Raw genomic sequence first — 56,670 nt, forward strand, 5'->3', positions numbered from 1 at the left:
ATATGCCCACGATCGATCCCGAGGTCGAGAAGGACGCGATCAACATCGTCGGCACGGACGGCACCGGAACCGTCGCCGTGGACATGGAGTACGTCCCGGCGGAGGAGATCGAGAGCCGCTACGGCGGCACCGTCGATGAGCCGGAGGTCGGGAAGGAGTGGCTCGTGGTCACGGCCAAGCAGACCGTCACCGAGGGCGAGCTGGGACTGAACCCGGCCTCGTTCGACGTCATCACGCCCTACGGTGGCGAGATCGGGCCGGCCAGCGCCACCTACGGCATGAAGGGCTCCGGCACGGACGGACCCATGGACTTCACCGAGGGCGACGAGTACACGATCAAGATCCTGTTCGACGTGAAGCGCGCCAAGGGCCTCGAGCTGAACTACACGACCTACAGCGATGATTACCGTTGGGATGTTCCTGCGTGACCCGCAGCCAGCGCTTCAACCCGCCGCCGAACTGGCCGGAGCCGCCGCATGACGGCTGGGTCCCGCCGGAGGACTTCCGCCCCGGGTACTCCTGGGGTCCTGTCCCGGCCGGGTGGAGGCTCTGGCACCACGACGACTCAGCCGGTCGGGGGCCGGCACCGCTCCAGGACTCCGAGGATGTCCCGGCCAGCGGTGCCCGCCCCCGGCAGCGGGTCGAGCAGTACCCCGTCGCCGTCCTGAACCCGGGGATGTGGGCGGAGAACCATCTGCAGCACGAGGACTACGGGTTTCCCCCGGCGAAGCCCCGGACCCCCCGTCCTCGGCTGCGCCTGGGCGTCACGATCACCGTCACGGCCCTGGGCTTCGTGATCGCCGCAGCGACCGCGGTGATGTTCGTGATGCTCGTCGATTTCGCTGTCGAGGACCTGGCCGGAGTGGTGGGCGGAGCCTCGGGAATGCTGCCCACCGCCGAGACGATGATCGATCCCGGCGCGGGCTCCGCGGTTCGGGGATGACTGCCCCGGCCACCCGTCGAGAGATCCTGCTCAGCCGCGACACCCTGTTGGGCCTGGTCGCCGTGCTCGTCCTCGCCGCGATCTGCGTGCTCCTGGGCATGTGGCAGTTCGGACGCTACGAGGAACGCCGGGACGAGGCCGCGGTGATCCGCACCAACTACGATGCGGCGCCCGTCGCATTGGATCAGGTCCTTCCCGACCACGAGGCGCCCCTCCCCTCGGCCGACGCCTGGACCCCGGTCACCATGGAAGGCAGCTACTGCACCGATGCGGAGTGCGTGCTGTACGTCCGCAACCGGCAGCTCTCGGGAACGGTCGGCTTCTGGCAGCTGGTCCCCTTCCGGACCGAGGACGGCACCACCCTGCTGGTGGTGCGCGGCTGGGTGCCCTCCGACAGCGGCGAGTCGAGCCCTGCGGATCCCCCGCCCGTCCCCGACGGTGAGCAGACGGTGACCGCGCGGCTGCGCCCCGCCGAGGTGGTCCTGGATCGTGAGCCTCCTCCGGGCCAGACCCATTCGGTCAATCCCCGGCAGTCCGCCGGGCTGATGGGCCTGGGCTCGGCGGACCTCGTCTCCGGGGCCTACGGCGAACTGCTCGCCGAGGAGCCCGCCGTCGAGAAGCCCGCCGCGCTGCCCGCCCCCGACACCAGCCTGGGCCCGCATCTGTCCTACGCCTTCCAGTGGTGGATCTTCGCCCTGTTCTTCCCCGCCGCCCTCCTCTATCGCACCCGCAGCCGCTTCCAGGACCTCGCGGCCGAGACACGGGAGCTGGAGCTGGAGGCAGGGCGCCGCGGGAGCAGCACGGAGCCGAATGCGGAGGCGACACCCGAGGCTGGGACCACCGGGGCCGGGACCACCGCTCACCAGGCGGACTCCCGCACTGCACCCCCCGGCCATGGCGAGGACCGCGGCGCGCCGGGCACCGGTCCGGCGCGCTCGCCCCGCCGCAGCGACGATCAACGACCCCGGCGCGCGGTGCGCACCCGCCGTCGCGGCCAGGACGAGGAGGAAGAGGATGCACTCATCGATCAGCAGGGCCACTGACAGGGCCACCGACGGGGCGACTCGTCGGGCCACTGACAGCGCCGATCGGACGGTGGCGGCTCCCCGCTCCCGGTTCCTGCCCGGGCCCCGCCCGCGACGCATCGCCCACCGCGGCCTCGCCCTCGACGCGCCGGAGAACACCCTGCGCGCCTTCGAGGACGCGCTGCGCGCGGGCGCCGACATGCTCGAGACCGACACCCGCGCCACGCGGGACGCCCTCGCGCTCGCGGTCCACGACGAGGATCTGGCCCGGATCGCCGGGGATCCGCGACGGATCGATCAGCTCAGCGCCCACGAGGCCGGGAGCGTGCGCCTGGACGGCGGGGAACCGCTCGCGATGCTCGAGGACGTCCTGGGGACCTTCCGCGATGTCCCGGTCAACATCGATGTCAAGGCGCCCTCGGCGATCGGTCCCGCGGTCGCGGCGATCAGTCGCACGCGCAGCGCCGATCGCGTCTGCATCGCCGGCTTCGACGGCGACGTGGTCCGCAGGACGATCGCCACCCTTCGCGCCGCCACCGGCGTCACGGCGGTGCGGAGCCCCTCGCGCGGCGTGATGGCCGGCTTCCTCGCCGCCCGCGCCGTGGAGGCCCCGGACCGGGTAATCGCCCGGATGCTGGGTCCGTACGGTGCGCTCCAGGTGCCCGAGGAGCATCGCGGCGTGGAGATCGTCACCCGCGCCAACGTCGCCGCCGCCCATCGGGCCGGGTGCGAGGTGCATGTCTGGACCGTCGATGACCCCGTGACCATGCAGGATCTGCTGGTCAAGGGTGTGGATGGTATCATCACCAATCGCGTCGATCTGCTCTCCGAGCTGCTCGACGGCGCCTGAGCCACGAGACCCGGGACGGCCCGGCGGCGACCGCGGGCTCCGGGAACAGAACCGGTTCCCCGGGCGTTGACAGCACCGGGCGTCACCACCCGCAGACCACTCCGGACGGCACGCCGTCCGACCCCACCCCCGGCAGGAAGCGAGAACCGCATGAACAGCCGCAGCCTGCGAGGCACCCGACTGGGCTCCCTCTCCATGGAGACCGACGAGGGCGTGCTCGCCGCACCGCGCCAGGAGGCCGTCTACGACTGCCCCAACGGCCACACGATCGTCCTCCCCTTCTCGGTCGAGGCCGACGTTCCGGCCACCTGGGTGTGCCGCTGCAACGCCTCCGCGCTCCTGCGCGACCACGAGCGCCCCGAGGAGAAGCCGGGCAAGCCCGTGCGCACCCACTGGGACATGCTGCTCGAGCGTCGCAGCGAGGAGGACCTCCAGGTGCTCCTGGACCAGCGACTCGAGCTGCTGCGTGCCGGCAAGCTCCACCAGCGCCGCAACCTCTGATCCACCGCAGCGCACACCCTCACAGCACAGCGCCCCCGTTCCGCCAGAAGGCGGTGACGGGGGCGCTGTCCTGTGAGATGGATCCCCGGCGCGACTGTCCGGGCTGAGGGCGCCTGTCCAGGATCGGGGGCCGGTGCCGGACCGGGCGACACGCCCGAACCGAGCGATAGCCCTGGATCGGGCGTCAGTCCTGGATCAGGGTGGGCGGGGTGCCGTTCTCGCCGTTCGTGCGCGAGGAGCGGTTCTCGAGCACGATCTCGCCGTCGATGACGCCGGCACCGGAGCGCTTGTAGAGCACCGTCCGCGCCCCGGAGGACCCGCTGCCGAGGCCCATCGCCCGCACGGAGCGGCGCTGGACCGGGGTGAACAGAAGCACCAGGCCGATGAGATCCGTGAGCAGACCCGGGAAGAAGAAGAACACCGCCGAGAGCAGGGTGAACGCCGGACGGGAGAGATGGTCCTGCACGTCACCCCGGCCGCGCACGGCCCGCAGCAGGGAGCGCAGGCGCACGAAGGACTGCTGCCCCGCCGCGACCACGAGCGCGATGCCGATCACCCATCCCACGGCGATGATCAGAACCGACCACCACAGACTGGTGTTGACCCCGATCAGCACCAGGATCGCGAGCTCGATCAGACCCACCGCGAGGATGCCGAGCGGGAGCAGTCGACCCCAGCGCGACGTGGAGCGCGGCGACGTGGAGCGGGGAGGCGTGGCGCCCGGCGCTGACGTGCTGGCGGAGGGGTCCTGGCTGCTGCCCTGCTGTGTGGCCACGGGGGGCTCCTTCCTGGGGCGTGCGACTCGTTCCAGACTAGCGCAGGGCCTTGCGAAGGCCCTGGATGCGCCGTGAGAGGCCCCAGGACGTCACCTTCACCAGCGCCTCGCGCACGATGCCGGAGGACATCTTGCTCGCTCCCTCGGTGCGCTCGTCGAAATCGATGGGCACCTCCGCGATGGTGGCGCCCAGGTCCCGGGCGCGACGGGTCATGTCGACCTGGAAGCAGTAGCCCTGGGAGGCGACGTCTGCGGCGACCAGCTGCTCCAGCAGCTCGGCGCGGAACACGCGGTATCCGGCAGTGGCGTCGCTGACGCCGATCCCCAGCAGCACCCGCACATAGAGGTTCGCTCCTCGGGAGAGCAGCAGGCGTCGCAGCGGCCAGTCGTGGACCGCTCCGCGCGGCACCCAGCGCGAACCGATCGCGAGATCGGCGCCGCGGCGCACCGCCTCGAGCAGCCGTGGCAGCTGCTCGGGCCGGTGCGAGGCGTCCGCGTCCATCTCCGCGAGCTGCTGGTAGCCGTGCTCGAGCCCCCAGGCGAAACCGGCGAGATAGGCGGGGCCGAGTCCCTGCTTCCCGGCGCGGTGCAGCACGTGCACGGCGGGGTCCGTGGCGGCGACGGATTCCGCCCACTCCCCTGTGCCGTCGGGCGAGGAGTCGTCGACCACGAGCACGTCGACCTCCGGCACCGCCGCGCGCAGGCGCCGCAGGGTGCCGGGCAGCGCATCGCGCTCGTCGTAGGTGGGGATCACCACCAGGGTGGGCGGCAGAGGGGCGTTGGACGGGTGCACGGTCACTCTCCTCGACGGCGGGACGCGCTCCGCGACGACGCACTGCGCGACAGAGCACGGCGGTCGCTCGCCACGGCGGCCAGCAGACCGATCACGCCCAGGGCGCTCAGACCCACCGCGATCCAGGGCCCGGCGGCGACAGCGGGCGTGATGCCCGTGCGCAGCGGGACGTCGGCGAGCAGCGCCCCCTGATCCCAGTGGTCCACGAAGTCGATCTGTCGGCCCTCGGGACTGAAGATCGCGGAGTGGCCGACGGTCGAGATGTGGACCACGCTGCGGCCGGACATCACGGCCATGACCCGGGCCTGGGCGAGCTGCTGGACCGCCTCGTGGGAGTCGCCGAACAGGGCGTTGTTGGACTGGACCACGATCACCTCCGCCCCCTCGTCGACCACGTCGTGGACCAGGGAGTCGTAGGCGATCTCGAAGCAGATCAGCAGGCCCGCCCGATCCGCGCCCTGACCCAGTGCCTCGAGGTCCATCACCCCGACCTCCTCGCCGGGGAGCATGTCGAGGGAGACCAGATCCACCTTGTCGGTGACCTGACGGAAGAGATCGCGCATCGGGACGTACTCGCCGAAGGGCACGGGGTGCCGCTTGGTGTAGGAGTACGGGGTCGTGCCGTCGGGGGTGAACAGCACCGACTGGTTCAGGCGGGTGGTCTCCCCGACCCGGGTCTGGGTGCCCACCAGGACCGGCGCACCGGCGTCCTCGGCGGCGGCGGTCAGCTGGGAGGCGAGGTAGGGATCCTGGCGCGGATCCCAGCCGGTGGAGTCCTCGGGCCAGACGATCAGGTCCAGCTCGGTGCCGTTCTGCGAGGTCCGGTCGATGACCTCCCGGGTGACGCTGAGGTGGTTGTCGAAGACGTCGTCGGGCATGGTGAAGGAGACCGGGTCGATCTCGCTCATCGAGCCCTGGATGGCGGCGACGGTCATCGAGGGACGGTCCACGGGGGCCCGGTTCATCGGATGCGGCACCACGACGGTGGCCAGCACCGCGGCGACAGCGATCGCGAAGGGCCACACGCCGGAGAAGCCGGTGAAGCCGCGGCGGCGACGTCCCAGCACGGCCATGGCGCCGAAGAGCAGCAGCTGTCCCAGCAGCCCGACCACGAAGGCGAGTCCGGCGATGCCGATCCACGGGCTCAGATGCAGCAGCGGGGACTCGGCGAGGGCGAAGGCGCTCGCCCCCCACGGCAGCCCGCCCCAGGGAGCGCTGCTGCGCAGGGTCTCGACCCCCACCCACAGCGCCGAGACCACCAGTGCGGTGGACAGGCACAGCCCCCGGCGGACCATCACGGTGCGGGCCAGCAGCCCGAACAGCACGATGTACAGCGCCTCGAACACGCCGAGCGCGATCCAGGGCAAGGTGCCGGCGTAGGTGCTCGCCCACTGGGTCAACGGGATGAACAGCGCCAGACCCCACACCAGGGAGACCAGCGCCGCGAGCAGCGCGGAGCGGACCAGCAGTGCTGCTCCGAGCAGGGCGATCGCCACCGGCAGCAGCATCCAGAGGTCATAGGGAGGGAAGGCCAGCAGGGCGCAGAACCCGCCGGCAGCGCCGCACAGCAGGGCGAGCGGCCACGGAGTGGGATCGAACTCGTCCCGCGCTCGCACTGCGCCTCGGCGGGTCCGGTCCGCCGCCGCGGCTCCCGCCGCGGTCGTCGCGGCGTGCGCGCTCACGCCCCGGCCTGCCCGAGCCGATCGTGGAGGATCCGGCCCTCCACCACGGTCCGCAGCACACGCGGCGTGCCCTGGTCGAGGTCCGGCAGCAGCGGGGTGCGGGAGCGCGGATCGGTGGACCAGCTGTCCACCCGCTCCGCGTGGGACTGCACGGTGAGGTCCCAGGGCTCCCACACCACGAAGGTCGCGGGCAGTCCCGTCTGCAGGCTGCCCGGGTGCCGGTGGCCGGCCACCCGCTGACCTCCGCGGGTGGCGGCCAGGAAGGCGGCGCGATCGCTGATCCGCTGAGCCGGTGTGCTGGTGCGGGCGGCACCGCGCACCCAGTCCCAGGGGTCGGCCGCCGCGGGCTCCCCGGCCGAGCCGAAGGCGAGCGGAGTGCCTGCGGCGAGCAGGTCCAGATAGTCGGCGGTCTCGGTGAGCGGGGCGACGATCTGCACCCCGTCCCGCTCCCCCGTCGGGCCGGGCAGGCGCAGCACGATGCCGCGCGAGGCGGCGTCCGCCTCGTCCGCCGGGTCCGGTGCGGCGCCGTCCGGGGTCGCGGCGGCGTCGACGAATCCGGGCGTGACCAGACAGCCGGTGGCATCGATCTCCGGGACGTCGCCGTGGAGCACCCGGGCGGTGTCCTCGGGACCTGTCCAGGCGATCAGGCCGTCGGCGACGAGCATCGCCGCTGCCTCGGGGTCCTTGGCGCTGTACAGCACGATGCCCGTGTACAGCGTCGGGGGTGCGATCGGGGTCTCGATGGTGTCGTTCTGGCTCACGGGTCCCAGCCTCTCGCGTTCTCCTGGGAGAAGGCTCATCGGTCGATCTCCTGCGCCACCAGACCGCGGCGCACGGCCCGCACGGCCTCCCGCGCCACCGGACCCAGCTCGTCGTCGGTGGTGAGCTGATCCAGGAGGTCGATGACCTGCCGGCAGTGCCGGACGAAGTCCCCGGGCGGCAGGTCGTTGCCCTCGAGCGCCGCGGCGAGATGGGCGCCACGCGCCCAGCGGTGCACGATCCCGGCGATCGCCGGATCGGGCGCGGTGGTGGGCGTGATCCCGTGCCGGGTCTCGGCGGCCTGGAGAGCTGTGGCCTGGCGCGCGGAGGCCGCCAGGGCGTTCTCGACGGTGGGATCGGGGAGCACCTCCGGGGCCCGGTCGTCGCGCCGCGTCTCATGGACCGCGGCGGAGACCACCGCGGCGAGGCCGGCGGCGTCGAGACCGGACCATGCACCCTGCTCGAGGCACTGCGCGATCAGCAGGTCCCGGTCGCTGAACAGCCGTCGCAGGCGCAGACCGCTCGAGGTGGGCCGCAGCTCGGGATCGGCCTGGTCAGGCCCGGGCGTCTGCTCCGCGTCGCGCTCGAGGTAGCCCAGCTCGACCAGCAGATCGGTGAGACGGTCGAACTGGCGGGCCAGGGAGCTGGTGCGGCCACGGATGCGGCGCTGGACGCCCTCGAGCTCCGCGCGGGACTCCCGCCAGCGGCTCACCCAGCGCAGGTGCGATGCGAGGTCGGGGCACTCGGCGCAGGGGTGCGCGGTGAGCTCGGCGCGCAGCGCGAGCAGCTGCTCGTCGGTCGCGGCGGTCGAGGCCGTGCGGGCGGCGCGACGGCGCACCTCCCGCCGGGCGTCGTCGTCCTGGCCGGCCAGACGCTGACGCAGCGCCGCGGCGGTGTCCTTGCGCACCTTGCCGCTGCCCAGGGAGTCCTGCCGTGGCAGACGCAGCGTGTCGATGACGGCCGGCGGCGAGGGCACGTCCCCCGGCCGCAGGCTGCGCCGACGCCCCTCGGTGTCCAGCAGATCGACCTGCGGGCCGCCGAGCACGGCGCGGTCCACGTCCAGCACCACGGCATAGCCGCGGCGCTTCCCGCCGGGCAGGGCGATGACCTCCCCGCGGCGCAGGTCCCCGAGCGCGCTGCGGGTGCGATCGCGGTCCGCCTCCGCCCGGGCCCGGGACAGCGCCTTCTCCCTCTGCGCGACGGCCTCCTGGACCTCGGCGTACTCCAGCAGGTCTCCCCGCCCGCAGGTGACGGCCTCGCGATAGTCCTCGATCGTGTCCTCGAGCTCCCGGGCGCGACGGGCCAGGCCCACCACGGAGCGGTCGGCCTGGAACTGGGCGAAGCTGGTCTCGAGCGTCTCGCGGGCACGGGAGAGGTCGAAGCGGTCCAGCAGGTTCACCGCCATGTTCGGGGTGGGCCGGAAGGCTGAACGCAGCGGATAGGTGCGCTTGGAGGCCAGCGAGGCCACGGCCGGAGCGTCGAAGCCGGGCCCGGCGAGCACCACGGCATGGCCTTCGGTGTCGATGCCGCGACGCCCGGCCCGGCCGGTGAGCTGCGTGAACTCCCCCGCGGTGAGATCGGCGTGCTCGACCCCGTTGAACTTCACCAGCTTCTCGAGCACGACGGAGCGGGCGGGCATGTTGATGCCCAGGGCGAGGGTCTCGGTGGCGAAGACGACCTTGAGCAGCCCCTGGGCGAACAGCTGCTCGACGATGGTCTTGAGCAGCGGCAGCATGCCGGCGTGGTGGGCCGCGAAGCCGTCCAGCGCCGCCCGTCGGAAGGTGTCGAGGGAGAGCACCTCCTCGTCTTCCACACCGATCCCCGCCAGCTGCTCGTCCAGCACTGCACGGATCGCTCGCCGCTCCGCGTCATCGGTGAGGCGCAGGCGCGCACGGGCACATTGCTGCACCGCCCCGTCGCAGCCGGCGCGGGAGAAGATGAACATGATGGCGGGCAGCAGGGCCGCTCGGTCGAGCAGCTCCACGACGTCCGGCCGACGGGCGGGGCGCAGGCTGCCGCCGCGGCGGTCGTCCTGGCGGTGCGGACCGCTGCCCGGGCCGCCTCCCCCGCCCTTGCGCTTGTGCGGAGGGCGGTGCTGTCCGGAGCCGCGGGGACGATGCCGGCCGCTGGTCCCCCGGCGGCCGCGGTAGCCCTTGCCCCGGGAGCCGCCCGTGCGCTCATCCACCGGGAGCGAGAACGAGGTGATGCGCTCGATCTCCGGATTGACCTGGCGATCCGCTCGGGCGCCCGGGCCGTGGGAGACCACCGCCTCCCCGTCCGCGTCGACGAAGAGATCCAGCAGCTCGTCACCGATCACGACGTGCTGCCACAGCGGTACCGGCCGGGTCTCGGAGACGATGATCTCGGTGCGGCCGCGCACCTCCTGAAGCCATGCACCGAACTCCTCGGCATTGGAGACCGTGGCGGAGAGGGAGACCAGCTGGACTGCGGCATCGAGGTGGATGATCACCTCCTCCCAGACCGGCCCGCGCAGCCGGTCGGCGAGGTAGTGCACCTCGTCCATGACCACGAAGCCGAGACCGGTGAGCAGGTCGGAATCGGCGTAGAGCATGTTGCGCAGCACCTCGGTGGTCATCACCACCACCTCGGCGTCGGGGCGGATCGACGTGTCCCCCGTCAGCAGGCCCACCCTGTCCGCGCCCAGCCAGTCCACCAGCTCGCCGAACTTCTGGTTCGACAGGGCCTTGATGGGGGCCGTGTAGAAGACCTTCTGCCCGCGGGCAAGGGCCAGATGCACCGCGAACTCCCCGACCACGGTCTTGCCGGCTCCGGTGGGTGCGGCGACCAGCACGGAGCTGCCGCGCTCGAGGGTCCGTCCGGCGGCCAGCTGGAAGTCGTCCAGGGTGAAGGGGTAGCGGTGGGTGAAGGCGGAGAGCTCGGCGGCGTCGCGCTCGTGCGGCGTCTGCGCCCTCCAGCGTGCATAGCGCTCGGCGGGTGAGGTCACTGCGCTCCTTCGGCGACGGGGTCCAGCCCGCGCACGGTCGAGGGGTCGGCGAGCAGACGGACGGCGCCGGGGAGCACGCGCGCGGTCAGCGGCAGCATCGCACGGGGCTCGCCGTCCGCATAGGCGCGCAGCGACCGGCCATGGCGCAGCCCCACGCGCACCTCTCGCACCGGGCGGATGTCGACGGCGTCCAGGGAGGTGTGGGTGCCGGCGAAGACCTTCGGGAACAGCCTCAGCAGCTGCGCCCTCCCGATCCCGGAGACCGTGGCCAGCTCGAGCTGGCCGTCGTCGATCCGCGCATCCGGCACCATCTTCATGCCGCGTCCGAAGACGCCCGAGCTGCACAGGGTCAGGATCGTCGCGTCGACGTCGAGGCGTTCCCCGCCGTCGACCTCGATCCAGAACGGCAGGGGCGCGAAGGCGGGCAGCTCTCGCAGCACCGCAGTGGTGTAGCGGATGCTGTGCCCGGTGCGAGCGCTGTTGGCCCGGGCGTTGACCAGTGCGTCGAAGCCGAGGTTCACGTTGCCGAGCGCCAGGGAGCGGTGGGGCGGGGCGTGGTCGCCGTCGGCGGTGATCTCGATCGCGTCGATGGTCACGACCGGGCGGGACAGCGCGTGCAGCAGGGCGCGGGTGGAGGACTCGGGGTCGTTGACCGTCAGCCCCAGTGCGCGGGCGAAGTCGTTGCCGCTGCCGGCGGGAACGATCCCGAGGCGCACCGGCGTCTCCGCCACGATCTCGGCCCCGAGGGAGACGGTGCCGTCACCGCCCACCACCACCAGCGCCGTCAGGGAGTCCCGGACCTCCTCCGCCCGGGCCCGTGCCACCGGGGCGGAGGGTCCCGAGAGGTCGACCACGGAGATGCCGGCCAGTCGCAGCAGGTGGCCCACCTGTCGGCCCACGCGGTGCGCGGTCCCTTGGGCCGCCGTCGGGTTCGACAGCAGGCCCACGCGGAGCCTGCTCACCGCCCGTCCTCGTCGTCGTCCAGACGCGACGGCCCGTCGATCGACTCGACCTCGTCGTCGATCCGGCTGGCCTCGTCGTCGGCGAGGTCCTCGTCGCCGCTGCGGCGAGCCACCCGCCGATCATGGATCAGCGCGATGACGATGGCGCCGAAGAAGAGGCTCGCGATCGCGGCCGACATCGCGATGAGGGTGATCGGCTCGGGCGTCGGGACCATCACCGCGGTGAAGGCGAAGCTGAGGAAGATGATCCAGCGCCAGGCCTTGAGCATGGAGCGACCGCTGATCAGGCCCATGAAGTTCATCAGGACCATCACCACCGGGATCACGAAGGCGATGCCGAAGGCGAGCATGGTCTTGATCAGCAGGGCGAGATACTGGTCGTAGGGGATGATCTGAGAGGTCGACCCCTCGGTGGGCGTGAAGCTCATCAGCACCGGGACCAGCTGGTTCACCGCCCAGTAGCCTGCCAGGCAGCCGAGGAAGAACAGCGGGATGGCGCTGCCGAAGAAGCCGATCGCGTACTTGCGCTCGTTGCGGTGCAGCCCCGGCATGACGAACAGCCAGATCTGGGCGATGATCATCGGCGAGGACAGGATCAGCCCGATGTACGCGGCCATCTGCAGCTTGACGTTCAGGCCCTGGCCCACGCCCTGGAAGTTGATCAGCGCCTCGAGGTCCGAGTTCTCTCCGGCCGCCTCGATCGGAGCCTTCACCGCATCGAAGACCCAGGGGAAGAGGAACCAGCCGACGATGGAGAGCAGCAGCACCGTGACGGCGCTGATCACCAGCCGGTTGCGCAGCTCGACGAGGTGCTCGCCCAGCGACATCCGGCCTTCGGGGTCCCTGCCCCGCCTCCTCGCGGGCTTGGTCTCGGACTGCTCGCGTCCCTGCGTATCACTCGCCACGGATCTGCTTCCTCCCAGCGCTCCGGGTCCGGTCGATCACTCGCCCGGACCCGCTGTCGACGACGCCTGCGGCGTCGGGATGCTCAGTCGCGGCGGTAGGAGTCGTCGTCCTCACGAGCGCGGACCGGCTCGCGGTCACGATCAGCCTCGTCGCGCGGATCGAACTCGCGGTCGTCGCGTCGCTCGGACCGGTCGTCACGGGCATCGCGCTCGTCACGGGAGCGGGAGGAGCGCGCGGGACGCTCGTCCTCCTCGTCCTCAGGAGCCTTCTCGTCGCCGCGCAGCTCCTCGACCTCGCTCTTGAAGATGCGCATGGACTTGCCCATGTTGCGGGCCAGGCCCGGGAGCTTGTTGGCCCCGAACAGGAGGATCACGAGCACGATCAGCAGCACGATCGCCCAGGGGTTGCGGAAGAAGTTCATGGAAGTCCCTTTCAACAGCGCCACGGTACAGCGCGGGCGCACCTATCATCCCACAGCGGACTGGGCGCCTGACGGGCCGCCCGGGTGGCGGCACGAGCCCACCGCACGGCGGGCTGTCCCAGGGTAGCGCTCGCTACCGGGTGTGACGTTCAGCGCCACCGCGTGCGACGGTCACGATCGTGTCTCTCACCTCACGCGGAGAGAGCGCCTCGGCGGCCCCGGCGGATTCGAGCACGGCGTCCACCAGAGGGGCGAGCACAGGAGAGTCCAGGCGGGCGTAGGTCGCCGCCTCCTCACCCTCCGCATCCCTCAGCTCCGCGGCCGCGAAGGACTCCGCGATCCAGTGCCCGGCCGGACCCAGTCGCAGCCAGACCTCACCGTCGACCCGGCCGGCCAGCGCCTCGCCGTGCGCGACCTCCGGGCGACTCATCGGCGTCCCGGCGGGAAGCAGCTCGACGACCCGGTCGAGGCGGAAACGGCGCTCCGCCCCGGCCAGCTCGCAGTGGGCCAGCAGGTAGGAGCGCGCGCCATCGGTCTCGAGACGCAGCGGTCGGATCCGGCGCACGCTCGTGCCCGGACGGTCCGAGGAGGAGTAGCGGATGGTGAGAGAGGCCTCCTCGGATCCGGGGGCGGCGCGCAGCGCCGCATGCACCGCGCCCAGCACCTGCTCGGCCCGGTCCGCGGTGCGGGCGGCCATCTCGTCCGCCGTCGTCGCCTCGGCGATCTCGGCACGGGTCGGGACCTCTGCGCCGTCGGCGGTGGACTGATCACCCGGCTCGGCGGTGCCGGCGACCGCGGCCAGCAGCTTCGCGCGGGCGGAGTCGACCACGTCCTCGGCCTGGCCGGCGGCCGGTTCGAGCGTGGCGAGACCGGCGAGCAGGGCCGTGCTCTCGACCGCGCTGAGGCTCAGCGCCCGGCGCAGCGGTTCGGCATTGCGCACCCGGACGGTGCCGTGCTCCCACTCCGCCTCGATGAGGTCCTCCCAGCCGGCGCCCATGTCGCCGCAGACGAAGAGCACCTGGAGGTCGGTGACGAGCTGCTTCTCGGAGACGTCGAGCGCCTCGGTGAGCTCCGACAGCGCGACCTCGCCGCGCGACATGACGTACGAGGCCACGGAGATCAGGCGGGAGAGGTGGTCCCCGCTCTGCGGCGTGATCCGGATCCGGGGCGAGGGGCGCACTGCTGCGCCGTCGAGGCCCGACAGCTCCGGCTCGCCCTCATGGCGGTCGGCGATCGAGGTGAGGACCTCCCCGATCTCCTCACGCCAGAGCGCGGGCTCCTGCAGCTCGACCCAGCGCACGTCGGCCAGCAGCAGGCGGCGGGCGACCGGCCGCGGGAGCCGGGGCAGACGGAATCCCTCCGCCTCCAGCGAGGCGCCGGCGCGGTCCCGCAGCGACAGCGCCTTGTAGGGCGCTGCGCGGACGGTCGCGACCTCCCGATCGTCGCTGTCGAGCATGGTCCCCAGGACGTCCGCGAGATCGGTCCTCTCCGGGCGGGGGCGGGTCGCGGCGGCGGCGTCCGACGGGAAGGACTCGATCCGGGAGGCACGGAAGACGCGCGGCGCGGCGCGGTCCAGGTCCCAGCCGTGGATGTACCAGTGGCCGTCGAGGACTCCGACCACCCAGGGCTCGACCCGGCGCCGGGACGGGGCGCCGTGGGTGCTGCGGTACATGAAGTGCACCGAGCGGCCGGCGACCACCGCCTCCAGCAGCGGAGTCAGCACCGGCAGCGACTCGACGGCTCCTCGCGGGGTGCGTCGCAGCAGATCGGGATCCGCGTCGTGCCCGAGGCTCAGCAGCTTCGCACGCACGCGGCGCGCCGCTCCCCCGGCGGCGGCCGTGTCCCAGGCGCGGCTCGCCGCGAGCAGCACCGTGTACTCCTCGGTGGTGAGATCCAGCACCGCGCCGGAGCGGGCGGTGTCGATCCGATAGTGGACGGTGTTCTCGTCCAGCACGTCGCGTTCGGTCACCAGCGGCAGGCCGAGCTCGATGATGGCGGCCTTGTCCCGCTCGAACATCCGTTCCGCGGCCTGGTCGGAGACCGCTTCGGCGTAGTCGGGGATCACCGCGAACAGCTTCGCGCGGTCGATCCGACGGCGCGAACCGATCGTCATGATGACGTTGAGCAGTCTCTCCACACTCTTGGCAGCCACTCCGCCAGGGTAGCCGCCGAGGCCGCTGAGTGCGTCCCTGCCGCGCCGCGGCCCTAGGCTGAGCCCATGCTGCGATGGGAACGGGGAACCGTGAAGAGCGCTCTGAGCTCCTGGCCAGGGGTGGAGCGGGTCGAGGTGGAGCTCGACGAGGATGCCGGCACGATCCCCGCGATCGCCTACCGGGAGCTGACGGGCAGGCCGCGTCCGGGCGAGGTGGTGCTGCTGAACACCAATGCGCTGCGCCGGGAGCTCGGCACGGGCGGTGACGCCATGGTGGTCGCACGCCCGGATGCACTGGCCTCCCCCGAGGAGACCGAGGGCCACATGGTCAAGGCCCGGTACACGCCGATGCAGACCATCGTGGACGCGATCGACGACCCCGCCGGGGAGCACTACGAGACCGTCCGCGCTGCCAAGAGCCTCGAGGGGATGCCCGTGGTGGTGGCGGACCTCCACTCCTCCCTGCCCGCGATCATCGCGGGCATCCGCGCACAGCGCCGCTCGGCGCGCATCGCGTACATCCACACAGATGCGGCCGCGCTCCCGGCCGCCTACTCCCGCAGCGCGGCACGGCTGCGCGGGGCAGATCTGCTGACCTCGGTGATCAGTGCCGGCCAGTCCTTCGGCGGTGATCTCGAGGCGGTCACCGTGCACTCGGCGCTGCTCGGCGCCAAGCACGTCGTGCGGGCGGACATCGCGATCGTGATCCAGGGGCCCGGCAACCTCGGCACGGGCACCGGGTGGGGCTTCTCCGGGGTGCAGGCCGCCGAGGCGCTGCACGCGACCGCCGTGCTCGGCGGGCAGGGCGTGGCGACGCTGCGGGTCTCCGGGGCCGACGAGCGCGAACGCCACCACGGCCTGTCCCATCACTCCTCGACCGTCTACGGGCGGGCGCTTCTCACGCCGGCGCATCTGCCCGTGCTGCCCCGCACGGACTCCCGATACAACGGTTTTCATGAGTCTGTGCGCAAACAGGTGAAATCCACGATCCTCAAGCCGGCGAAGAAGCGCGGGGTCCTGCACCATCTCACCGAGGTCGATGCCAAGGGTTTGCGGGACGCGCTCGAGGAGATGCCGGTGCGGATGACCACCATGGGCCGCACCCTCGCCGAGGACACCCCGGCCTTCCAGTACGCGGCGCTGGCAGGACGCTGCGCCGCGCTGCTCGCACCCCGCGACTGATCGCGCCGAGCGGATCGTCGCGGAACGGGACGACTCGGAACGGGATGTCTCGGAACGGGATGTCTCGGAGCGGGACGTCTCAGACCTCGGAGGCCTCGCCGCGCTCTCGCATCAGGCGCTGCAGCAGGTGGGCGGCATCGATCGCACGGCGGCCGTCGTAGCGCTGGATCGCGTGCAGCGGGAGGGTGGAGCCGTCGGCGAGGTCGAGATGCGCCCACGGATCCCCCATCGGGAAGCTGATCCCGATCACCTCGGCCCAGTCCAGGGAGCGGGTCCGCAGGAGGTTGCGCACCTCGAGCATCTCGGGTCGGGCGGTGACCTTCACCGACGCCTCGAGGTGGCAGAAGAGGACCACCAGCACGCCCGCACCGATCAGTCCCAGACGGCCGCCCCACTGGAAGCTGGTGATCAGCAGGGCACCGCCGATCATCCCCGCCATCACGATGGCGGCGCTGGAGTAGGCGGCCACACGCACCGCCCGCGGGCGCAGCACGATAGTGGCCCGGCCCTCCCCGCCCTCGTGCTCCGGTCCGGGGATGCTCATGGTCATCTCAGATGCGGCAGGCCTGGATCGCGGTGACCAGGATGGCGCGGGCGCCGGCGTCGTAGAGCTCGTCCATCATCCGATGCGCGGAGCGGCTGTCCACCATCGCGCGCACCGCCGACCACTCACCGCCGTGCAGCGGAGAGACCGTCGGGGACTGCAGGCCGGGAGTGATCTCCACGGCCCGCTCGAGGAGTGCGGAGGGGATGTCGTAGTCGAGCATCACGTACTCGCGAGCCACCAGCACACCGCGGATGCGCCGCTCGAGGACCTCGAGCGCGTGGGCGGACTCCTCGTCCAGCTCCATGCCGGGGCGGGAGAAGAGCACGGCCTGACTGGTCATGATCGCCTCGCCGAAGGGTTCGAGCCCGGCCTGGCGCAGCGTGGTCCCGGTCTCGACCACATCGGCGATCACGTCCGCGACACCGAGCCGGATCGAGGACTCGACCGCGCCGTCGAGGTGGACCACCTCGGCGCGGATCCCGCGCTCGGCGAGGTAGTCCTCGACGAGATTCTCGTAGCTGGTGGCGATGCGTGTGCCCTGCAGCTCGGAGACCTCGCTGCGAGTGCCGGCCGGGGCGGCGAAGCGGAAGGTGGAGCCGGCGAAGCCCAGCGGCAGGATCTCATCTGCCGGGGTGCGGGAGTCCAGGAGCATGTCCTGACCGGTGATGCCGACGTCCACCGTGCCGGACCCGACGTACACCGCGATGTCGCGCGGTCGCAGATGGAACAGCTCCACGCCGTTCTCCTCGTCGACCACGACGAGCTCCTTGGCCGAGCCGCGACGCCGGTAGCCGGCCTCGTGGAGCAGATCGGCGGCGGGCTCGGAGAGGGCCCCCTTGTTGGGAACGGCGATGCGGAGCACGGAACCTCCTCGGCCGACGGAGCGGCCACGGGTCGGGCGGGCCGTCGCAGCGGCCACAGGGTCTGGGGAACGGGAGCGCGGGATGCGGCGGGAGCCGGTGGGCTCGCGAGAGCGGGTGGGCTCGCGGGGCCGACGGCTCAGAGGTGGCGGTAGACGTCCTCGAGGGAGATGCCCTTGGCGACCATCATCACCTGCAGGTGATACAGCAGCTGGCTGATCTCCATCGCGGCGTCGTCCTGCGACTCGTGCTCGCAGGCCATCCACACCTCGGCGGCCTCCTCGACGATCTTCTTGCCGACCTGATGGACGCCGCCATCGAGTTCGCGGACGGTGCCGGACCCCTCGGGTCGGGTGCGTGCCTTCTCGGTGAGCTCGGCGAACAGTGCCTCGAAATCCTTCACACCCTCAGGGTACGCGTCCCGTCGGGCGCCTCGTGCACGCGCCCGCCGAGCGGACACCCGCCCGACGGACCTCCACCCGGCCCACCGGCGTCCGGCCCACCGGCGTCCGGCCCACGGGCGCCAGCTCGGCAGGCACTCTCACCGCCCCCTCTCACCGCCCCCTCTCACCGGCCGCTCTCTCCGTCGCGTCGCACCGTGGGGTCCAGGTGCGCGGTCTCGACGGTGACTCGGCCGGCCTCGGCATCGGCGCGGTGACGCACGCGCCACCACACGAAGAAGCCCACCAGGGTGAAGGCGCCGTAGAACAGATACATGAAGGCGCTCGCGTAGTACCCCGCGCTCCACAGCAGCGGCACGCCCACCAGGTCCACGGCCACCCAGATCAGCCAGAACTCGACCCAGCCCTTGGCCATGCCGAAGGTCGCCAGCAGGCTGCCCATGAAGATCCAGGCATCAGCCCACACCGGCTCGTAGGAGCCCAGCATCCGGAACAGGGGGGTGAGTGCGGCGGTGCCGCCGACGAGGGCGGCGAGCAGCAGGGCGCGCGTGCCCCAGGAGGCCCAGCGGGGCTCGACCGCGGTGCCGTCCGCGTCGCGGGCCTGGCGCCAGCGCACCCAGCCGTAGATGGAGGTGGCGATGAACATGACCTGTCGGCCGGCTTGGCCGAGCAGGTCCACGGAGTTCGGATTGCCGAACACAGAGCCCAGGAAGACGGTCAGGAGCAGCGCATTGCCGATGATGCCGAGGGGCCAGGCCCAGACCTTGCGTCGCATGCCGCCGAGCGCGCTGAGCAGTCCGAAGACGTTGCCCAGCACCTCGCGCAGGAGGAGGAACTGGCCGCCGGCGAAGTCGATCCGCGCGTCGAAGAGCCACTGCAGGAGATCCATCTCGGTCCTTTGTCCGTCGGAAGCAGTGGCTCCGGGGACAAGGGGTCCGGCAGGGCTCCGGCGTGCGCCGAGGGCGCCCCGAGGACCTGCAGGACGTGCGCCTCTCATCCAGGCTGTACTGTCGGTGCCGGATTTTCACCGGCTCCACCGCCTAAGCGGGTCGCGGACTGTCACCGCCGGCTCGGAATTTCACCGACCCCGGAGCACGTCACTGGTCGTGACCGCGCCAGGATACTCCCGCCGAGGTCAGTGGGCGCCGTGCGTCCGGGCCAGTTCGCGCAGGGCGGAGATCTCCTCGGCGGCGTCCTGGGCGCGGTAGATCGCCGAGCCCGCGACGAAGACGTTCGCGCCGGCCTCGGCGCAGCGCTCGATGGTCTCGCGGCTCACGCCGCCGTCGACCTGGATCGACACCTCGAGGTTGGACTCGCTGATCGCGGCGCGGGCCCGGCGGATCTTCGGCAGCATCGTCTCCAGGAAGCTCTGCCCGCCGAAGCCGGGTTCGACGGTCATGAGCAGCAGCATGTCGAACTCGCCGATGATGTCCAGCAGCGGTTCGACCGCGGTGGCGGGGCGCAGTGCCACACCGGCCTGGGTGTTCTTGCGGCGCAGGTCGCGTGCGAGCTTCACGGGGGCGCGGGCCGCCTCGAGGTGGAAGGTCACCGAGGCGGCCCCGGCCTCGGCGAAGGCCGGGGCCTGCGTGTCCGCGTCCTCGATCATCAGGTGTGCGTCCACGGGGATCGCGCTGCGTCGCACGATCTGCTCCACCATCGACGGGCCGAAGGTCAGGTTCGGCACGAAGTGGTTGTCCATCACGTCCACGTGGACGCTGTCCGCGGTGGAGATCTTGTCCAGCTCCGCACCGATCCTCATGAAGTCGGCGTTGAGGATGCTGGGATGGATGTAGTGACCGTCGGTCGAGTACGGGGTGTTCATGGAGCGGAGGGTCCTTCCTCGATGGGGGCGGGCCGCTTGCGCAGCAGGTGGATGTACATGGCATCGGTGCCGTGGAGGTGGGGCCACAGCTGCACGGCCGGCCCCTCGCCCAGCTCGAGGTCCGCCTGTGCGGCGGGCAGCACCCCGGCGCGGACGGCGTCACGGGCGTCGAGCTCCTCGATGTCCTCCCGCTTCTTCAGCACGTCGGTGACGATCAGGCGCGTCTCCGCCAGGTGCGGCGAGCAGGTCACGTAGGCGACGACTCCGCCGGGTGCGGCGGCGTCCAGGGCGGAGCCGAGCAGTCCGCGCTGCACGACGCCGAGCTGTCCGATGTCCGCCGGGGTGCGACGCCAGCGCGCCTCGGGCCGGCGGCGCAGGGCCCCGAGTCCGGAACAGGGGACGTCGGCGAGGACGCGGGAGAAGCGCCCGGGCATCTCATCGCCGATCGTGATGCCGTCGGCGGTGCGGGTGGTGATCTCGCAGCCTGCCTCCTGCAGGGTGGCGACCGCCCGCTCGACCAGCTCGGTGCGGTGCTCCTGGAGCTCGACCGCCAGCAGGTCCGCATCGTGGTCGACGGTGAGGCCTCCCAGCAGCGCGGCCTTGCCGCCCGGGCCCGCGCAGAGGTCGAGCCAGTGGTGGTCCTCGGCGAGGACCAGGTCGTCGGCGCCGAGGGCGAGGGCGAGGGCCGCGAGCTGACTGCCCTCGTCCTGCACGGCGACGCGACCCTGCTTGACGGGGTCCATGCCACCGGGGTCGCCGGAGGGCCAGGAGGCGGCGAACACGGAGAGCCGGCCCTGGCTCGCGCCGTTCTCGATCAGCTCATCGAGGTCGGTGAGGCCGGGGCGCATCACCAGCGAGACCGCCGGGGCCTGGTTCTGGGCGGCCAGCAGCTCGTCGATCTCGTCGCGGGAGCGGCCGTGGCCGGCCAGGGCGTCGCTGAGTGCGCGCACCACCCAGCGCGGATGGGAGTGGACGACGGCGAGGTGACCGGTCGGGTCCGTGGCGCGGTCCGGGGCGACCTCCGTGAGCCACTGCTCGAGATCCTTCTCCCCCACCCGGCGCAGCACCGCGTTGGCGAAGCTCGCCGCGCCGGCTCCCACCACGGAGCGCGCGAGGGCGACGGTCTCCGAGGTCGCCGCGTGCGGGGCGACGGTCATGTCGAGCAGCTGATAGGCGCCCAGCCGCATCACGTCCAGCAGGGGCGGATCGATCTTCTCCAGCGGCCTGTCCACGCATGCGGCGAGGATGGCGTCGAGACGACCCTTGGCGCGAAGCGAGCCGTAGAACAGCTCGGTGGTGAAGGCGGCATCACGGCCCGAGACGCGATGGGTGCGCAGCAGCCGGGGCAGGACCAGGTTCGCGTAGGAGTCCTCCTCGCGCACCAGGCGCAGCCCGTCGAAGGCGACCTGGCGCGAGGGGGTGGAGCGACGTGAGCGCTCGGAGGGCCGGGAGTCGGAGAAGCCTCGGCGGGGACCGCCCTGGCCGCGAGAGCCCGATCGGGTGCGGCCCCGCTGGTCGCGACCGCCCTGCTCGTCCCGTCGGCCGTGCTCGTCCCGTCGGCCGCGGCCGTCTCGGCGCTGCTCGTTCATGCGCGGTCTCCGTCCTGCTGAGCGGTGGTGAATCCGGACTCGGCATCGAGCGCCGCGCCGCGGGCCCAGTCCACTGCGCGCATCGGTCGCTTCCCGGCCGGTGCGAGCGTGGACAGGGCGATGACGTCAGTGCCGGTGCCCACCAGCACCTGGCGCCGGGTGGCCTCGAGGCGTCCAGGGGGCAGCGGGGCGTGCTCCGGAGCCTGTTCGAGGCCGAGGATCTTGGCGCGGGCACCCTTGAGCATCGTCCATGCCCCGGGCTGCGGGCTCATCCCGCGGATATGGGCGCTGACCTGCTCGGCGGGGAGCGTCCAATCGATCTCCGCCTCAGCGGTCGAGAGCTTGGGGGCGTGAGTGGCCAGGTCGTGGTCCTGTGGCGTGAGCGCGGCGGTGCCGGCCTCGAGTGCGTCGAGCGCGCTGAGCAGCACCGCGGCGCCGTCGAGCGACATCCGCTCCAACAGCCCCCCGGAGGTCTCGAACGGCCCGATCGAGGTGTGCGCAGTGGAGAGCACGTCCCCGGTGTCCAGGCCCTTCTCGAGGCGGAACACGCTCATACCGGTCTCCCGGGCGCCGGAGAGCACGGCGCGCTGGGCGGGGGCGGCGCCGCGCCAGGCCGGCAACAGGGAGAAGTGCAGGTTCACCCATCCGTGGCGAGGGATGTCGAGCGCGGCCTGCGGGACCAGGTTGCCGTAGGCGACGACGGGGGCGGCGTCGGGGGCGAGCTCTCGGAGCTGCTGCTGGACCTCGGCATCGCGCAGGGTGGCAGGGGTCAGCACCGGCACCCCGGCCTCGAGGGCGAGGGCCTTGACCGGGGAGGGCGTGAGCCGACGCCCTCTCCCGGCGGGGGCATCGGCGCGGGTGAGCACGCCGACCACCTCGTGAGAGGAGTCGAGCAGGGTGCGCAGGGAGGGCAGAGCGGCCTCGGGGGTGCCGGCGAAGAGCAGTCGCATGATGCCCCGAGTCTACGGGGGCGGGACGGGTCCCCGGGATCGGAAGGGCTGCGGGGCTGGGCTGTGGGTCCAGGGCGCTGGGGCGGTCTGCCGGGGCGGGGTGCTGGGGCCCGGGCCAGGGTCCTACAGTGGAGACATGTCCGCCTCCCCCTGCCGCTGCTGATGGTCGGCGCCTACGCACCGGGGTACGCGATCGGGAGTCCCGAGTACCGCAGGCTGCTGCTGGCGCTGGTCTGTGCGGGCGTCGCGACCTTCGCGCAGATCTACTCGCCGCAGGGCATGCTGCAGCTGATCGCGGCCGATCTCAGGATCGGTGCGGAGGGCGCGGCGCTGAGCGTCTCGGCGGCCACCGCTGGACTCGCTCTGGCGGTGCTGCCCTGGTCGTTCGTCGGGGACCGGTGGGGTCGACGGCCGGCGATGATGCTCTCGGTCGTCTCCGCGACGGCGCTCGCCCTGATCTCCGCCTGGGCTCCGAGCTATGAGCTGATGCTCGCTCTGCGCTTCCTCGAGGGGGTGGCCCTGGGCGGTGTGCCCGCACTCGCGGTCGCGTATCTCTCCGAGGAGGTCCATCCTCGGGCCCGGGCGGTCGCCGCGGGCTGGTACGTCGCCGGCACCACGATCGGCGGGCTCAGCGGTCGGATGCTCGCGACCCCGGTCGCGGATCTGACCAGCTGGCGGATGGGCATGAGCGCCGTCGCGGTGCTGGCCGGGATGGCGGCGGCCGGTTTCGTGCTGCTGGCACCGGCGGAGCGGCGCTTCACGGTGACCACGGGCCGGGGCTCTGCACGGACCGCGGTCTCCCGGGTGGTCCGCGCCGTGCGCGATCCCGGGCAGCTGGCGCTGCTCGGCTTCGCCTTCCTCATGATGGGCGGGTTCGTCTCCGTCTACAACTACCTCTCTTTCCATCTCACCGCGCCCCCGTACCTGGTGCCGGCAGCGCTGATCGGCCTGGTCTTCCTCGCCTATCTGGGAGGGACCGTCGCCTCCCCGCTCGCGGGCCGCTTGGCGGCCGAGCACGGACGGCTGCCGATGATGCTGACGATGATGGGCGTGATGGTCATGGGACTGCTGCTCACGCTCACCGGCCCCCTGCTGCTGGTGCTGCTGGGGCTGCTGGTGCTCACCGCGGGATTCTTCGGGGCGCATGCGATCGCCAGCGGCTGGGCCGGCGCCCGTGCCGAGGGTGCCCGCTCACAGGCGACCGGGCTGTACAACCTCGCCTACTACCTGGGCTCGAGCGTGCTCGGCTGGGGCACCGGGCTGGTCTACGAGGCAGGTGGCTGGACGCTGACCGTGCTCGTCGTGGCCCTCGCCGTGGTGCTCTCGGCCGTGCTCGTGGTGGTGATGCTGCGGGAGCGTCAGTAGACGAGCCCGAAGACCCACACCGCGAGCCCCATCGTGGTGGCGGTGACCAGCACGATGCCGATCAGGTTCAGCCACAGCCCGGCCTTGGCCATCTGCGGGATCGTGACATAGCCGGAGCCGTAGGCGATCGCGTTCGGCGGGGTCGCGACCGGCAGCATGAAGGCGCAGGTGGCGGCGATCGCGACCGGGATCGCGAGCAGCATCGGATCGATCCCGATGCCCACGGCGGCTGCCGTCGCGACCGGCAGGAAGGTCGCGGCGGTGGCGGTGTTCGAGGTGATCTCGGTGAGGAAGAGCACGCCTGCGGCGACGATCGCGACGATCAGCACCACCGGCAGCCCGCCCACGCCCTCGGTGACCTCACCGATCCACGCGGTCAGTCCCGAGGAGCTGAACTGGGCGGAGAGGGCGAGCCCACCGCCGAACAGCAGCAGCACGCCCCAGGGCAGCTTCACCGCGGAGTCCCAGTCCAGCAGGCGCACGCCGGTGGCCGCGCCGGCCGGCAGCAGGAACAGCAGCAGGCCGACGGCCATGGCGATGCCGGCGTCGGAGATCCACGGGTCCTCGCGCCCGAGAGCGTCGGAGATCAGCGGGATCGCCACCCAGGAGAGCGCGGCCAGCACGAACACCGCCAGCACCCGCGTCTCCCCGGCGGAGATGCGGCCCAGCTTGCGGCGCTCCTCGCGGATCAGTGCGGTGCCGCCGGGGATCTCCCGGATCTCGGGCTTGTAGAACACCTTGGTGAGCATCAGCCAGGCGATCAGCATGAACACGATCGCGATCGGTGCGCCCACCAGCATCCAGCGGCCGAAGCCGATCGTGATCCCGAACTCCTGGCTCATGTGGGCGGCGAGCAGGGCGTTCGGCGGAGTGCCGATGAGGGTGGCGAGAGAGCCGATCGACGCGGAATAGGCGATGCCGAGCATCATCGCGATGCCGAAGTTCGAGCGCACCGGGGCGGAGGGGCCCTCGCTCGAACCGCTGCCGGCACCGTCCTCGGCGTGCGGGTCCACGCCGTCACCAGGCTCCTCCCCCTGCGCCACGGCGTCCTCCCGGCGCAGCCTGTTCACCAGCAGCAGGACCGAGAGCCCGATCGGCAGCATCATCACGGCGGTGGCGGTGTTGGAGACCCACATGGAGATGAACCCGGTGGCGACCATGAAACCGAGGATCAGCAGCGAGGGGCTGGTGCCGATGGTGCCCACGATCGCGAGCGCGATGCGCTTGTGCAGGTTCCAGCGCTGCATCGCCAGCGCCAGCATGAACCCGCCCATGAACAGGAAGATGATGTTGTTGCCGTAGGAGGCGCCGACGTCGTCGAGCCCCACCTCCGTGCTCAGCACGGGGAACACGAGCAGCGGCACCAGGGCGGTGGCGGGGATCGGCAGCGCCTCGGTCATCCACCACGCCGCCATCAGCACAGCGGTGGCAGCGGTGAGCTTCGCGGCATGGGGCACGTCCGCCGGCATCAGCAGGTAGATGAGCACGGCGGCGAGCAGCCCGAGCACCAGTCCCAGCCGGCGCACTCGCAGGCTGCGGCGGCCGACGGCGGGGGCGCGCTCTCCTTCGGAGAGGTCCGGCCGGTCGTCCTGCCTGGTGGAGGGGCCCTGAGCGGAGTCGGTGGTCATCGGGGTCCTTCCCTCGCGGCGGTGCGAAGATGTGGTCGGCGACGGTGACGCCGATCACCCTACGACACTCCGTCCCTCCTCCTGGGAGGTGCGGTCAGAACACGTCGGGAGGATCCAGCCGCACCCGCAGGGAGCCCTTGGCCTTGCGGGCGCTGCGGGCGGCGATGCCGGCGCGGAGGGAATCGGCGAGCTCGCGGGAGCGGGCGGGCTCCAGGCGCACGACGGCGCGGGCCCGGCCGGCGGCGTCGGGTCCCTCGAGGTCGACGGGGCCGAAGACCGCGGTGGCATCCGGGAGCTCGACCGTCTCCAGGAAGCTGCGGCAGGCCTCACGGTCCCCCACGATCTCGGCGACCCGGGTGAACGGGGGCAGATCCAGCTCCTCGCGATCCGCGAGCACCCGGTCCAGGAAGAACGAGGAGCGGTGCGCGACCAGATCCCGGATCGCGGGCAGCGTCGAGGTGCCGACCACCAGCACCTCGCCGCCGTGCTCCGCACTGCGCACGAGCGCGATCGCGCCCCGCCAGCGACGGATCGCCTCGACATCGGCGTCGAAGGCCGCGCGGCCCAGCAGTGCATCCGCATCCAGCAGCAGGGCCGCCGCGTAGCGACCTGGCGGGGCGGGCTCCGCGCCGGGGGTGGAGACGATGATGGCGTGGTCCGGCACCGCGTCGTCCTCGAGAGCGCCGTGGGCGCCGCCGGCGACCTTCACGGTCGTGCCGGGGAAGCCGCGATGGAGCTCCTCGGCGGTGCGGGTGGAGCCGACAACCATGGCCCGCACCTGGGTGCGATCACATTCCGGGCAGCGGTAGCCGTCCTCCCGGCGCCCGCAGACGCGGCAGTGCAGCGGACCGTTCCGCCCGCTGAGCGACAGCGGTGCGGAGCAGTGCGGGCACTGGGCTCGGGTGCGGCAGAAGGTGCAGGCGATCGCGGGGACATAGCCCGTCCGAGGCACCTGCACCAGCACCGGGCCCAGTTCGAGCCCTCGCCGGATCACGCGCATCGCCTCCTGCGGCAGGCGGGAGCGGCCGGAGGCGCCCTCCCGCTCACGCAGGTACTCGTCCATCGCCACGATGCGGGGGCGGACGGCAGTGACCGGAGCGGGCACCGGCTCCAGGCGCGCGAGATATCCGCGGTCCGCCAGGGAGCGCAGCGTCACCGAGTCGCTCGCGGAGAGGAACAGCAGCGCGCAGCGCTCCTCCGCGGAGCGGCACTGGAGCACGGTGCGGGTGTGGGGGTAGGGAGCGCGCGGCTCCTCGAGCAGATCGTCCGCCTCGTCCCAGCAGATGGCCAGGGCGAGGTTCTGGACGGGGGCGAAGGCGGCGGACCGGTTGCCCAGCACCACCCGGGTGGCCCCGCGCAGGATGCGGCGGAAGGTGCGGTAGCGCTTCTCGGGCCCCTCGGTGCCGGCGAGGATCTCATGGTCGATCCCCCGCTCGGTGAGCACGCGGGACAGGCGAGCCACGTCCCGCTGGTCGGGGGCGACGACGAGGGCGCCCTGAGCGGGATCGAGATCGCCGATCGCGTCGGCGGCGACGATGGTCCAGCTGTCAGCGGAATCGAGCGTGAGGCTCGCGCGGGGGACAGGGCTCTCGAGGCTGCCGGCGCGGGCGAGCAGGGCGGCCAGGCCCGGGTAGCGGTCGCCGGGGCGGAGCGCGGGCTCCGACGGCTCGGTGACGGCGTCAGCGCCGCCCTCCGCGTCCTTCTCGGCATCCGCGGTCGGCGCCGGGTCCTCCGCGGCCAGCTCCTTCTCCTCCGCTGCGCGGTCCGCCTTCTCGGCGCGGGCGTGTCGCGGGGGCAGCGCGAGTCGGAGCACATCCCCGACGGTGCCGGCGCAGCGGGCGGCCACCTCCTCGCACACGCGCATCATCGCGGGCGGGACCACCACGTCCTCGGAGACCAGGCGATGCAGCGGGGCCAATGCCCGATCCGTCGTCGGCGCGGGGTGCCGGCCCAGCACGATGCCCTCGGTGTCCTTGCCGGAGAACCGCACTCGCACACGCATACCTGGCGCGGCGGCAGCGGTGGCGGGGGTGACGGCGTACTCGAAGGGTCGGTCCAGATGCGGCAGCACGCCCACCAGGCGAACGCTCGCCACCGGCAGCTCGTCGACCACGTCGAAGCCGGCGGTGGTGCGCAGGCCCGAGGCCCGGGCCGCGACAGGGCGGCCCGGGTCGCGCGGCGCGGCCGACGGGGACGGTGCAGGGACAGGAACGGCGGGGGCCGCGAAGAGGGATGCCTGGCCGTCGGCCGGTCCTCCTGCGTGCTCCCCCGCCGCTCCCTCGGCGGTGCTGCTCAGCGCTTGTGCACCGCCACCAGGTCGCAGACGAAGATGAGCGACTCGTTCGGGGCGATCACCGGCGGGGCGCCCTGGGCGCCGTAGCCGAGCTCCGCCGGGATGTCGAGACGCCGGCGGCCACCGACCTTCATGCCCTGGACGCCCTGGTCCCAGCCGGAGATGACCTGGCCGACTCCGAGCTGGAAGCGCAGCGGCTCGCCACGGTCCCAGGAGGCGTCGAACTGCTCGCCGGTGGAGTGGGAGACGCCGACGTAGTGGACATCGACCACGTCACCGCGGCCGGCCTCCTCGCCGTCACCGACGATCTCGTCGGTGCTGATCAGCTCGGTGGGGGCGTCACCCTCGGGGAACTCGACCTCGGGCTTGGTGCGATCGGTCATGCGGATGCCTCCTGTAGTGGATGAGGTGGTGGATGGATCGTGTCCAGGGGTCAGTCTGCCCTGTGCGCGGCGTCCAGGACATCGACGACGAAGATCAGGGTCTCCCCGCCGAGCTCATGGGCCTCGGGATCCTCGCCGTAGGCCTCGGCCGGCGGGATCACGAGCATCACCTGGGAGCCGACGGCCAGGTCCAGCAGGTTCTCGTCCCAGCCCTGAATCACACCGCCCTCCCCCTGGACGAAGGAGAACGGGGCGCCGCGCTCCCACGACGAGTCGAACTGTGAGCCGTCGGACCACTTCCAGCCGGTGTACTGCATGGTGAGGTAGTCGCCGGCGCGGGTGGTCTCGCCCGAGCCGACGATCAGCTCCTCGCGCTCGGTGGACGTGGGGGCCTCGCCCTCGGGGGTGCCCTCGAGCGCCGGGGCGCCGTTCTCCGCGAGCGTGACGGCGGGGTAGGTGCCGGAGGGCTCCCCCTGCTCCCCCTCCGCACGCAGCGGGGAGACGATCCGGTCCACGTCCGCCACCTGGAGGAGCGAGTAGGCCTGTCCGGTGCTGGACTGCTGCCACCCCGCCATCACGAAGCGGGAGCCGACCGCCATGGTGGTGAACACGTCGAAGGCGGCCTTCCCGATGCCTTCCTCGGTGACCTGGACACCGCCGGCGGGGGCGCCCTGCCACCAGGACTGCAGCGTGTCCCCCGTCGAGGCGTCGAGGTACAGGTGGCGCCAGATGACGGTGTCCCCCTCGGCGATGGTGTCACCGTCCCCGGGGACGACGATCTCCGCAGCGGCTTCCGTGATCTCGAGCGGCGCGGTGAACTCGACCGTCGGCTCGGCGCCGAGGTCCTCGCTGACGGTGACGCCCGCCAGCGCCTCCGCGCCGCCGTTGTCGGAGCCGCCGCCGTCGGAGGGCCCGCCGGTGCCTTCGTCGGTGCAGGCGGCGAGGCCGATGGCGGCGGTCGCGGCGAGGGCGGTGGTCAGCAGCGTGCGGCGGCGGATCAAGTGAGGGCCTTTCGGATCAGCGGTCCCGGGACGGGACACGGGGACCAGGGTACGGGGCGAAGGGTGAGGGTTCCCGGAGTGTGGATGACGGCTCAGGGCTCAGGGCTCAGGCGAAGGGTGCCGGAGACGCGGGATCCGCCTCGCCGGACGATCTGATCTCCTCGAGCAGGGCGTCGACGGACGGCAGCTCGGTGGCGAAGGGGTCCAGCACCTGCACGGGCATCGCCCCGGGGCGGGTCAGGCGCAGAGTGGTCCAGTCCACGACATGATCCACGCCGCGCTCCTGGGCGGCGGTGACCACCTGTCCACGCAGATGAGCGCGGGTGGTGGTGGGAGCCGTGGTCCTCGCCCCCTCGATCCGTGCCTCGTCCAGGACGCGCGGAGCGAGGCCGCGACGCTGTAGGGCGTGGAAGACGCTCTGCGAGGGCTCGATGTCGTGATAGGCGAGGTCCAGACGCTCGATGGCAGGGTCCTCGAGCCCCACCCCGCGACGCTCGGCGACCTGCGTGAACAGTCGCTCCTTGATCGCCCAGTCCAGATTCTGGCCGGCCCAGGTGCGGTCCCCGGTGCGGACCGCATCGATCGCTCGCTGCCACTGCTCCAGGATGTCCTGCTCGGTCTCGTCCGCCAGAGGGGTGACGTGGTCCAGCCAGCGCTGCTGGACCTGGACCGCCGTGGTCGTGCCCCCGCCCGCGAGCGGCAGCGGCGCGCCGCCGGTGAGGTCGCGGGCCACGGCACGGATCGCGGCGATGTCGTCGTGCAGCGACAGCTCCGGCAGCGCGCGTCCCGACTCGATCGCGCGCAGCACCAGATCGGTGGTCGCGAAGCGCAGGCGGGTGGAGACCTCGCTCATCGTGGAGTCGCCGACGATCACGTGCAGGCGACGGAACCGGGTGGGGTCGCCGTGCGGCTCGTCACGGGTGTTGATGATCGGACGGGTGCGGGTGGTGGCGGAGGAGACCGCCTCCCACATGTGGTCGCTGCGGCGCGAGAACACGAACTGCGCGGGCTCGGGGGCCGTCTCCCCGCCGTCCTCGGCCCGGTGGCCGGAGCTCGCATCGGTCGGTGCGGTGCGCACGACTCCCCCGGCGCCGGTGACGATCTGGCGGGTGACCAGGAAGGGCAGCAGGTAGCGCGGCAGCCGGGTGAACTCCCCGCGCCGGTCCACCAGGAAGTTCTCGTGGGAGCCGAAGGCGTTGCCGGCGGAGTCGACGTTGTTCTTCAGCAGGTGGATGCGGGCGTCCTGGCCGTCGGCGGCGAGGCGCTCGTTCGCCTGCGCGGCGAGGTCGGCGAAGATCCGGTCCCCGGCACCGTCCTGGGCGACCAGCTCCCACCAGTCGTCGCACTCCGCGGTCGCGTACTCGGGATGGGAGCCGACGTCGAGGTAGAGCCGGGCGGCGTTGCGCAGGAAGACGTTCGAGGACCGTCCCATCGCGACGACCGGGCGGAACAGCTCCCGGGCCGCGGCCTCCGGCTCGAGCGCTCGCGACCCGTCGGCGCGCACGCACACGAGCCCGTACTCGGTCTCCAGTCCTCCCACTCGACGCTTCATCGGGTCACTGTCCGCCCTTCTGCACGAAGGAGCGCACGAAGGTCTCGGCGTTGGACTCGAGCACCGAGTCGATCTCGTCGAGCAGGTCGTCGGCCGCCTGAGCGGAGGCGAAGGTCTGCCCGCCGGTGACGGCGTCGGCGCCCGATTCGTCGTCGGGGCCGGTGCCGGGGGCGTTCAGGGACTGCTGGGACATGGTGTCCTCCTCGTATCTCGCTCGTATCTGGGTGGATCAGCTGTGCTCGACGGCGCGGTGCAGGGAGTCGAGGATGGTCTCGAGGTCGTCCGCAGGATCGATGCCGTGCAGCGCGCACCAGTCCGCCGAGCCGAGCCGTGGATCGGCCAGCCTCAGCCGCTGCCCACCGGCGGGGCCGGCCAGGGTGATCGCATCCCAGCCGGCCGAGGGCACCCGCGCGCGGTGCGCTGCGATCAGTCCGCCGCGCAGATGGGCGCGGGTGCTGGCGGGGGCGGTGCGCACAGCCTCCTCGACCTCCTCCTCGCTCACCATCGTGGGCACGGCACCGGCGGAGCGGAGCTTGTCGAACAGGCCGCGGCCGGGGCGCAGGTCGGAGTACTGGAGATCCACCATCAGCAGTCGCGGATCGCCCCACTCCAGGCCGTGCCGGTTCCGGTAGCGCTCCAGCAGGCGGAGCTTGGCGACCCACTCCACCCGCTCGGCGGCCAGCATCGGGTCCTGCTCGAGCAGGTCGAGGAGCTCGCCCCAGCTGCGCAGCACCTGGGAGGTCTCCTCATCGGAGGGGTCGGCGACTGCGGAGAGGGCATCCCGCAGCGTGCGCTGGATCTGGAGCGCGGTGAGCTCGCGGCCGTCGGCCAGCAGCACCGTGGTGGTGAGGGAGGGGTCGTGGCTGATCGCCCGGACCGCGGCGACCGGATCCACGAGCCGCAGATCCGGGAGGATCAGGGCGCCGGTGCGGTGCTCGGCCTCGAGCGCGGCCAGCAGCAGCGAGGTGGTGCCGAGCTTGAGGAAGGTGGATTCCTCGAGCAGGTTCGCGTCGCCGATGATCACGTGCAGGCGGCGGAACCGAGTGGGATCCGAGTGGGGTTCGTCGCGGGTGTTGACGATCGGCCGGTTCAGGGTGGTCTCCAGCCCCACCTCGGCCTCCATGAAGTCGGCGCGGGAGGAGAGCTGGAAGCCGGGCCGCTCGCCCCGGGTGCCGAGCCCCACCCGGCCTGCGCCCACGATCACCTGGCGGGTGGCGAGGAAGGGGAGCAGTGCGGTGACCACGCGCTCGAAGGGCACGGCCCGGTCCACGAGGTAGTTCTCGTGGGTGCCGTAGGAGGCTCCCTTGCCGTCGGTGTTGTTCTTGTACAGCGCCACCTCGGGGATCCCGTCGGCCGCGGCGAGGATCGCCATCGCCCGCCGGGCGATCTCCTCCCCGGCGCGGTCGGAGACCACGGCCTCGCGGGCGCGCAGCACCTCGGGCGCGGAGTACTCCGGGTGGGCGTGGTCGACGTACCAGCGGGCGCCGTTGCGCAGCACCGCATTGCCGATCGAGCGCTGGGTGGCCCAGGCGAGCACCTCGGCATCGTCGCCGTCCGGGGCGATCTCGGGACCGGCCAGCGGCATGTCCCTCTCGACGCTGGGAACGTGGGCATCGCGCACCTCGTCCGTGAGCTGCGTGGGGTGGGCGGCGGCCCGCTGCAGCTCGAAGCCGCGGGCGTCCCGCAGCGGGGTCTCGTCCCCGTAGTCCCAGCGCACGCGTCGTCCCCGCTCCCCCTCGAGCGGATCGAGCAGGGCGTAGGCCCCCACCACCAGGTGGGAGAGCAGGATCGAGCTGCCCGCACCGGAGCGGGCGCGGTCCTCGAGGTCGGCGTGGACCACGCCGAACTCGGTCTCGATGCCCATCACGCGCTCGGTCGTGAGGCTCGGGCCCTCGAGCGTGCCTGGAGCCTCGGGGGCTTCGGGGGTCTCGGGCGCGCTGGGCGCGTCGGATGCCTGGGCGGCGCTCATGCGGTGACCTCCGCGGCGCCGTCGCCGGCGGATCCCTCCCGGGTGCGTCCCTGCAGCGGGACCACCGCGTCGACGCGTCGCCGACCCCCGCCGGGCAGCCCGGAGACCCGGGCCCAGTCCTCGGGGTGGGCGGCCGAGGGCATGTCCTCGTTCTCGACGAACTCCGCGGTGATCGCGTCGCGCAGGTGCTGAGTGCCCACACCGATCTCACCGGTGGCCAGCTGGTCCTTCACGGCCAGCTTCTTCGCCCGATCCACGATGTTGCGCAGGGTGGCGCCGGAGACGAAATCGCGGAAGTGCAGGGTGTCGCTGCCGCCGTCGGAGTACTCCACGCGCACGAAGGCGGAGGCGGGCCCGTCGTCGTAGATCTCGCGGGAGGCGAGGTCCAGCAGCTGCTCACGGTCCGCCCGCAGCGGGACGGTGTCATCGAGATACAGGCCCAGGATCTCGCGGCCCGCTCGCTGGTTCGGACGGCGCACCCGGATCTTCACGTCCAGACGCCCCGGGCGCAGGATCGCGGGGTCGATCATGTCCTCACGGTTGGAGGCACCGATGACGATCACGTTGTCCAGGCCCTCGACGCCGTCGATCTCCGCCAGCAGCTGAGGCACGATCGTGGTCTCCACGTCGCTGGAGAGTCCCGTGCCGCGGGTGCGGAACAGCGCCTCCATCTCGTCGAAGAAGATCACGACCGGGTGGTCGGCGGCGGCCTTCTCGCGGGCTCGCTCGAACACCAGCCGGATGGAGCGCTCGGTCTCGCCCACGTACTTGTTCAGCAGCTCCGGTCCCTTGACGTTGAGGAAGGCGGAGTTCTCGAGCGCCTCTGCGACGCTCACCCCGCGCACCTCCGCGCTGCGCAGCACCAGCTCGTGGGCGACGGCTTTGGCGATCATCGTCTTGCCGCATCCGGGCGGGCCGTACAGCAGCACGCCCTGCGGGGGCCGCAGGCCGTAGGTGCGGTAGAGATCCTGCTGCAGGAAGGGCAGCTCGACGGCGTCGCGGATCGCCTCGATCTGCTCCCCGAGCCCTCCGATCTGGTCGAAGGCGACGTCCGGGACCTGCTCGAGCACGAGGTCCGTGATCTCGGCGCGATCGATCCGCTCGAGCACCAGCTGGGACTTGAGATCCACCAGCACGTGATCGCCGGGATGGAGCTGGTCCTCGGTGAGGGATCCCGCGCGGCGCAGCACGCGGGTGTCGTCGGGCGCGACGGCCACCAGCACCCGGGAGTCGGCCAGCGCCTCGACCACGGGCACCACGTTGCCGGCATCGCTCGGGGCGACGGCCTCCACAGCGGCCAGGGCCTCGTTCAGCCGCAGCTCCGCGCCGGGCGTGAGGGAGTCCAGATCGAGGTGCGCTGAGGTGGCCACGCGCAGTCGGCGACCGTGGTGGAGCACGTCGATCGTGGTGCCCTCGCAGCGGCGCAGGAAGGTCGCGTACGAGTTCGGCGGATCTCCGACGCGCTCGAGGTCGCTCTTGAGCTCGACGATCTGGGCGCGGGCGGCACGCAGGCCGGCGGTGAGGCGGTCGTTGTGATCCGCGAGCTGCTCGAGCTCGGACGTCATCTCGGCGTAGGTCTTCATGCTCGGGTGGTCTCCTTCCTGGTGCCGTTCAGCGATCCCGGCCCTGTCGGAGGTCGCGAAGGGCGCGCTTGAGCTTGCGCGGGGCGACGCCCCGCTCCCCCACGTCCTGCGGCGTCCACTCGCCCTCGGAGCCGCCGAAGCCCTCGTTGTCGGGATGGTTCAGCTCCTCCTCGAGGCGGGAGCCGGGAGCGGGACGGGTCGCGCGGCGCAGCGCCTCGGTGCCGTGGGCGGTGCGGCGGGCGGTCAGCAGGAAACCGGTGTGGGCGTTCATCCGATGCTCGGGGCGCACGGCGAGGCCCTCGAGGTGCCAGGGCCGCACGAAGGACTCCCAGGCGTAGGGCTCGGTGAACTCGCCGTGGTCGCGCAGCGCCTCGGCGGTGCGGGAGAGCTGGGTCACGGTGGCGACGTAGGCGAGGTACACGCCGCCGGAGACGAGCACCTCGGCGGCGGCGTCCACGCACTCCCAGGGGGCGAGCATGTCCAGCACCACGCGGTCCACGGCCGGCTCACCCGGTGAGAGCGTCGGGGCGAGGTCCTGGAAGTCGCCCACGGACAGCTCCCAGGACGAGTGGGGACCGCCGAAGAAGGTCTCGACGTTCTCGCGGGCCACCTCGGCGAAGTCCTCACGGCGCTCGATGGAGTGGACCGAGCCCTCGGGGCCGACGGCGCGCAGCAGTGCAGTGGTCAGGCCGCCGGAGCCGACGCCCGCCTCGAGCACGCGGGCGCCGGGGAAGATGTCCCCCCACATGAGGATCTGGGCGGAGTCCTTGGGGTAGATGATCGCGGCGCCTCGCGGCATCGACAGCATGTAGTCGGCGTACAGCGGCCGCAGGGCCTGGTACCGGGTGCCGTGGCTGTTCTCGACCACGACCCCGTCCTCGGCGCCGATCAGCTGGTCGTGGCGCAGCACGCCGCGGTGGGAGTGGAACTCGCCGCCGGGCTTGAGGGTGATGGTGTGCAGGCGGTTCTTGGCATCGGCGAGCTGGACCTTGTCGCCCGGAGCGAAGGGCCCGGTGCGATCCAGGCTGCGGCGGGGCGCGCGGGGCGCGGGTCCCGTCGTCCCCTCGGGGGCGGCGGGCTGCGGCTGCTCAGTCATGCGTTCCAGCATATGGCCCACGCCGCCGCGCCGACCAGGATGTTCACCGTCCGCGCAGGAGGGCGTTGATCTCCGCGCTGAGGATCACACCGCGCGCCGCGCCGTCCTCGTCGATCACCAGGTACGCGGGGGCGGGATGGGACAGCATCTCCTCGATGAGCTCATCGCCGTGCAGGGAGGCGGGCAGCGCGCCCAGCTCGCCGATGGCCCGGGCCACGGCGCCGACCGTGACCGCGGCCCGATGGTCCGCAGGAACTGCGGCCGCCGCCTCGGGATCGATCCGCGAGGCCCGGCCGACGACCCCCGGGCGGGCCCCCGCAGGGTCGAGGACCAGGACGGTGGTCAGGTCCTCGTCGGGCCCCAGCTGCGTGAGCGGCGTCTGCGGCGAGAGGATCCGTGCCGGGGCGGCGAGGGTTCGGGCGTCCAGCGTGCGGATGCGTCCCTGGAGCCGGGCGCCCTCGAGCGCACGGGTGGCGCCCTGCCAGAGCATGCCGGCGATCAGCATCGCCCAGACCAGGGTGAGCAGGGAGAAGGTGCCGGCCCCTCCCTCGCGCACGATCCGCCACAGCGGGTAGGCGATCACCGCCACGGCGATCGCACGGCCCAGCCAGGCCGTGATCCGGGTGCCGAGCTCCGGGCTGCGCAGCACCGCCCCGAGCAGGGACTCCAGCGCCCGGCCGCCGTCCATCGGGAGACCCGGCAGCAGGTTGAACACGGCGAGCACGAGGTTCAACCAGGCGGTCATGGAGAAGAACGTCGCGGCCGCCTCACCGGGCGAGGTGAGCTGCACGAGCCCGGTGGCGAGACCGGCCAGCAGCAGGTTCGCGAACGGGCCGGACAGCGAGACCATCACCGAACCGACCGAGGACATCCGCCGGGAGCGGTACTGGGTGTGCCCGCCCCACAGGGTCAGGGCGATGTGATCGACCGTCGCCCCGAAGGCACGGGCCACCACGGCGTGGGCGACCTCGTGCGCGAGCACCGAGAGGATCATGAACAGACCGATGCCGACGGCGAGCAGCGCGGTGGTGGTCGGAGGGTCACCGGCGCGGGAGAGCGCCGGATACATGAGGACCGCGAACAGGAGCACCGTGAGCAGGGTGCCGGGGCTGATCTGCAGCGGTGGCAGCGATCCCAGTCGCAGCGTGGGGCTCGTCGTCATGCTTCTCCTCCGCCCCTGGACGGGGACTGCCCAGGCAGGCCGAGGATAGCCCGTGATCCTGGGCCGTCGTCCCGGTGCCTATGATGGAGCGATGAGTCGAATCGCCATCACGGCTTTCAGCGGATGGAACGATGCCGGCGAGGCCGCCACCGGGGTGATCGAGCATCTCCACGAGATCTGGCCCACCCGTCCCGTGGGGGCGGTCGACGCCGAGGAGTTCATCGACTTCCAGGTCTACCGCCCCGAGATCCGCACCACCGAGGAGGGGCTGCGGGTCATCGACTGGCCCGATACCCGGCTGCACCTGGTGACCCCGCCGCGCGGTCCCGAGATCGTCACGGTCATGGGGCCGGAGCCCTCCCTGCACTGGAAGCGCTTCTGCGACGAGGTGCTCGAGCAGCTGCAGGTGCTGGACGTCACGGCCGTCGTCTCCCTCGGCGCGCTGCTGGCGGACTCCCCGCACTCCAGGCCGCTGCCCGTCTCGGCGCAGGTCGAGCCGGTCCCGGCCCAGGCCGTGGACGACTCCGAGCAGTACTCGGGTCCGATCGGGGTGCCGACGGTCCTGGCCCGACGCACCGCGAGCGCCGGGCTCCGCACCACCAGCATCTGGGTGCAGGTCCCGCACTACGTCTCCCAGAACTCCTCGCCCAAGGCGGTGCTGGCGCTGATGCGCGAGGTGCAGGACCTGGTCAGCGCCCCGATCCCCCTCCAGGAGCTGGTGGAGGACGCTGAAGCGTGGGAGCGCGGTGTCGATGAGCTCGCACGCACCGACGAGGATGTCGCGGAGTACGTGGCCCGCCTCGAGCGCGCCCAGGACGCCGCCGGGCTGCCCGAGGCCAGCGGTGACGCCATCGCCAGGGAGTTCGAACAGTTCCTGCGGCGGCGCCGGGAGTCGGAGTGAGAGATCCGGGCCCGGAGGGGCTCAGCCCTCCAGCGTGACCCCGAACAGCGCATCGACGGCTGCGGGGACATCTCCCGCACCGGTCCCCGTCCCGCCCGTCCCCGCGACGCCGTCCTTGGACGGGGCGGCGCCCTCGGCCCAGGCGTCCAGGGCCTCCAGCGCCCGAGCCGTGTCGAGGTCATCGCGCAGAGCGGACCTCAGGACTTCGACCGTCGACGGAGAGCTCCCGCCCCGACGAGCGGCGAGGCGGTAGCGGTCCAGACGGTCGCGCGCCTGCTCCAGCTCCTGGTCGGACCACTCCCAGTCGCTGCGGTAGTGATGAGCCATCAGCACCAGGCGGATCACCATCGGGTCCACACCGTCGCGCACCAGGCGGTGCACGAAGACGAGGTTGCCCAGCGACTTGCTCATCTTCTCGCCCTCATGGGCCACCATGCCGCTGTGCGCATAGGCGGCGGCGAAGGGACGTCCGAGGGCCACGGAGTGCGCGGCGCTGAGGTCGTGATGCGGGAAGATCAGGTCGCTGCCTCCGGCCTGGATGTCGAAGGGCAGCCCGATCCCCTGCTCGGCGATGCAGACGCACTCCACGTGCCATCCCGGGCGACCTCGGCCCAGCACCCCGGCGTCCCAGGCGGGCTCGCCCTCGCGCTCGGCACGCCACAGCAGCGGGTCGATGCGTCCGCGCTTGCCTGCGCGGTCCGGGTCCCCGCCGCGGTCGGCGAAGACCTCCAGCATCTGCTCCTCGGACCAGCCGGAGACATCGCCGAGAGCGCCGTCGACGGAGAGGTCGAGGTACCAGTCGGGGCCAGCGGCGTCGGGCGCGTCGACCGGATAGGCGCGGCCCCGCTCGTGCAGGGCGAGGACCACGGCGATGATGTCCTCCATCGCCTCGCTCACGGAGCGATAGGTCTCCGGGGCGATGATCCGCAGCGCCTCCATGTCCTGGGCGAACAGGTCGACCTGCGAAGCGGCCAGCTCCTGCCAGTCCACTCCATCGCGGTCCGCGCGCTCCAGGAGCGGGTCGTCGACATCGGTGACGTTCTGCGCCATCTCGACCGCGAGGCCGGAGTCCGCGAGCGCCCGACGCATCAGATCCGCAGCGTGATAGGTCGCCGCGTGACCGAGATGGGTGGAGTCGTACGGGGTGATCCCGCAGACGTACAGGCGGGCCGTCCCCGGGGTGAGCGGGGTGACCGGTGCGATCCGCCCGGTCCGGGTGTCATGCAACCGCAGGGGCCGACCGGAGGGAGGGAGCGGGGAGAGCGAAGGTGAGGTCCAGGAATGCACCAGACGATCATACGAGCCGGGACCCGGTGCCGGGTCAGGCACCCCCGAGGGGATCCACCACACCGAACCACAGCAGGGCCAGCAGCAGCAGGCCGGCCACGACGCGGTAGACCACGAAGACCAGGTACGAGTGGTTCTCGATGAGGCGCATGAACCAGGCGATCATCGCCAGTCCCATGCCGAAGGCCACCGCGGTCGCGACCACGATCGCCACCAGGGACGGCTCCCCCGCCGCGGCCGCGGAGGCCCGCCCGTCGGCCGTCAGCAGCACAGGAACCTCCTTGACCGCCTTGTAGACGCCGGAGGCGAAGACGGCGGGGACCGCGAGCAGGAAGGCGTAGCGGGCGGCGGCCTCGCGCGTGTAGCCCATCAGCAGGCCCGCGGTGATGGTGCCGCCGGAGCGGGAGACCCCGGGGATCAGGGCGAGCGCCTGGGCGAGACCGAAGAGGATGCCGTCGCGGAAGGAGAGCTCCTTGAGCTGCTTGCGCTGAGGGGCGATCCGGTCGGCGACGCCCAGCAGGAGGCCGAAGACGATCAGCATCGTCGCGGTGATGTAGAGATTGCGCAGGTTGTGATCGATCTGGTCCTCGAAGAGCAGCCCCAGCACACCGATCGGGATCGAGCCGAGGATCACCAGCCAGCCCATCCGCACGTCCGGGTCCGACTGCGGGACCTTGCCCGCGAGCGCCCGGAACCACTTGCCGATGATGCGGGTGATGTCCTTCCAGAAGTAGATCAGCACCGCGGTCTCGGTGCCCAGCTGGATGATCGCCGTGAACGCCGCGCCCGGATCCTGGCCGGGGTTCAGCATCTCGCCGACCACGCGGACGTGGGCGCTCGAGGAGATCGGGAGGAACTCGGTCAGGCCCTGGACGAGCCCCAGGATCACCGCCTCGATGAACGACATGAACTCTCCTCGGTGGACTCAGGGGACTCGCTGGACGAAGGGGCCCGACGCACGGTGCCACGGTGGTGCTGTGTCACGGTGTCGCGCGGTGTCACGGTGTCGCGATGTCTCGCCGCCGCGATGGCACCGGGCCCCGGACAGAGTACGCGGCGCCGGGCACGAGGCCCGGCGCCGCGCAGCGGAGCAGTGGTGAAGAGTACGTGGAGGTCCCGGGGACGGGCCGGCGTTCAGCGCCCGGTGTCCTCGTCCTCCTCGTCATCGTCGAAGTCGTCGTCCTCGTAGTCGTCGTCCTCGTCGTCATCCTCGTCGTCGAAGTCATCGAGGTCGTCGAAGTCGTCGTCATCGTCCTCGTCGTCCTCCTCGCTGTCGAAGACGATCAGCGGGGTGGCGATGTCGTAGGCGTCGAAGAGGGCATCGTCATAGGCGTCGAAGGCCGTGGACAGCTGCTCGGTGGCGGCGTCCAGGGCGGGATCGTCGTCACCGCGCGAGGCGGCGGCCGCCTCGTAGTGACGTTCGAAGGCAGCGATCAGCGCAGCGAGAGCGGAGCGAGGATCCGAGTTCATGACTGGACCGTACCCCGTCCAGCGGCCCAATGGACAGTGCAAAGAGGCGCTGGTGGCCAGGAACCGCGTCACAGCGCGAGCAGACCGCCCGAGCTCCCCCGCGAGGTGGGAGCATGGTGGGGTCGCAGAACGTCCAGCACAGGAGGAGAACGTTGATCCGACCCCGTACCGCCCTGGTGGCCGGCGTCCAGCACATCACGGCACCGCGCACCTGGCGTGACCTGCCCGTGGAGCGCGGCCGGCGTGCGGAGGACTACGAGTTCCAGATCATCACCGTGCCGCGCGGCACCTCCGTCGGCGAGGTGCGGGCCGAGCTCGCCGAGCAGGCGGAGTACGGACGGTGGGAGCACGCCCGCACCCGGCTGTACATCGGCGGGGGCAAGAAGGTCTGGATGCGACGACGCATCCTCCGCGTGCAGTCCACTCTCTGAGGCCTTCCGGCCGACTCCCTGCCGGTTCTCCGTCTGGCTCTCTGCTGGCGTCCTTCCAGCTCACGCCCGCCTCGCACGAGCCTGCGTCCACAATCGGCCGGGAAGCACGCACCCGGGCGTGCGGATCTGGTGCAATGGCGTGGTGCCCGAGACCTCGCCGCTGCTGATCGCCGTGCTGCTGGTGGCGTACCTGCCGCCGGCGCTGGTGCTGTCGTGGATCGACGGACGCGAGCATCGCCTGCCGAACCGCTGGGTGGTGACCCTCACCGTCGCCGTGACGGCATCCCTCCTGGCGCTCTACCTGCTGGATCCCGCACTGCGGCCTGCTCTGCGCACCGCTGCTCTGCTCGCTCTGGTGCTCGGCATCGCGGCGCTGGTGGTGGCGCTCATCGCTCCTCCGCTGCTGGGCATGGGAGATGCCAAGACGCTGCCCGTGGTGGTGCTGATCTCCGCGGCCCTGGGCGGTGAGGTGCTGATCGGGGCGCTGCTGGGGATCGCGCTGCTCAGCGGCGTGCTGGGGATGGCGGTGATCATGGTGACGCGACGGGCCGGGGCGCGCTTCGCCCTCGGCCCGGTGCTTCTGGCCGGCCCCTTCATGGGCCTGCTGGGTGCTCCTGTGGTGAGCTCGGCGCTCGGCACCGCCTGAACGGCTCGGCCACGGAGGCCGACGCCGGCGCCTGTCAGCGGCGCTGGCGCTGGATCTCGTACAGCGCCAGGGAACCTGCCACCGAGGCGTTGAGCGAGGAGGCGCTCCCGGACATCGGGATCTCGGCGACCACGTCGCAGGCCTCCCGCCAGCCGGCGCTCATGCCCACGGTCTCGTTCCCGACGACCACCAGCAGCGGCCCGGTGAGATCCGCTGCGGCCAGCTCGTGCCCGCCGGCCTCGTCGAGTCCGAGCACCGTCCACGGCTCCCCCAGCGCACGACGCCCCTCGACCCAGTCGAGCACCTCGCGGTGGGAGGGCAGGCGCAGCACCGGGACGGCGAAGAGCGAGCCGGTGCTGGCACGGATCGCCGCCGGATCCCAGGCGTCCGCGCTGCGACCGGTGATCAGCAGCGCGTCGCCGCCGAGCGCGTCGACCGAGCGGGCGAGGGAGCCGATGTTGCCGGGCCCCGAGGGGCGGTCGAAGACGATGATCACCGGGGCGCCGGAGCGGCGGCCGGAGATGACAGGAGTGAGCCGTTCCAGGTCGTCGGACGGGACGGACGCCAGCAGCAGCAGCTCGGGCGCGCCATCCTCCCGCTCCCCCAGCTCGGCCATCAGCTCGGGTGCGAGCTCGACCACCGGGGCGGGAGGATCCTCGAGCAGCTCCTGCGCCCAGCGAGAGGGCTGCCGGCGCCCGTCGGACAGTAGCGCCCGGGCCTCCACTCCGTGGTCGAGGGCCTGGGTCATCGGCCGCACCCCCTGGATCAGCATCTCGCCGCTCCGCGTGCGCTTGGTGCGGTTGGTCAGCAGCGACTGCCACTGCTGGAACAGGGCATTGCGGCGTTCGAGGCGGGCCGGCAGCGAGCCACGGTCCCCGTCCCCTCGACGCGGAAAGGCCGACGGACGCCGGTTCATGCTCCGGCCCCGTCGTAGCCCAGCTGCCGCCAGGCCTCGTACACCGCGATGGAGACGGCGTTGGCGAGGTTGAGGGAGCGCCGGGCCGGCAGCATCGGGATCCGCACTCGCGAGGTGATGCGCGGATGCGCCATCACCTGCTCCGGCAGCCCGGTCGGCTCCGTCCCGAACAGCAGCACGTCCTCCCGGGTGTACTCGATGCTGTCGAAGGTGACGTCGGTGTGCGCGGAGAAGGCGAACACCCGCGCCTCGGGCACTGCGGCCAGTGCCTGCTCGATGCCGGGGTGGATGCTGACGTCCGCGAGGTCGTGGTAGTCCAGTCCGGCCCGGCGGAGCTTCGCGTCCTCGAGGTCGAAGCCGAGCGGCTCGACGAGGTGGAGGCGGGCGCCGGTGACGGCGGAGAGCCGGATAGCGTTGCCGGTGTTCCCGGCGATCGCCGGCTCGTGCAGGAAGACGTGGACCATGCCGGAGATTCTTCCACGCAGATCCGCGCGCCCCGTCCGCCGGGCCGACACCGGACCGGCCTCACAGCACGAGGAAGAGCGCCCCGGCGATCAGGAAGCCCAGCACGGACTCGAGAGTCTGCTGCACGGTCCAGGTGCGCAGGGTGGTGGCGACGTCCATGTTCAGCAGACGGCCCACCAGCCAGAACCCGGAGTCGTTGACGTGGGAGGCGAAGACGGAGCCGGCGGCGGTCGCGACGGTGATCGCGGCGATCTCGCCGACGGAGTATCCGCCGGCGGCCACGGCGGGCGCCATCAGACCGGCCGCGGTCACCAGGGCGACGGTCGCCGACCCCTGGGCCAGGCGCATCACCACGGCGATCACGTAGGCGGCGATGATGACCGGCAGGCCCATGCCGTCCAGCGTGTCGGAGAGGGCGTCGCCGATGCCGGAGGTGCGAAGCACCCCGCCGAACATGCCGCCGGCGCCGGTGATCAGCACCACCGAGCAGATCGGACCGAGGGAGGAGTCCACGATCTTCTCGAGCGCGGTGCCGGACTCACCGCGGCGGAACCCGAGCACGATGAGAGCGACGAGCACGGAGAGCAGCAGTGCGACCGAGGAGGAGCCGAGGGTGGTGAGCACCCCGAACCAGGTGGCCTCCTCGCTGACCAGGCCGGCGGCGCGCAGGAAGTCCAGACCGGTGTTCAGGAAGATCAGCGCCATGGGCAGCAGGAGCACGCCGATGACGGTGCCGACGGCAGGCGGATTCTTCACGTCGTCCCCGCCGTCGGTGCCGAAGAGGGCGTCCGCGGAGACGGTGAAGGGGAACTTCTTCGCGGTGAAGCGGCCCCAGAGGACCCCGGAGAGGTAGAACGTCGGGATCGCGCAGACCAGGCCGATCGCGAGCACGAGCCCGAGGTTCGCGCCGTACAGCTCGCTGGCGGTGACCGGACCGGGGTGGGGCGGGACGAACACGTGCATCACCGAGAAGGCGACGGCGGAGGGCATCGCGTACAGCAGCACGGGCCCACCGAGGCGCGCTGCCACGGCGAAGACAATCGGGAGCATCACGACCAGACCCGCGTCGAAGAACATCGGGAAGCCCATCAGCAGCGAGGCCACACCGAGCGCGAAGGGGGCCCGCTTCTCCCCGAACAGGGAGATCAGCGTCGAGGCGAGGACTGCGGCGCCGCCGGAGTTCTCGATCAGCTTGCCGAGCATCGCGCCGAGGCCGACGAGCAGGGCGACGCTCGCGAGCGTGCTGCCGAAGCCGTCCAGCAGCACGTCGACGACCGCCCCGCTGGGGATGCCTGTGGCGAAGGCGGTGACGAGGCTGACCAGCACCAGCGTGAGGAACGCATGGAGCTTGAACTTGATGACGAGCACGAGGATCAGGGCGATGGCGCCCGCAGCGATCAGCAGCAGCGGGGCGGCGCCGAGCGACTGTGTCCAGCCGTCGATCTCCATAGGGGGTCTCCTGAGGTGGGGCGGTGTGTGGACGCGCGGCGCACGAGACCTCGCCGCGCCGGGACCCTATCGGTCGCGGGGTCGCCCCCGCATGACGAAGAACCCCGATCCACCAGTGGATCGGGGTTCTTCTCGCGTGTCCGAGGGGGGACTTGAACCCCCACGCCCTAATACGGGCACTAGCACCTCAAGCTAGCGCGTCTACCAATTCCGCCACCCGGACAGGTGACCGCCGAAGCGACTCCCGAAGATTAGCACGCAGCAGGCCGCGTTTCGTCCCCGAACAGCCCCTGCCAGCACGAACGTGAAGACAATCACGCCCGGGCGCTGATCGGAACGCTGAGATCAGGACGCCGGGATCAGGAGGTTCAGGTCAGGACGTCGACCGTCGGCACCGCCATGACCTGACGCAGCATGTCCAGCACCGCCGTGATGCGGGGACTCAACTCGTGCGGCTCCTCGCTCGGCAGCCGCTCGGCGAGGTCCTGGAGCGCGGCGGCGGCGAGCACCGTCATCGTGGCATCGGGGGGATCGAGCCGGGCCGCATCCCAGGACTCCATCTGCCCGAGCAGCGCGGAGAGCTCCTCGGCGGCGGAGCGACGGCCCGGGGTGAGCAGATCGACCCGGGCGCGCGTGGCGAGTGCGGTGCAGCGGCGGAGGAGCGTCGTGGAGGTCTCCGCGTCGATGCGGTCCGCCTCCCGCCATCGCGTCAGCGGCGGTTCCCCCGTCCCCGGGCTCGTGGCGCTCGCCAGCTCGGCGATCTGATCCTCTGCCCCGCGCGCCAGCTCCATGGGTGTCCCCTCGTGCTCGTTCCGGAGGCTCCGCCGGGAGCCCGTACGAGCCGCTCACTTTACCTGCGCTTTACCCAATGGGGCAAGGGCGCCCGGGCGAGCGTGCCGTCGCACGGACGTCTGTGGCAGTCGCCCGGCCGACCTGCGGGTCCTGCGCGGCGCCCGCTCAGGACCGGCCCAGCTCCTCCCGTGCGGCCCCGAGCATCTGCGCCAGCGGCGCGGCGGAGATGCCGAGCATGGAGCGCAGCTGCATATCGGCCTGATGGGCGAGCATCTCGAGCCCGTCCGCGACCTCTCCCCCGCGCTCGGCGAGGACGGCGGCCAGCGGCGCCGGCCACGGGTCGTAGAGCACATCCAGCAGGGCGCCGGGCAGCTCCAGCACGTCGGACGGGAGCGTCCGCCACGCCTCGGCCACGGCGCGGGCACCGTCCACGGCGAGGGCGCTCACGACGGCGTCGGCGGCCAGCACCTGATGGTGGTGCTCCCAGGGGATGCGACGGACCTCGACCGCTCGCTCCTGCGCGAAGCGCTCCATCGGCGCAAGCTTCTCCGGGCTGCGGGCGCTGAGGAGCAGGCGCTCCACCCCGAGCTCGATGAGCGCCGCGACGGCGCTGAGCGCGGTGGCCCCGGAACCGAGCACCGCGCCGCTGCGCGGGGACACGGCCCCATGGTCGCGCAGCGCGGCCGCGATGCCGTGCACGTCATGGTTCTCGGCCCGCCACTGTCCGTCGGCCCTGCGCAGCAAGGTGTTGGCGACGCCCAGGGCCCGCGAGGTGGCATCGGCCTCGACCGCGAGGGCGACGGCCTCCGGCTTGCCGGGCATCGTCACGCTGAGCCCGTCCAGTTCTCTGCCCGGTCCGCGGGTGAGGAAGTCCTCGAGCGACCCGGCGGGCACGTCGTATCGGCCGTACTCCGCGTCCTGCACGCCCAGGGAGGCGTACGCGGTCCGATGCAGCACCGGGGACAGGGAATGCGCGATCGGGGACCCGACCACGGCGAAGCGACGCCACACCATCAGTTCTCCGCTTCCCAGGCCTGCCAGTCCGCGACGTTCTCCTCGTGCTCCGCCCAGGTGGCGGCGAACCTGGTCTCCCCGGTCTCGCCGTTGACGCTGACGAAGTACAGCCAGTCCCCCTCCGGCGGGTCGACAGCGGCATCCAGCGCCCCCACTCCCGGAGCGGCGATCGGACCCGGCGGCAGACCGGGATGGCGATAGGTGTTGTAGGGATTCTTCGAGGCGCGTTCCTCGTCGGTGGTGGCGACGCTGCCGGACTTCCCGGCTGCGTAATGGACCGTCGAGTCGAACTGGAGGTTCATCGGAGAGCCGTCGGCCTCCCCGACGCCCTCGAGCCGGTTCTCGATGGTGCGCACCACCTTCCCGTAGTCCTCCTCCCGGCGCACCTCCATCTCCGCGAGAGAGGCGACGGTGAGCGTGCGATGCCATTCGTCCTTCGGGATGCCGCGCTCGGTGAGCTGTTCCTCCATGGGCGCCCACATCATGGCGATGACGTCCTCCGCGGTGGCGTCCTCATAGATGTCGTAGCGCCCGGGCCACAGGTACCCCTCGAGGTTCTCGGCCTCGTTCTCGGGGATGCCGTAGGAGGTGTAGTCCTTCGCCGCGGCCTCGAAGTCCTTCACGGGGATATCGGTCTCGGCCGACAGCAGCTCCCAGATCTCCGAGAGCCGCTTCCCTTCCGGGACGATGACCCGGTGACCGGCGAGGTTCTCGGGATCCAGGAGGGCGTTGAGCGCATCCGCCGAGGTCATCTCGAGCTGGAGCCGGTAGATGCCGGGCTCGATGCCGGAGGCGTCCGGCGTGCTGGAGAAGATGTTCACGAACGGACCGGTGGACTTGATGACGCCCTGGTCGACGAGGGTGTTCGCGACGTCGGTGCCGGTGTCGCCCTCCGCGACCTCGACCAGCGCCTCACCGTGGCCTGGCCCTTCGAAGTCGGCGGCCTCCTGCTCCACGCTGACGTTCGAGGTGATCCAGCGGTAGCCCTGCACACCGCCGACCGCGAGTCCGCTGAGCACGACCAGCACCAGCAGCACGGGCAGCACGCCGTAGAGGAGACCTCGGCGCCGTTTCGCCCGCCGGCGTCCCCGTCGTGCGGTTCCCGCCCCGGCGGACTGCGAGTCCTGGGAGTCGGCGAGATCGTCGAAGGAGAGGTCCTCGTCGTTCATCGGGTGCCCTCCTGGGTCGGGTCGTCGTCGGTCACGGGCTCGTCGGTCGCGGGCCTGTCGATCCCTGTTCCTGCGGCCGGTGATCCGGTCATGCTCGCCGCGACCTCGACCCTCTCCCCGGCGCGCACGCCGGTGGACCGTTCGGTGTCCAGTGCCTGCTGGAGGATCATCACGGCGGCGACCTGGTCCACGACCTGTCGGTGCTTCCGTCCCTTCCGACCCGAGCTGTGCAGCGCCTTGTGCGCAGAGACCGTGGTCAAACGCTCGTCGATCAGCCTGACCTCGACGGTCGAGGAACCCGCGACCGCCTCCTCAGCCCTCGTCGCGGACATCTCCGCCGCGAGCTCGGCGGCGAAGTCCCGCGCCTTCTGCGCCGCGGCGCCCTCGGATCCGCTCAGGGATCGCGGGAGCCCGACCATGATGACATGCGCCTCCGCCTCGCGAGCCTCCTGGGCGACACGCTGCACCGCCGTGCCCCGCTCGAGGGTCTCGACCGGGGTGGCTATCATGCCGTCGAGATCGCTGCGCGCGAGGCCCACGCGGACATCGCCGACGTCGACCCCGAGGCGGATGCCTCGGGGAAGACCGGCAGCGCTCTCGGCGGACGGACCATCCGGCGGCGTCATGCCCTGCGGGCCGTCTCGACCGCCTCGCGCACCGCAGAGAGCGCCGAGGGGATCCGGGTGGGCTCGCCACCCCCGCCCTGGGCCATATCGGGCTTGCCGCCGCCGCGACCTCCCATGGCCTCGGCGGCACCGCGCAGGATGGCCCCGGCCGCGAGGCCGAGCTCCCGAGCGGCGGCGTTGGTGGCGATCACCAGCGCGGCGCGTCCCCCCTCGTGACCCGCGACCGCGACGGTGACCGGCTGGTCCTCGCCGAGCCGGCTGCGCAGGTCCAGGGCGAGCGTGCGTAGATCCCCGGCGCCGACGCCCTCACCGACGTCGTGCGCGAGCAGGCGCACCCCGGCGACGGTGGACGCCGACTCGACCAGCGTGGCGGCCTCGGCCTGCAGCTGCTGCCCGCGCAGCGTCGCGAGCTGCTTCTCCATGTCCTTCATCTTCTGGGTCAGGGAGCGGACCCGCTCGGGCAGCTCCTCGGCCGCGCCGACCTTGAGCAGTTCGGTGAGCTGCGAGACCAGCGCGTGCTCCTTGGCCTGGTGACGGTAGGCTGACAGCCCCACCAGGGCGTCCACCCGGCGCACACCGCTGCCGATCGAGGCCTCCCCCATCAGCTGGACCGTACCGATCGCGCCGGTGCTGGCGACATGGGTGCCGCCGCACAGCTCGCGCGACCAGTCGCCGCCGATCGAGACCACCCGCACGATCTCCCCGTACTTCTCGCCGAACAGGGCCTGCGCGCCGAGCGCCTTCGCCTCGTCCAGGGACATCTGCTGATCGGTGACGGTCAGCTCGTCCTGGAGCAGGGTGTTGACCCGTCCCTCGATCTGTTCGAGCACGGACTTCGGCACGGCCTGGCCGTAGCGGAAGTCGAAGCGCATGCGACCGGGCGAGTTCTCGGATCCGGCCTGGGTGGCGCCGTGGCCCAGCTCCTCGCGCAGGGACTCATGGACCATGTGCGTCGCGGTGTGCGCGCGCGCGATCGCTCCGCGCCGCTCCGCATCGATGGTGGCGATCGCAGAGACCCCCGAGGCGACCTCGCCCTCGAGAAGTCGTCCACGGTGGACGATGAGCCCGCGCACGGGCCTCTGCACGTCGTCGACCTCGATGAGGCCGCCGCCGGTGAGGGAGATCTGTCCCTGGTCCGCGAGCTGGCCGCCGGACTCCGCGTAGAACGGGGTCGAGGCGAGCACGACCTCGACCTGGGCCGGTGCCTGGACGACGTCGACCAGCTGCCCGTCCACCAGGACGGACTCGACAGTGGTCGCGACGGTGTCCTCGGTGTAGCCGAGGAAGGGGATCTCGCCACCTCGCTGGGAGAGCAGGCGGTGGTAGACCGCGGTGTCCGTGTGCCCGGTCTTCTTCGCCGCGGCATCGGCCCGGGCCCGTTCGCGCTGCTCCTGCATGGCGCTGCGGAAGGCGTCCGCGTCGACCTGGAGGCCCACCTCGCCCGCCATCTCCATGGTGAGATCGATCGGGAAGCCGTAGGTGTCGTGGAGGCGGAAGGCATCCTCCCCGGGCAGCACACGGCCACCCTCCTTCTTCACCGCGCCGACCACGCCGTCGAAGATCGAGGTCCCCGTCTCCAGGGTGCGGCGGAAGGCCTCCTCCTCCGCGTAGACGATGTCGCTGATGCGCGCGAAGGCGGCCTCGAGCTCGGGGTAGGACTCGACCATGAGGGACTTCGAGACCGGCAGCAGCGCGGGCATGGAGCGCTCGGAGTAGCCCAGCAGGCGCATGGAGCGCACGGCGCGGCGGATCAGACGACGCAGCACGTAGCCGCGGCCCTCGTTGCCGGGGCGGACCCCGTCGGCCACCAGCATCAGGGCGCTGCGCACGTGGTCGCCGATGATGCGCAGGTGGACGTCGTCCTCGCCGTCGGCCCCGTAGACGCGGCCCGACAGCTCCTGAGCCTTCTCGATGACCGGGAAGATCTGGTCGATCTCGTACATGTTGTCCACGCCCTGGAGCAGGTACGCCACCCGCTCGACGCCGAGCCCGGTGTCGATGGACTTCTGCTCGAGCTCGCCCAGAAGCGGGTAGTCCTTGCCGGAGCCCTCGCCGCGCAGGTACTGGTCGAAGACGAGGTTCCAGATCTCGATGTACCGGTCCTCGCCCTTCTCGTCGCCGGGCCACTCGGGCACGCTGCCGGTGACGGCATCCGGTCCGTACTCGGGGCCGCGGTCGTAGTGCCACTCGCCGCAGGGACCCGCGGGGCCGGGCTGGCCGGTGTCCCAGAAGATCTCCTCGCGGGGCAGGCGCACCACGCGCTGGGGGTCCAGGCCGATGACCTCGGTGATGTGCCGGTAGGACTCCTCGTCCTGCTCCCAGACGGTGAACCAGAGGCGCTCCGGGTCGAAGCCGAGGCCGCCGCCCTCCTGGGAGGTGGTCAGGAACTCCCAGGAGTAGTCGATCGCCCCCTGCTTGAAGTAGTCCCCGAAGGAGAAGTTCCCGGCCATCTGGAAGAACGTGCCGTGGCGCGTGGTGCGACCCACGTTCTCGATGTCATTGGTGCGGATGCACTTCTGGACGCTCGCCGCGCGCGGGTAGGGCGCCTTCTCGGTCCCCACGATGTACGGGATGAACGGGACCATCCCGGCGATCGTGAAGAGGATCGAGGGATCGGAGGACACCAGCGGGGCGCTGGGCACGATCTCGTGGTCCTTCGTGGCGAAGAAGTCGAGCCAGCGCCGGTGGATCTCGGAGGTGCGCATGTGAGGGTGTCCTTCCTGGGCCGTGCGGCGGAGCACAGCGGCGGAGAGCGAGCGGGACCGGGGTCAGGGAACGTCGGGGATGACGGGCACGGCGGGAGCGCTGAGGGGCGCGACCGTCGGCGCGACCGCGAAGGCCCCGGTCAGGGTACCGGAGTACACCCGCCGGGGCCTGTCGCGCCGCGAGAGGAGGAGGTCAGCGCGCGTAGTACTCGACGACCATCTGGACGTCGACCGTCACGGGGACCTCGGCGCGCTTGGGGCGCGTGACGAGCTGGGCCTTCAGCTCGGACAGCTCGACCGAGAGGTACGAGGGGACCGCGGCGAGGACGTCGGAGTTCCCGCCCTCGGCAGCGATCTGGAAGGGCTCCATCGCCTGGGACTTGGGCTTGATCTGGATGGTCTGCCCCGGCTTCACGCGGAAGGAGGGACGGTCCACCAGCTTGCCGTCGACCAGGACGTGGCGGTGCACGACGGCCTGACGAGCCTGCAGGGTGGTGCGGGCGAAGCCGGAGCGCAGGACGAGCGCGTCCAGGCGCATCTCCAGCAGCTCGACCATGCTCTCACCGGTCAGACCCGGCTCCTTCTTGGCGTCCAGGTAGGCGCGGTGCATCTGCTTCTCGCGCAGCCCGTACTGGGCGCGCAGGCGCTGCTTCTCCTTGAGACGCACGGCGTAGTCGGACTCGGTGCGGCGGCGGGCACGACCGTGCTCGCCCGGGGGGTACGGGCGCTTCTCGAAGTACTTGACGGACTTCGGGGTCAGCGGGAGCCCGAGGGCTCGGGAGAGACGCGCCTGGCGGCGCGCACGGGTGACGTTGGTCACGAGGTATACCTCTTGTTCGCGTGTGGTGAATCCAGTCTTGCAGCCGCGGATTCAGCCGCCCACCTTACCGCAGGTGCACCCTTCGGTCCACGGCCGACGACGCTGGTCACAGGAGAGAAGGTGTGGGGTCGCTCACCTGGGAGGACGGGAGCGCAGGATCCCGCGCAGCACCTCCACCCGACTGCGGGTGCGTTCCTCGTGCCCGTGCCCGGTGGGCTGGTAGTAGTCGACGCCCACCAGGTCGTCGGGAGCGTACTGCTGGGCGGCGACGGCGTGGGGTGCGTCGTGCGCGTACCGGTACTCGACGCCGTGACCGAGCTTCTTCGCCCCCGCGTAGTGGGCATCGCGGAGATGAGCGGGGACGCCCTGCCCCTTGCCCGCACGGACGTCCGCGATCGCCGCGTCGAGCGCCTTGTAGGAGGCGTTGGACTTGGGGGCGGTGGCGATGTGCACGACCGCCTGGGCGAGCGGGATCCGCCCCTCGGGCATGCCGAGCATCTGCACCGCCTGCATCGCGGCGACCGCGACCTGCAGGGCGCCGGGGTCCGCCATCCCCACCTCCTCCCCCGCGGCGATCACCACACGTCGGGCGATGAAGCGCGGATCCTCCCCCGCCTCGATCATGCGAGCCAGGTAGTGCAGGGCGGCGTCGACGTCGCTGCCGCGCATGGACTTGATGAAGGCGCTGGTGACGTCGTAGTGCTGATCGCCGGCCCGGTCGTAGCGCACCGCCGCCCGGTTCACCGCCTGGGCGAGGGTGGCGGCATCGATCTCCTGCGAGTCCTTCATCAGGGCGGCCGCGGCGGCCGCCTCGAGGGAGGTGAGGATCTTGCGGGCGTCGCCGCCGCCCAGTCGCAGCAGCGCCTCGCGGGCGTCGTCGCTCAGGGTGACGGCGCCATCGAGGCCCCGCTCGTCGCTCAGCGCCCGGTCCACGAGCTCGTCGAGATCCGAGCGCTCCAGCGGCTCGAGAGTGACCATGATCGAGCGCGACAGCAGCGGCGAGATCACGGAGAACGACGGGTTCTCCGTGGTCGCAGCGATCAGCGTCACCCATCGGTTCTCGACGCTGGGCAGCAGGGCATCCTGCTGGGACTTCGAGAAGCGATGCACCTCGTCGACGAAGAGCACGGTCTCCCGGCCGACGGTGCGCAGGCGCGACCGTGCCTGGTCCACGACCTCGCGGATGTCCTTGACCCCGGCGAGGACGGCCGAGACCTCCACGAACTCGCGGTCGCCGGACTGCGCCACGACGTAGGCGAGGGTGGTCTTGCCCGTGCCGGGAGGTCCCCACAGGATCACCGAGGAGGGGGCTGTGCGGGAATCGTCCGCGCCGACCAGGCGACGCAAGGGGCTGCCCGGCTCGAGCGCGGAGTGCTGGCCGACGATCTCCTCGAGGGTGCGCGGACGCATCCGCACCGCGAGCGGGGCGCGGTGATCGCGGTTGCGGTCCGAGAGGGTGCGCGGGGCCGGCGCGTCGCCGCTGAGGGAGAAGAGGTCCTCGTCCATCCCCCCAGGGTAGGCCGGATCACCGGGCGGCGAGCTCCCGCGCGATCCGGCCGGGCCACGCCGGGCCCTCGTAGATCATCGCGGTGTAGCCCTGGACGAGATCCGCGCCGGCGTCGAGTCGCTCCTGCACCTCCGCGGCGGTGGTCACTCCCCCGCAGCTGATGATCACGGCATCGTCCGGGAGGGTCGCACGCAGCAGCGCCAGCACCTCGCGCGAGCGGTCCGCGAGCACGGCGCCGGAGAGCCCCCCGGCACCGATCCTCTCGATCCGCTCGCGAGCGGTGACCAGCGAGTCGGGACGGGCGATGGTCGTGTTCGTGGCGATCACACCGGCCAGGCCCGCTTCGGTGGCGAGACGTGCCACCGACTCGACGTCCTCGTCGTGCAGATCGGGGGCGATCTTCACGAGCACCGGCACATCGCGACGCAGTCGGACGCGCGTGCTCTCGGCCTCCTCGACCACTGCTTCGAGGATCGGGCGCAGCATCTCGACGCTCTGCAGGTCGCGGAGCCCCGGAGTGTTGGGGCTGGAGACGTTGATGGCGAGGTACGAGGCATACGGGGTGAGCAGCCGGGCGGAGAAGCGATAGTCCTCCGCCGCGTCCTCGAGGGCGGTGACCTTGGACTTGCCGATGTTCACCCCGATCACCGCGCGCTGGCCGCGCTCGGAGCGCCGGGCCCGCGCGAGCTGCTTCGCCAGGGCCTGCGCCCCGTGGTTGTTGAAGCCCATGCGGTTGATCAGCGCCCTGTCCTCCAGCAGGCGGAAGGACCGCGGGCGCGGATTGCCGGGCTGCGCCTTGGCCGTCACGGTGCCCACCTCGACATGGCCGAAGCCGAGGTCCAGCAGCGCCAGCGGCACCTCGCCGTCCTTGTCGAAACCGGCCGCCAGGCCCAGCGGGCTGCGGTGCTCCGCGCCGAGCGCCCATCGCACGGGGCGGGTGTCGCGCATCGGATCCGGGACCGCGAAGGCGGCGCGCAGCAGCGCCGGGCCTGCGGGGATCGAATGAGCCGTCGCCAGCGCCCTCACCGTCAGTCGGTGCGCCTGCTCGGCATCGAGGCGGCTGAGCCCATGCGCGAACAGCAGGGGGTACGGGCCGCGGCGGGTCGTGTCATCAGAGGTCACGGGGAGTACGGTACGCGGTCGCCGGTGGGCTCCGGGCCAGACGGCCGGCTCCCTCTCCCCGGACGCCTCCGCGCCGTGCCGGCCGGTCCCCGACGCCTCGGCAGGGTCACCTGCGCCGCAGGTAGAACAGTGCGAGCACCGGCAGCAGCAGCGGCACGAAGCCGTAGCCCTGGCCGAAGTGCCCCCAGACGGTCGCGTCGGGGAACAGGGCGGGATCGACCAGGGTGAGCGTGCCGACGATCAGCACGCCCGCCAGTTCTGCGATGCAGAGCCTCCGCGCGAGAGCGGAGCTGCGGCCGCCGCGCACCAGGGCGACGGTGACCGCGATGTAGGTGATGGCGGCCAGCAGCGACAGCGCATAGGCGACAGGGGCGTAGGAGAAGTCCCGCAGCACCTGGACCAGGCTGCGGGCCGTGGCCGAGAGCGCGAAGATCCCGTACACGGCGATCAGCACGATCTCGAATCCCCGGCTGCCTCGACCGGTGGTGGTGCTCTCAGTGCTCATGCGAAGCCTCCTGGCCAGATCTGATGAAGCCGCATCAGCAGCACGACGCTGACCAGAGCGCCCAGGCCGGCCACCAGGCTCCCCCAGCGGCTGCGCTCGAACAGTCCCAGCCAGCCGCCTCCGACCACGAGCACCACGGCGGTGAGCAGGTAGCCGTACAGGGTGATCGCATCCGGTGGGGTCCCGCCACCGAGATCACGCAGCCCCAGCGCGACCCCGAGCACCACCCAGGCCACGGTCAGCAGCGCGCAGGCTCCCAGCAGCACCAGGTCCGCGTTCAGATCCCGCAGCGCGTAATAGAGGCCCAGCAGAGCGGTCAGTCCGCACAGCACGGCCACCACGATGCTCAGCGCCGTCATGGGTCCTCGGTCCTCCTCCGTGGGACGCGGACACCATGTCCGGCCCGCCCCTACGATAGGGCCATGCCCACCATCACCATCACCGAAGCATCCCTGCGCGACGTCACTGCCGACGTCCTCGTCCTGCCCGTGGTCGAGGGCGCCGATGACACCCCCTCCACGGTCCCTGGCGCGCCGGAGATCTCCGAGGCCATCGCCGGTCTCGACGCCTCCGCCGCCCGTGGCGATCTCCACCGCATCCCCGCCTACGGCCTGGCCGCCGCGTCCTCGCTGCTGCTGGTCGGCGTCGGTGACGAGGATCTCGCCGCGGTGAGCGCCGAGGACCTCCGACTCGCCTTCGGCGCCGCCACCCGCTCGCTGGCGGGCGTCGGCACAGCCGCCCTGGCGCTGCCCACCGCCTCCGCCGAGCAGCGCGCCGCCGCCCTCGAAGGCGCGGCGCTCGGCGCCTACGCCTTCGTGGCCCACAAGACCGGTTCCGGCGCCTCGGCACCCAAGCAGTCCCTGTCGAGCCTGTCCCTCGTCGTCGAGGACGGCGCGGACGCCGCGACGGCGGCCGTGGAGCGCTCCACGCTGCTCTCCGAGGTCGTCGACATCGTGCGCGACCTCGTGAACACCCCGCCGAACCTGCTGTACCCGGCGGCGTTCGCGGAGCGGGCCCAGGCGCTGGTCGCCGATCTGCCGATCACCGTCACCGTGCTCGACGAGACCCAGCTCGCCGAGGGCGGCTACGGCGGCATCGTCGGCGTGGGCCAGGGCTCGACCCGTCCCCCGCGCCTGGTGCGACTGGAGTACGCACCCGACGCCGCGACCCAGCACGTCGCCCTCGTCGGCAAGGGCATCACCTTCGACACCGGCGGCATCTCGCTCAAGCCCGCCGCCGGCATGGACGACATGACCTCGGACATGACCGGAGCCGCCACGGTGCTCGCAGCCACCCTCGGTGCTGCGCGGCTGGGTCTGGACGTCAAGGTCACCACCTACCTGGCACTCGCCGAGAACATGCCCGGCGGCGGCGCCCAGCGCCCCGGTGACGTGGTCACCATGCGCAACGGGAAGACCGTCGAGGTCCTCAACACCGACGCCGAGGGCCGAATGGTCATGGCGGACGCGCTCGTCGACGCCGTCGCCGACGAGCCCGACCTGGTGATGGATGTCGCGACCCTCACCGGTGCCGCCGTGGTCGCACTCGGGAAGCGCACCGCCGGGGTGATGGGGACCGAGGACGCCCGTGACCTGGTGATGACCGCTGCGGAGACCTCCGGCGAGCCGTTCTGGCCCCTCCCCTTCCCGGCCGAGCTGCGTGCGGACCTCACCGGGCGGGTCGCGGACCTGCGAAACATCGGCGACCGCCCCGGCGGGGCGCTGTCGGCCGGCATCTTCCTCGCCGAGTTCGTGGGCGAGACCCCCTGGGCGCACCTGGACATCGCGGGGCCCGGCTTCGCCTCCGCGCCGCTGGGGTACATGGGCAAGGGCGCGACCGGCATGAGCACCCGCACCGTGCTGCAGGTTCTCGAGTCCCTCTCGAGCCGCGCCGCGGCGTGATGCTCGCCGCGTTCTGCGCGCACTGATCAGGCCGAGCGGTCTGTCCGGCGTCGCCTGGTGCCCTAGCATGGGACACGCAGGCGGCGCCGTCGGCCATTAGGGTCCGAGCGGGTCGCGGAAAGTACGTAGACACCGAGGAGCTCACAGGTGGCGGAGACAAGCACTGACCAGTTCGACGTCGTGATCCTGGGCGGTGGCAGCGGCGGCTATGCCGCCGCGCTGCGCGGGGCCCAGCTCGGCCAGAAGATCGCGCTCGTGGAGAAGGACAAGCTCGGTGGCACCTGCCTGCACCGCGGCTGCGTCCCCACGAAGGCACTGCTGCACGTCGGCGAGCTCGCCGACGCCCCGTCCGCAGGCGCCGAGGCGGGCATCGACCTCACCCTCAACGGCATCGACGCCACGAAGGTGCTGGGGTTCAAGGACAAGATCATCGGCCGGCTGCACAAGGGCCTGCAGGGACTGGTGAAGTCCCGCAAGGTCGAGTACGTCGAGGGATTCGGCACGCTCACCGGCCCGAACACCGTGACGGTGGAGACCGAGTCCGGCGCCCGCACCCTGACGGGCAAGAACGTCATCCTCGCCTCCGGCTCCTACTCGAAGACCCTGCCGGGCATCGACCTGGGCGGCCGCTTCCTCGACTCCGAGGCGGCGCTCCAGCTGCCGGAGATCCCGAAGAACCCGATCATCCTGGGCGGCGGCGTCATCGGCGTCGAGTTCGCCTCCATCTGGAAGTCGCTGGGCGCGGAATCCGTCACCATCGTCGAGGGCCTGCCCCACCTGGTCGCCAACGAGGACGAGGCGCTCTCCAAGGCGCTCGAGCGCGCCTT

The 56,670-nt window shown here is 71.8% G+C and carries 54 protein-coding genes, 1 tRNA gene and 1 riboswitch (1 of these 56 only partly in view); of the genes, 12 read left to right on the forward strand and 43 right to left on the reverse strand.

The features are described 5' to 3' along the window. The 5 genes from VF289_RS01515 to VF289_RS01535 all read left to right on the forward strand — a co-directional run. Positions 1 to 428 (forward strand): hypothetical protein (locus VF289_RS01515; RefSeq protein ID WP_330880389.1); only part of this gene is annotated, 428 nt, incomplete at its 5' end. Next, positions 425 to 943, forward strand: a complete 519-nt coding sequence (locus tag VF289_RS01520) for a hypothetical protein (protein ID WP_330880391.1) — start codon at positions 425 to 427, stop codon at positions 941 to 943. The genes VF289_RS01515 and VF289_RS01520, both read left to right, overlap by 4 nt. Beyond that, positions 940 to 1,986 carry an SURF1 family protein gene (locus tag VF289_RS01525; RefSeq protein ID WP_330880393.1) on the forward strand — a complete coding sequence of 349 codons (1,047 nt, stop codon included), beginning with the start codon at positions 940 to 942 and terminating at the stop codon, positions 1,984 to 1,986. The genes VF289_RS01520 and VF289_RS01525 overlap by 4 nt, the downstream gene beginning before the upstream one ends. Positions 1,987 to 2,038: 52 nt before the next feature. Further along, positions 2,039 to 2,818 (forward strand): glycerophosphodiester phosphodiesterase family protein, encoded by a 780-nt coding sequence (locus VF289_RS01530; RefSeq protein ID WP_330880395.1) that lies wholly within the window; start codon positions 2,039 to 2,041, stop codon positions 2,816 to 2,818. Positions 2,819 to 2,968: 150 nt separating this feature from the next. Continuing rightward, positions 2,969 to 3,319 carry an RNA polymerase-binding protein RbpA gene (locus tag VF289_RS01535; protein WP_330880397.1) on the forward strand — a complete coding sequence of 117 codons (351 nt, stop codon included), beginning with the start codon at positions 2,969 to 2,971 and terminating at the stop codon, positions 3,317 to 3,319. Between the two features lie 184 nt (positions 3,320 to 3,503). Here the strand turns inward: VF289_RS01535 and VF289_RS01540 are convergent, their stop codons facing one another. The 9 genes from VF289_RS01540 to VF289_RS01580 form a co-directional block, all read right to left on the reverse strand. Continuing rightward, positions 3,504 to 4,094, reverse strand: a complete 591-nt coding sequence (locus tag VF289_RS01540) for an FxsA family protein (protein ID WP_330880399.1) — start codon at positions 4,092 to 4,094, stop codon at positions 3,504 to 3,506. 37 nt (positions 4,095 to 4,131) lie between these two features. Further along, the gene (locus VF289_RS01545; protein ID WP_330880401.1) at positions 4,132 to 4,887 is read right to left on the reverse strand and encodes a polyprenol monophosphomannose synthase; all 756 of its coding nucleotides are present in this window, start codon (positions 4,885 to 4,887) and stop codon (positions 4,132 to 4,134) included. Between the two features lie 2 nt (positions 4,888 to 4,889). Further along, positions 4,890 to 6,569 (reverse strand): apolipoprotein N-acyltransferase, encoded by a 1,680-nt coding sequence (gene lnt / locus VF289_RS01550; protein WP_330880403.1) that lies wholly within the window; start codon positions 6,567 to 6,569, stop codon positions 4,890 to 4,892. After that, positions 6,566 to 7,330, reverse strand: a complete 765-nt coding sequence (locus tag VF289_RS01555) for a hypothetical protein (protein WP_330880405.1) — start codon at positions 7,328 to 7,330, stop codon at positions 6,566 to 6,568. Before VF289_RS01555 ends, lnt begins: the two co-directional genes overlap by 4 nt. 35 nt (positions 7,331 to 7,365) lie before the next feature. Then, complete coding sequence (locus VF289_RS01560) at positions 7,366 to 10,293, reverse strand: DEAD/DEAH box helicase (protein WP_330880407.1); 2,928 nt, start codon at positions 10,291 to 10,293, stop codon at positions 7,366 to 7,368. After that, complete coding sequence (locus tag VF289_RS01565) at positions 10,290 to 11,255, reverse strand: diacylglycerol/lipid kinase family protein (RefSeq protein WP_330880409.1); 966 nt, start codon at positions 11,253 to 11,255, stop codon at positions 10,290 to 10,292. Before VF289_RS01565 ends, VF289_RS01560 begins: the two co-directional genes overlap by 4 nt. Then, positions 11,252 to 12,160, reverse strand: coding sequence for a twin-arginine translocase subunit TatC (gene tatC, locus VF289_RS01570; protein ID WP_330880411.1), 909 nt, complete (start codon positions 12,158 to 12,160; stop codon positions 11,252 to 11,254). The genes VF289_RS01565 and tatC overlap by 4 nt, the downstream gene beginning before the upstream one ends. Before the next feature lie 83 nt (positions 12,161 to 12,243). Continuing rightward, on the reverse strand, positions 12,244 to 12,582 hold the full coding sequence (tatA, locus tag VF289_RS01575) for a Sec-independent protein translocase subunit TatA (RefSeq protein WP_330880413.1): 339 nt from the start codon (positions 12,580 to 12,582) through the stop codon (positions 12,244 to 12,246). Between the two features lie 133 nt (positions 12,583 to 12,715). Continuing rightward, positions 12,716 to 14,734, reverse strand: a complete 2,019-nt coding sequence (locus VF289_RS01580; protein ID WP_330880414.1) for a WYL domain-containing protein — start codon at positions 14,732 to 14,734, stop codon at positions 12,716 to 12,718. Between the two features lie 66 nt (positions 14,735 to 14,800). On the opposite strand from VF289_RS01580, the gene VF289_RS01585 reads away from it, so the two are divergent. Next, positions 14,801 to 15,916 carry a DUF3866 family protein gene (locus VF289_RS01585; RefSeq protein ID WP_330880416.1) on the forward strand — a complete coding sequence of 372 codons (1,116 nt, stop codon included), beginning with the start codon at positions 14,801 to 14,803 and terminating at the stop codon, positions 15,914 to 15,916. 79 nt (positions 15,917 to 15,995) lie between these two features. Here the strand turns inward: VF289_RS01585 and VF289_RS01590 are convergent, their stop codons facing one another. The 7 genes from VF289_RS01590 to fmt form a co-directional block, all read right to left on the reverse strand. Continuing rightward, the gene (locus VF289_RS01590) at positions 15,996 to 16,460 is read right to left on the reverse strand and encodes a PH domain-containing protein (protein WP_330880418.1); all 465 of its coding nucleotides are present in this window, start codon (positions 16,458 to 16,460) and stop codon (positions 15,996 to 15,998) included. 7 nt (positions 16,461 to 16,467) lie between these two features. After that, entirely contained in the window at positions 16,468 to 17,325 is an 858-nt protein-coding gene (gene hisG / locus VF289_RS01595; RefSeq protein WP_330880420.1) for an ATP phosphoribosyltransferase, read from the reverse strand. A gap of 137 nt (positions 17,326 to 17,462) precedes the next feature. After that, a complete protein-coding gene (locus tag VF289_RS01600) occupies positions 17,463 to 17,726 on the reverse strand; it encodes a phosphoribosyl-ATP diphosphatase (RefSeq protein WP_330880423.1) in 264 nt (87 codons plus the stop codon). A gap of 164 nt (positions 17,727 to 17,890) precedes the next feature. After that, entirely contained in the window at positions 17,891 to 18,613 is a 723-nt protein-coding gene (pnuC, locus tag VF289_RS01605; RefSeq protein WP_330880425.1) for a nicotinamide riboside transporter PnuC, read from the reverse strand. A gap of 92 nt (positions 18,614 to 18,705) precedes the next feature. After that, a riboswitch (FMN riboswitch) is annotated at positions 18,706 to 18,823 on the reverse strand. Positions 18,824 to 18,859: 36 nt separating this feature from the next. Further along, positions 18,860 to 19,546 carry a ribulose-phosphate 3-epimerase gene (gene rpe, locus VF289_RS01610; protein WP_330880427.1) on the reverse strand — a complete coding sequence of 229 codons (687 nt, stop codon included), beginning with the start codon at positions 19,544 to 19,546 and terminating at the stop codon, positions 18,860 to 18,862. Further along, complete coding sequence (locus VF289_RS01615) at positions 19,543 to 21,135, reverse strand: RsmB/NOP family class I SAM-dependent RNA methyltransferase (protein ID WP_330880429.1); 1,593 nt, start codon at positions 21,133 to 21,135, stop codon at positions 19,543 to 19,545. Before VF289_RS01615 ends, rpe begins: the two co-directional genes overlap by 4 nt. Beyond that, positions 21,132 to 22,085, reverse strand: a complete 954-nt coding sequence (gene fmt / locus VF289_RS01620; RefSeq protein ID WP_330880431.1) for a methionyl-tRNA formyltransferase — start codon at positions 22,083 to 22,085, stop codon at positions 21,132 to 21,134. The genes VF289_RS01615 and fmt overlap by 4 nt, the downstream gene beginning before the upstream one ends. A gap of 162 nt (positions 22,086 to 22,247) precedes the next feature. Here fmt and VF289_RS01625 point away from each other — a divergent pair, with 162 nt between their 5' ends. Then, positions 22,248 to 23,450, forward strand: coding sequence for an MFS transporter (locus VF289_RS01625; protein ID WP_330880433.1), 1,203 nt, complete (start codon positions 22,248 to 22,250; stop codon positions 23,448 to 23,450). Here VF289_RS01625 and VF289_RS01630 read toward each other — a convergent pair. From VF289_RS01630 to VF289_RS01675, 10 genes are all read right to left on the reverse strand, one after another. Further along, positions 23,444 to 25,078: a DASS family sodium-coupled anion symporter gene (locus VF289_RS01630; protein WP_330880435.1), complete on the reverse strand. Its 1,635-nt coding sequence runs from the start codon at positions 25,076 to 25,078 to the stop codon at positions 23,444 to 23,446. The genes VF289_RS01625 and VF289_RS01630 overlap by 7 nt on opposite strands. Before the next feature lie 94 nt (positions 25,079 to 25,172). After that, positions 25,173 to 27,173 carry a primosomal protein N' gene (locus VF289_RS01635; protein ID WP_330880437.1) on the reverse strand — a complete coding sequence of 667 codons (2,001 nt, stop codon included), beginning with the start codon at positions 27,171 to 27,173 and terminating at the stop codon, positions 25,173 to 25,175. 197 nt (positions 27,174 to 27,370) lie between these two features. Next, complete coding sequence (locus VF289_RS01640) at positions 27,371 to 27,754, reverse strand: FKBP-type peptidyl-prolyl cis-trans isomerase (protein WP_330880439.1); 384 nt, start codon at positions 27,752 to 27,754, stop codon at positions 27,371 to 27,373. Between the two features lie 50 nt (positions 27,755 to 27,804). Continuing rightward, entirely contained in the window at positions 27,805 to 28,755 is a 951-nt protein-coding gene (locus VF289_RS01645; protein WP_330880441.1) for an FKBP-type peptidyl-prolyl cis-trans isomerase, read from the reverse strand. A gap of 106 nt (positions 28,756 to 28,861) precedes the next feature. Beyond that, positions 28,862 to 30,307 (reverse strand): Pup--protein ligase, encoded by a 1,446-nt coding sequence (gene pafA / locus VF289_RS01650; protein ID WP_330880443.1) that lies wholly within the window; start codon positions 30,305 to 30,307, stop codon positions 28,862 to 28,864. A 4-nt stretch (positions 30,308 to 30,311) separates the two neighbouring features. Further along, positions 30,312 to 30,500: a ubiquitin-like protein Pup gene (locus VF289_RS01655; RefSeq protein WP_330880444.1), complete on the reverse strand. Its 189-nt coding sequence runs from the start codon at positions 30,498 to 30,500 to the stop codon at positions 30,312 to 30,314. Between the two features lie 36 nt (positions 30,501 to 30,536). Next, positions 30,537 to 32,171, reverse strand: coding sequence for a depupylase/deamidase Dop (gene dop, locus VF289_RS01660; RefSeq protein WP_330880545.1), 1,635 nt, complete (start codon positions 32,169 to 32,171; stop codon positions 30,537 to 30,539). Positions 32,172 to 32,272: 101 nt separating this feature from the next. Further along, the gene (gene arc / locus VF289_RS01665) at positions 32,273 to 33,859 is read right to left on the reverse strand and encodes a proteasome ATPase (protein WP_330880446.1); all 1,587 of its coding nucleotides are present in this window, start codon (positions 33,857 to 33,859) and stop codon (positions 32,273 to 32,275) included. A 28-nt stretch (positions 33,860 to 33,887) separates the two neighbouring features. Further along, entirely contained in the window at positions 33,888 to 34,955 is a 1,068-nt protein-coding gene (locus VF289_RS01670) for a tRNA (adenine-N1)-methyltransferase (protein WP_330880448.1), read from the reverse strand. Between the two features lie 43 nt (positions 34,956 to 34,998). Continuing rightward, the gene (locus VF289_RS01675; RefSeq protein ID WP_330880450.1) at positions 34,999 to 36,117 is read right to left on the reverse strand and encodes a M50 family metallopeptidase; all 1,119 of its coding nucleotides are present in this window, start codon (positions 36,115 to 36,117) and stop codon (positions 34,999 to 35,001) included. 91 nt (positions 36,118 to 36,208) lie between these two features. Between VF289_RS01675 and VF289_RS01680 the strand changes: the two genes are divergently transcribed. Next, positions 36,209 to 37,018: a PAC2 family protein gene (locus VF289_RS01680; protein WP_330880452.1), complete on the forward strand. Its 810-nt coding sequence runs from the start codon at positions 36,209 to 36,211 to the stop codon at positions 37,016 to 37,018. A gap of 21 nt (positions 37,019 to 37,039) precedes the next feature. On the opposite strand, the gene mshC is transcribed toward VF289_RS01680, so the two are convergent. The 3 genes from mshC to VF289_RS01695 all read right to left on the reverse strand — a co-directional run bounded on the left by mshC (position 37,040) and on the right by VF289_RS01695 (position 39,775). Continuing rightward, positions 37,040 to 38,305, reverse strand: coding sequence for a cysteine--1-D-myo-inosityl 2-amino-2-deoxy-alpha-D-glucopyranoside ligase (mshC, locus tag VF289_RS01685; RefSeq protein ID WP_330880455.1), 1,266 nt, complete (start codon positions 38,303 to 38,305; stop codon positions 37,040 to 37,042). A 34-nt stretch (positions 38,306 to 38,339) separates the two neighbouring features. Continuing rightward, complete coding sequence (locus tag VF289_RS01690; protein ID WP_330880457.1) at positions 38,340 to 39,212, reverse strand: undecaprenyl-diphosphate phosphatase; 873 nt, start codon at positions 39,210 to 39,212, stop codon at positions 38,340 to 38,342. Between the two features lie 227 nt (positions 39,213 to 39,439). Further along, positions 39,440 to 39,775 (reverse strand): DNA primase, encoded by a 336-nt coding sequence (locus tag VF289_RS01695; protein WP_330880459.1) that lies wholly within the window; start codon positions 39,773 to 39,775, stop codon positions 39,440 to 39,442. Positions 39,776 to 39,927: 152 nt separating this feature from the next. Here VF289_RS01695 and VF289_RS01700 point away from each other — a divergent pair, with 152 nt between their 5' ends. Both VF289_RS01700 and VF289_RS01705 read left to right on the forward strand, forming a co-directional pair. Continuing rightward, the gene (locus VF289_RS01700; protein ID WP_330880461.1) at positions 39,928 to 40,206 is read left to right on the forward strand and encodes a DUF5703 family protein; all 279 of its coding nucleotides are present in this window, start codon (positions 39,928 to 39,930) and stop codon (positions 40,204 to 40,206) included. Positions 40,207 to 40,348: 142 nt separating this feature from the next. Continuing rightward, positions 40,349 to 40,852: a hypothetical protein gene (locus VF289_RS01705; RefSeq protein WP_330880463.1), complete on the forward strand. Its 504-nt coding sequence runs from the start codon at positions 40,349 to 40,351 to the stop codon at positions 40,850 to 40,852. A gap of 34 nt (positions 40,853 to 40,886) precedes the next feature. Here VF289_RS01705 and VF289_RS01710 read toward each other — a convergent pair whose 3' ends face one another. The 14 genes from VF289_RS01710 to VF289_RS01775 all read right to left on the reverse strand — a co-directional run bounded on the left by VF289_RS01710 (position 40,887) and on the right by VF289_RS01775 (position 54,301). Continuing rightward, entirely contained in the window at positions 40,887 to 41,768 is an 882-nt protein-coding gene (locus VF289_RS01710; RefSeq protein WP_330880465.1) for a TrmH family RNA methyltransferase, read from the reverse strand. Next, positions 41,765 to 42,232, reverse strand: a complete 468-nt coding sequence (locus VF289_RS01715; protein ID WP_330880467.1) for a tRNA (cytidine(34)-2'-O)-methyltransferase — start codon at positions 42,230 to 42,232, stop codon at positions 41,765 to 41,767. Before VF289_RS01715 ends, VF289_RS01710 begins: the two co-directional genes overlap by 4 nt. 61 nt (positions 42,233 to 42,293) lie before the next feature. Next, entirely contained in the window at positions 42,294 to 43,676 is a 1,383-nt protein-coding gene (locus tag VF289_RS01720; protein WP_330880546.1) for a GntP family permease, read from the reverse strand. Positions 43,677 to 43,819: 143 nt separating this feature from the next. Beyond that, positions 43,820 to 43,905, reverse strand: a tRNA-Leu gene (locus VF289_RS01725). A 145-nt stretch (positions 43,906 to 44,050) separates the two neighbouring features. Next, on the reverse strand, positions 44,051 to 44,473 hold the full coding sequence (locus VF289_RS01730) for a hypothetical protein (protein WP_330880469.1): 423 nt from the start codon (positions 44,471 to 44,473) through the stop codon (positions 44,051 to 44,053). 166 nt (positions 44,474 to 44,639) lie between these two features. After that, a complete protein-coding gene (locus VF289_RS01735) occupies positions 44,640 to 45,488 on the reverse strand; it encodes a shikimate dehydrogenase (RefSeq protein ID WP_330880471.1) in 849 nt (282 codons plus the stop codon). Continuing rightward, on the reverse strand, positions 45,488 to 46,657 hold the full coding sequence (mltG, locus tag VF289_RS01740; RefSeq protein ID WP_330880473.1) for an endolytic transglycosylase MltG: 1,170 nt from the start codon (positions 46,655 to 46,657) through the stop codon (positions 45,488 to 45,490). The genes VF289_RS01735 and mltG overlap by 1 nt, the downstream gene beginning before the upstream one ends. Next, positions 46,654 to 47,283 carry a Holliday junction resolvase RuvX gene (gene ruvX, locus VF289_RS01745; RefSeq protein WP_330880475.1) on the reverse strand — a complete coding sequence of 210 codons (630 nt, stop codon included), beginning with the start codon at positions 47,281 to 47,283 and terminating at the stop codon, positions 46,654 to 46,656. The genes mltG and ruvX overlap by 4 nt, the downstream gene beginning before the upstream one ends. Next, a complete protein-coding gene (gene alaS, locus VF289_RS01750) occupies positions 47,280 to 49,988 on the reverse strand; it encodes an alanine--tRNA ligase (protein ID WP_330880477.1) in 2,709 nt (902 codons plus the stop codon). Before alaS ends, ruvX begins: the two co-directional genes overlap by 4 nt. A gap of 193 nt (positions 49,989 to 50,181) precedes the next feature. Continuing rightward, on the reverse strand, positions 50,182 to 50,808 hold the full coding sequence (gene rpsD / locus VF289_RS01755) for a 30S ribosomal protein S4 (RefSeq protein ID WP_330880479.1): 627 nt from the start codon (positions 50,806 to 50,808) through the stop codon (positions 50,182 to 50,184). A gap of 132 nt (positions 50,809 to 50,940) precedes the next feature. Further along, entirely contained in the window at positions 50,941 to 52,314 is a 1,374-nt protein-coding gene (locus VF289_RS01760) for a replication-associated recombination protein A (RefSeq protein WP_330880481.1), read from the reverse strand. A 19-nt stretch (positions 52,315 to 52,333) separates the two neighbouring features. Beyond that, on the reverse strand, positions 52,334 to 53,437 hold the full coding sequence (locus VF289_RS01765; protein WP_330880483.1) for a quinone-dependent dihydroorotate dehydrogenase: 1,104 nt from the start codon (positions 53,435 to 53,437) through the stop codon (positions 52,334 to 52,336). Positions 53,438 to 53,543: 106 nt separating this feature from the next. Then, positions 53,544 to 53,942, reverse strand: a complete 399-nt coding sequence (locus VF289_RS01770) for a hypothetical protein (protein WP_330880484.1) — start codon at positions 53,940 to 53,942, stop codon at positions 53,544 to 53,546. Further along, positions 53,939 to 54,301, reverse strand: coding sequence for a hypothetical protein (locus tag VF289_RS01775; protein WP_330880486.1), 363 nt, complete (start codon positions 54,299 to 54,301; stop codon positions 53,939 to 53,941). The genes VF289_RS01770 and VF289_RS01775 overlap by 4 nt, the downstream gene beginning before the upstream one ends. Before the next feature lie 63 nt (positions 54,302 to 54,364). Here VF289_RS01775 and VF289_RS01780 point away from each other — a divergent pair, with 63 nt between their 5' ends. After that, positions 54,365 to 55,843, forward strand: a complete 1,479-nt coding sequence (locus tag VF289_RS01780) for a leucyl aminopeptidase (RefSeq protein ID WP_330880488.1) — start codon at positions 54,365 to 54,367, stop codon at positions 55,841 to 55,843. Between the two features lie 147 nt (positions 55,844 to 55,990). Then, positions 55,991 to 56,670, forward strand: partial view of a dihydrolipoyl dehydrogenase gene (lpdA, locus tag VF289_RS01785; RefSeq protein WP_330880490.1) — the start only. Its footprint extends 724 nt past the window's final position; the window shows 680 of its 1,404 coding nt (coding positions 1–680); it begins with the start codon at positions 55,991 to 55,993; its stop codon lies beyond the right edge, outside the window.

The sequence above is a fragment of the Brachybacterium sp. genome, assembly GCF_036379615.1.
Lineage (GTDB): Bacteria > Actinomycetota > Actinomycetes > Actinomycetales > Dermabacteraceae > Brachybacterium.

What these genes read in the sequence shown, in the direction of transcription:
- VF289_RS01780 (WP_330880488.1), top strand. Translation starts at nt 54,365, where the DNA reads ATGCCCACCATCACCATCACCGAAGCATCCCTGCGCGACGTCACTGCC.
- VF289_RS01630 (WP_330880435.1), bottom strand. Translation starts at nt 25,078, where the DNA reads ATGACCACCGACTCCGCTCAGGGCCCCTCCACCAGGCAGGACGACCGG.
- VF289_RS01615 (WP_330880429.1), bottom strand. Translation starts at nt 21,135, where the DNA reads ATGAACGAGCAGCGCCGAGACGGCCGCGGCCGACGGGACGAGCACGGC.
- VF289_RS01535 (WP_330880397.1), top strand. Translation starts at nt 2,969, where the DNA reads ATGAACAGCCGCAGCCTGCGAGGCACCCGACTGGGCTCCCTCTCCATG.
- VF289_RS01655 (WP_330880444.1), bottom strand. Translation starts at nt 30,500, where the DNA reads ATGTCCCAGCAGTCCCTGAACGCCCCCGGCACCGGCCCCGACGACGAA.
- VF289_RS01590 (WP_330880418.1), bottom strand. Translation starts at nt 16,460, where the DNA reads ATGAGCATCCCCGGACCGGAGCACGAGGGCGGGGAGGGCCGGGCCACT.
- VF289_RS01625 (WP_330880433.1), top strand. Translation starts at nt 22,248, where the DNA reads ATGGTCGGCGCCTACGCACCGGGGTACGCGATCGGGAGTCCCGAGTAC.
- VF289_RS01770 (WP_330880484.1), bottom strand. Translation starts at nt 53,942, where the DNA reads ATGAGCACTGAGAGCACCACCACCGGTCGAGGCAGCCGGGGATTCGAG.
- VF289_RS01775 (WP_330880486.1), bottom strand. Translation starts at nt 54,301, where the DNA reads ATGACGGCGCTGAGCATCGTGGTGGCCGTGCTGTGCGGACTGACCGCT.
- ruvX (WP_330880475.1), bottom strand. Translation starts at nt 47,283, where the DNA reads ATGACGCCGCCGGATGGTCCGTCCGCCGAGAGCGCTGCCGGTCTTCCC.
- VF289_RS01525 (WP_330880393.1), top strand. Translation starts at nt 940, where the DNA reads ATGACTGCCCCGGCCACCCGTCGAGAGATCCTGCTCAGCCGCGACACC.
- mltG (WP_330880473.1), bottom strand. Translation starts at nt 46,657, where the DNA reads ATGAACGACGAGGACCTCTCCTTCGACGATCTCGCCGACTCCCAGGAC.
- VF289_RS01710 (WP_330880465.1), bottom strand. Translation starts at nt 41,768, where the DNA reads ATGAACCGGCGTCCGTCGGCCTTTCCGCGTCGAGGGGACGGGGACCGT.
- VF289_RS01735 (WP_330880471.1), bottom strand. Translation starts at nt 45,488, where the DNA reads ATGGTGTGGCGTCGCTTCGCCGTGGTCGGGTCCCCGATCGCGCATTCC.
- rpe (WP_330880427.1), bottom strand. Translation starts at nt 19,546, where the DNA reads ATGAACACCCCGTACTCGACCGACGGTCACTACATCCATCCCAGCATC.
- VF289_RS01760 (WP_330880481.1), bottom strand. Translation starts at nt 52,314, where the DNA reads ATGGACGAGGACCTCTTCTCCCTCAGCGGCGACGCGCCGGCCCCGCGC.
- VF289_RS01675 (WP_330880450.1), bottom strand. Translation starts at nt 36,117, where the DNA reads ATGACGACGAGCCCCACGCTGCGACTGGGATCGCTGCCACCGCTGCAG.
- dop (WP_330880545.1), bottom strand. Translation starts at nt 32,171, where the DNA reads ATGGGCATCGAGACCGAGTTCGGCGTGGTCCACGCCGACCTCGAGGAC.
- arc (WP_330880446.1), bottom strand. Translation starts at nt 33,859, where the DNA reads ATGAAGACCTACGCCGAGATGACGTCCGAGCTCGAGCAGCTCGCGGAT.
- VF289_RS01680 (WP_330880452.1), top strand. Translation starts at nt 36,209, where the DNA reads ATGAGTCGAATCGCCATCACGGCTTTCAGCGGATGGAACGATGCCGGC.
- fmt (WP_330880431.1), bottom strand. Translation starts at nt 22,085, where the DNA reads ATGCGACTGCTCTTCGCCGGCACCCCCGAGGCCGCTCTGCCCTCCCTG.
- VF289_RS01690 (WP_330880457.1), bottom strand. Translation starts at nt 39,212, where the DNA reads ATGTCGTTCATCGAGGCGGTGATCCTGGGGCTCGTCCAGGGCCTGACC.
- VF289_RS01715 (WP_330880467.1), bottom strand. Translation starts at nt 42,232, where the DNA reads ATGGTCCACGTCTTCCTGCACGAGCCGGCGATCGCCGGGAACACCGGC.
- VF289_RS01670 (WP_330880448.1), bottom strand. Translation starts at nt 34,955, where the DNA reads ATGACTGAGCAGCCGCAGCCCGCCGCCCCCGAGGGGACGACGGGACCC.
- VF289_RS01730 (WP_330880469.1), bottom strand. Translation starts at nt 44,473, where the DNA reads ATGGAGCTGGCGCGCGGGGCAGAGGATCAGATCGCCGAGCTGGCGAGC.
- VF289_RS01695 (WP_330880459.1), bottom strand. Translation starts at nt 39,775, where the DNA reads ATGAACTCGGATCCTCGCTCCGCTCTCGCTGCGCTGATCGCTGCCTTC.
- tatA (WP_330880413.1), bottom strand. Translation starts at nt 12,582, where the DNA reads ATGAACTTCTTCCGCAACCCCTGGGCGATCGTGCTGCTGATCGTGCTC.
- pafA (WP_330880443.1), bottom strand. Translation starts at nt 30,307, where the DNA reads ATGAAGCGTCGAGTGGGAGGACTGGAGACCGAGTACGGGCTCGTGTGC.
- VF289_RS01585 (WP_330880416.1), top strand. Translation starts at nt 14,801, where the DNA reads ATGCTGCGATGGGAACGGGGAACCGTGAAGAGCGCTCTGAGCTCCTGG.
- VF289_RS01640 (WP_330880439.1), bottom strand. Translation starts at nt 27,754, where the DNA reads ATGACCGATCGCACCAAGCCCGAGGTCGAGTTCCCCGAGGGTGACGCC.
- pnuC (WP_330880425.1), bottom strand. Translation starts at nt 18,613, where the DNA reads ATGGATCTCCTGCAGTGGCTCTTCGACGCGCGGATCGACTTCGCCGGC.
- alaS (WP_330880477.1), bottom strand. Translation starts at nt 49,988, where the DNA reads ATGCGCACCTCCGAGATCCACCGGCGCTGGCTCGACTTCTTCGCCACG.